The organism is Desulfofarcimen acetoxidans DSM 771, assembly GCF_000024205.1.
Lineage (GTDB): Bacteria > Bacillota > Desulfotomaculia > Desulfotomaculales > Desulfofarciminaceae > Desulfofarcimen > Desulfofarcimen acetoxidans.
Genome location: NC_013216.1, coordinates 692,057 through 749,727, shown reverse-complemented (window position 1 = coordinate 749,727; position 57,671 = coordinate 692,057). Strand labels below are relative to the sequence as shown.

Here is a 57,671-nt window from a genome sequence, read left to right as displayed (position 1 = left end):
ATTTTTTGTTATAAAATAATTTCTCCCATAAACATAGAAAAAAGCCACGGAAACAACTCCCCGGCTTTTCATATACTTAATTATTATAGCTGGCCAGCATAAAGGCAGAAATATTCTGCTCCTCCGTACTTCTGATGACTTATACTAAGCTGTATTATTGGATTGCTTAGACAAGCGGAGGAATGTTTTGTCCAGGTTACAAGTGTATTAGAAAACGAGCTAAGTGCCGGTGATGTTCTTCGAAAATATAAAGGACAACACATTGTTGAGGCACAGTTTCTTATGTTAAAGGAGCCTGCACTGGCATCAGTGATATATTTAAAAACGCCGCACTTACTATGCTGTTGAATATTTCTTTGCTTATCCGGTCTTTAATACAATATAAGCTAAGAAAAAGTGTGCAAGAAAGTAAAGAAGAACTACCACGTATTGGCTTCAACAAAAGTAAATTATTAAACCCAACAATAAATTATCTCCTAGATTCACTGACTCCATTTAAATTAACTGAGAGCACACAAGGAGGATATGTCTGCAACTGTTATAGTGATCATGATGTTTTAAGCGTAGAAACTATTCTTAATCTACTTGGGATAGATTTATAGCTATATACATATTCTTTCAATTTATATAGTCTAAAAGTTAATTTAGGTATTGATATTGATGTAAATATATTAAAAATTTGTATTGATATTTATTATTGTCCATAAGTATTGAATTCTAGATTTCATTATTAAACTCAGTAAGTTAAAGGTACGGAATTTGAGAGACTATACGATTTTGTACGATTTCAATAACCACAGTGGTTATATAAGAACTATCTGTAGTGAGTTGATTAAGGATAAGGATGGGATGGGATTAGTATAAATGAAATAACCATTAGATATATTTTTACGTTTATTACAACTTTTATTTTGGTAAGTTTTTTGAGATATAACTTTGGGAAAAAACCAATTAATCTATATTTTACTGGTATATGTATATTTATTTTTCTCTGTCTTAATTTCTTACTGTATTATGGTACGGAAAAACCTCAATATAAGAAGTACAAAGTATCTAATAATATTATGGTATGTTATTCCAGCGATACACAGCTATCATTAATAAAAAATATTGAAAAAAATATTCCAAATTTCATTAAAACATCTTCAAAATACTTTACCCCAACATGTTATGAAAGAAACATAACTATATACCTTAAGAACAAGAACACAGCAAAAAGAGACAAAAAATTATTAATGGCTTCTGGCTACTCAATTGATAATAAAATAGTAATTTTAACTGAAAAAAATATAATTGATTTACATAATGGAAATCAAATCACATATTTGAACCCCGATCCATTAAAGACATTTTTTCATGAATATACTCATCAATTAATTAATGCTTCTAACGTTGATTTATTATTACCCATTTGGTTTAAAGAGGGTTTAGCTGAATATATTTCTCATAATACTATTCAAGATTTAAATTATGAATACAAAAACAGTCTTAATTTCTGCATTATTACTAATCCAGCAAATTGGAATCTATATTCATATGAAATGTTATATCAATCAAGTGAATTTTATATTCACAAAATAATTTCCATCTGGGGAACAAGCGCTATTTATCAAATTATTAATAATGTTGGAGAAGAAAATGATTTTATCCGCGTATTTGAACATATAACTAATTGCAAATTTGAAGATATTATCAATCGATTGAATAAATAAACATCCATGAGCTTTACAGAACTGGAAGCCGCCAATGACATTCTAAAAAGAGCCTTAGGTGTATATTCCGACGTGAAAGGGTTCTTCCAGATTAATCCCAGTTACTTCGCAAATCCCTGGTTTCAATAGCACTGTTCTCACTTACGATACTTCTTCGGCCCTTCACTTTCGTTTAGCTCCATGATACCCACATGACCGGTAATTCCGGCCTTTTCCTTAACGCTCACCACCATGCCTTTTGAACACAGCAGCTTAAGGTTGTTTGAACTCTGCACCTGAATACCGAGTTCGAGGGGCCTCCCCTCATCTTTTGCAAAGCACGGAATTGATTGACACTTCAATTCCTTTCATGACACACTACGAAACCTGGGTTAGAAAATAGTCGGTTAAACTTTTCTTTGCATCGTTTTACACTACTTAAACGCAAATTATTGGTACACCTACTGCCGGCACTGATACAGTAGCAATCCATTTAATTTTCGGCATTAGTTTCATTGAAAATACCTCCCTTGTTTTTATCGGGAGAACTTGGCCCACGATCTCCTCTCTGTTAAATTATTAGGAAATTATAAGCTTATTTTGGTGGGTAGGTCCAAAATTTTTCATTATACAAACAGGGTAAAAAATAGAAATTAATAACCATCGCTCGGTGATAATTTCTGTCATCTTTGCCCCGGTTCCTAGGAACCAGTTACGCAAAAAACTAAATTACCGGCAAGATAATCTCCGCTGACCTCCGAATAGAAGGGCTGCGAAATTCGCAGCCCTTCACAAATAACTTGTATAGCTATCTTCTTTTTTAACTGCAGGAATATATATGAGAGTGCTGTTATCAATCCCGTTCATTTCCCTGATTTAACTAAAGCCTTGCGCCCGATATCCCGGCGATACTGCATTCCTTCAAAACTTATTTTTTCAATCATATTGTAGGCACGGGCAATAGCACCTGCTATATCCGGGGCCTGAGCCGCAACTCCCAGCACCCTGCCGCCAGAGGCAACAATATGCCCATCCTTAAGGGCTGTACCGGCATGAAACACAACAGCATCGGCAGCGGTTAACCCAGTAAGGCCGCTGATTTTCCTGCCCTTCTCATAACTGCCGGGATAACCGCCGGAAGCCAGTACTACGCAAACCGCGGCATTGTTCTTCCACTTAACCTCTGTTTGGTCCAGCCTGCGCTCAAGAATAGCTTCGATTATTTCCACTAAATCCGTTTCCAGCAGCATCAGCACCGGCTGGGCCTCCGGGTCGCCGAAACGTGCGTTAAATTCCAATACTTTTACCCCGCCGGCAGTCACCATTAAACCTGCATACAGCACACCCTCGTAATCACGGCCTTCTTCAGACATAGCCCGCACCATCGGCTTAAGTACTTCTTCCACAGCCTGGCGGCAAATTTCAGGAGTGCAAACGGGAGCTGGAGCATAAGCACCCATACCGCCGGTATTCGGCCCGACATCGCCGTCAAAAATCTGCTTGTGATCCTGGGCAGGCAGCATGGGAACTACTGTTAGGCCATCAGTAAAGGCCAACACACTGACTTCTTCACCCTGCAAAAACTCTTCAATTATAATATTCTCCCCGGCCTGTCCGAAGGCTTTGTCCTCCAAAATCTGCCTGACCGCAGCTTCAGCCTCTGCCATTTCAAAGGCTACAATAACGCCTTTTCCGGCAGCCAGACCGTCAGCCTTGACGACACAGGGAACACCGACTTCTTTAAGATAAGCATAAGCCGCAGCCGGATCGGTAAAAGAACCGTATTTGGCGGTTGGAATACCGTATTTAAACATGATTTCTTTGGCCAGTACCTTGCTGCCTTCAATAGCCGCAGCACGCGCGGAAGGCCCGAAAATCTTCAAGCCTGCTTCCCGGAACACATCCACGATACCCTCTGTAAGAGGGGCTTCCGGGCCGACCACGGTCAGATCGATCTTTTCTTTACGGGCAAAAGCCAAAAGACCCTGAATATCCTCGGCTTTAATATCCACACATACAGCGTCACCGGCAATCCCGGCATTGCCCGGAGCACAGAATATCTCCTTAATACGAGGGCTCTGGCGAAGTTTCCAGACTAGGGCATGCTCACGGCCTCCACCGCCAACAACTAAAACTTTCATGAAAAAACCTCCGTACTAGTGTTTAAAATGCCTCATGCCGGTAAAAACCATGGCCATGCCGTGCTCATTGGCCGCTGCTATGGATTCCTCATCACGGTTTGAACCGCCCGGCTGAATAATGGCTGTCACACCGGCGTTAGCCGCCTCATCCAGAGTATCTCTAAACGGGAAGAAAGCATCGGAAGCCATTACAGCGCCGCTGGCTTTTTCACCTGCCTGCTCTATGGCTATCCTGGCAGAACCTACCCTATTCATCTGCCCGGCACCGATACCGACCAACTGCCGGTCTTTGGTTAAAACTATAGCATTGGATTTAACATGCTTAACTATAGTCATGGCAAAAGTCAATTCAGCCATTTGCTCGTCAGAAACCTGCCGGCTGGTTACAGTCCTAAGCTCTTCCTGGTTAAACACCTGCCTGTCCGCATCCTGCATCAAGAACCCTCCGTTAACCTGGCGCACCTCTTTCAGGTCATTGGTCTGGGTGTCCAAGGGTCCCACTTCCAAAAGACGCAGCGCTTCCTTCTTAGTCAGGATATCCATTGCCTCCCGGGAAAAGCCGGGTGCGATAACCACTTCCAGGAATACCTCGCTCATAGCCGCAGCCGCAGCCGCATCAACTGTCCGGTTAAAAGCGGCAATACCGCCGAAAGCAGATACAGGATCACAGGCGAAAGCCTTCTTATAGGCTTCTGCCAATTCATCGTCACAAGCAGCACCGCAGGGATTATTATGCTTAATAATCACAGCGGCAGGTTGCTTGAATTCACGCACCAATTCCAGCGCGGAATTGGTATCCAAGATGTTGTTATAGGATAAGGACTTGCCGTGCAGTTGTATGGCATTAGCCACACAAGGCCCACTGCTCAGCATATCACGGTAAAAAGCGGCCCTCTGGTGCGGGTTTTCACCGTAACGAAGCACCTGTACCAGTTCAGCCGAAACAGTCATATTCTGGCGAAATAATTCATTACCGCAGGAAAGCTTCTGCAAATAGGCGGTGATGGCAGAATCATAGGATGAGGTATGAGCAAAAGCTTCCAGGGCCAGCAGACAGCGTAGATCCTCGCTTACCTGCCCGGTTTGCAAAGCTGTCAGAACTTCCTCATAGCGATAAGGGTTTACCACTGTCAAAACATATTTATGATTTTTAGCCGCTGCCCGCACCATGGCCGGGCCCCCGATATCTATATTCTCAATAGCCTCCTCAAAAGTCACTCCCGGTTTAGCTATAGTTTCCCGAAAGGGATATAAGTTTACCGCTACCAGGTCGATCGTCTCAATTTGCTGTTTATCCAACTGGGCCAGGTGCTCCTCCGTGCGTAAAGCCAGTATGCCGCCGTGCACTTTAGGATGCAGGGTTTTTACCCGGCCATCCAGTATTTCGGGAAAACCGGTTACGTCTGAAACATAAGTAACCGGTAAGCCGGCTTCTCTGATGGTTTTAGCCGTACCACCGGTGGAAATAATCTCTACACCCAGGTTTACCAAGCCGCGAGCGAATTCTACAACTCCCTCTTTATTGGAAACGCTGATTAAGGCTCTTTTTATTTTCATTCGGCTCAACCTTTCTTTTATACTAAGTGATCAAACTATACTTACTTTTCTTCCCGCCACTACAATCCTACCCTCTGCAAACAATCGCAGGGCCTCCGGGTAGAGACGGTGTTCCTGTTCTAAAATTCTGGCCGACAGGCTGTCCTCATCATCCCCGTCCGACACCGGAACCGCCGCCTGCAGAATAATCGGGCCTGTATCCATGCCTTCATCCACAATGTGAACTGTACAGCCGCTGTACTTGACACCGTACTCGCAGGCCTGGCGCTGGGCATGAAGACCCGGAAAAGCAGGTAAAAGCGCCGGGTGAATATTTATAATTTTATTGGGGTAGGCAGCTAACATTACTTTACCCACCAGCCTCATATAACCTGCCAGGCAAACAAGCTCCACCCCGTGCGCCAGCAGTATTTCCACAACAGCCGCATCGTAATCCTGCCTGCTCTGATAATTCCCCGGGTTAATATAAACCGCCGGGATACCTGCCGCTCTTGCTCTTTCCAGCGCATAAGCAGAAACCTGATCGCTGATTACCAGGACCACTTCCGCCTCAAGCTGCCTGGCGGCGCAGGCATCCATGATTGACTGCAGGTTAGAACCTCGCCCCGAAGCCAGTACGCCCAAACGAAAATCGGACATTTCTCTATCCCCTAACAACCATGACATTATCACTTTAACTCAGATTTTTCAGTACTATAACTTTTATATATATTCCACAACACCGTCTCCGGCTTTTACCTCACCAATTAAGTAAGCCCTTTCCCCCATGGCTGACAGTTCAGACATTACCAATTCAACTTCACCTTCGGAAACGACCAGCACCAGGCCAATACCCATATTGAAGGTGCGCAGCATTTCCGCATCAGCTATTTTACCCACTGACTGGATCAGATTAAACACGGCGGGAACCGGCCAGTTCCTCTCCAGCACCGCGCCCGTGCCGGGCGGCAGTATACGGGGGACATTTTCTGTCAACCCGCCGCCGGTTATATGAGCCAGTCCCTTTATATTATACTTATTCAGTAATGGCAGTACCTGTTTAACATAGATGCGGGTCGGTTCCAGCATCTCTTCCCCCACAGTACGGCCAAGCTCCGGCAGATACCGGTCAACTTTGTAACCGGCAGTTTCCCACAAGGCTTTGCGGGCTAGTGAATAGCCGTTGCTGTGCAGACCGGAGGAGGACAGGCCGATCAACTTATCTCCCGGCTTAATCTGTTTGCCGTCTATAATTTTATGTTTGTCAACCACACCTACAACAAAACCGGCGATGTCATACTCACCGGGAGCGTAAAAGCCCGGCATCTCCGCCGTCTCGCCTCCGATTAAAGCGCAGCCGGCCCGAAGACAGCCCTCGGCCACCCCGCCTACAATTTCCGACACCTTTTCCGGAACCAGCTTGCCCACCGCTAAATAATCCAGAAAAAACAGCGGCTCGGCTCCCTGCACCAGAATATCGTTAGCGCACATGGCCACCGCATCAATACCTATGGTATCATGCTTGTCCAGCAGCATGGCCACCCTTAACTTCGTTCCTACTCCATCGGTGCCTGAAACCAGTACCGGTTCTTGATACCTGGCTTTATCCAGGGCAAACAACCCACCAAAACCCCCGATATCAGTCAGCACTCCGGGACGAAAGGTACTGCGCACCGACTCTTTAATAAGCTTTACCGATCTGTTGCCGGCGCTTATATCTACTCCGGCCCCGGCATAGGTTAAACCTTCCTGCTTATTATCCATTGCTCCGGGACACCCCTTCAATTTGCATGTTAACTTTCCAACTCATACTTTCCGGCCTTCTTCGGTATCTCAACAGGATACTCACCGCTAAAACAGGCGGTGCAAAAATTGCACCGGTTATCACCGAATATGTCCAACAGTCCCTCCAAACTCAGGTAATGAAGCCCGTCGGCCTTAATTATGTTCTTAATATCACTGACCTGCTTGCGGGCCGCAATCAATTCACTCTCATTGGAGGTGTCGATACCATAATAGCAGGAGCGAATAATCGGGGGGGAACTGAGACATAAATGGACTTCTTCAACCCCGCAGTTGCGAAGCATAGCCACCAACTTAGTGCTGGTAGTACCGCGTACCAGCGAATCATCCACCATAACCACTCGCTTGCCGGCCAAAATATCCCGAATCGGGTTTAACTTAAGACGAACAGCCAGATCTCTCATGCTCTGGTTAGGTTGTATAAAGGTACGCCCAATGTAGCGGTTTTTCATCAGACCCTCTTCAAAAGGTATACCTGATTCTTCGGCATAGCCACGGGCTGCAGCAGTTCCTGAGTCAGGTACCGGGATGACAAAATCTGCATCCACCCTGTATTCACGGGCTAACTGCCGTCCCATAGCTCTGCGCACAGTGTTTATATTATAACCGTCCATTGTACTGTCCGGCCTGGCCACATAAATATATTCAAAAATACAGTGTGCCTTCCTGCGCGGGCGCATCATCTGCAGTGAATTCAAACCGTTATCATCAATAATAATTATCTCGCCTGGTTCCATATCCCGCACCAGTTCCGCACCTATAGTAGCAAGAGCGCAGGACTCGGAAGTCACCACCCAGGCATCACCCAGGCGGCCAATACAAAGCGGTCTTATAGCAAAAGGATCACGTACGGCCATCAATTTATTCTCAGTAATAATTACCAGGGAATAAGCACCTTTAAGGTCAATCATGCATTTCATAACAGCTTCTTCCATACTGTTCTGATAATTTCTGGCTATCATATTAACAATAACTTCACTGTCAGTCGTAGATTGAAATACCGCACCGTTAGAAAAAAGCTGCTGGCAAAGTTCTGAAACATTGGTCAAATTGCCGTTGTGCGCCAACCCCATCATTCCCCCGGCGTAACGAAAGACCAGAGGCTGGGCGTTAATCGGCAGGCTGGAGCCGGTAGTGGAGTACCTGACATGCCCAATGGCGATATGCCCTTTAAATTTATCCAGGTTCTCACCGTTAAAAACCTCCGGAACCAGGCCCATGCCTTTTTGCAAAAAGACACTGTCGCCATCTGCCACGGCAATACCGGCGCTTTCCTGCCCTCTGTGCTGCAAAGCATAAAGGCCGTAATACGTCAACCGTGCTACATCCAGACCCCTGCCATAGATACCAAATACTCCGCACTCATCCTTAGGTTTATCATGAGTTACCCATCTGCCCGGTTCATCACTTTCAAAGTGGCCCGCCATGCGTTCCATCTCCCTCCGAATTCGGTGGTCGGTCACCTTCATTCCCAGCTTACCGGTTACCTTGAACCTCGTTAATCTGGAATGTATTTCCGGTCAATCTTCTATAAATTTCCCGGTAAGCTGCTTCAACATCGCCCAGATCCCTGCGGAAACGATCCTTGTCCAGCTTTTCGCCTGTGTGCTTATCCCAAAAACGGCAGGTATCCGGCGATATTTCGTCACCCAACAAAAACTTACCGTTATGAATACCGAACTCCAGCTTAAAATCTACCAGATAGATATCCTTGTCGGACAGGTGCTCCAGCAAAATTCTATTCACCTGCAAACCTGTCTGACGCATCAACTGCAGTTGTTCAGGAGTGGCAAGTTTAAGAACTCTGGCATGATCATCGTTAATCAGCGGGTCGTTTAAACTGTCATTTTTGTAATAAAACTCAACAATAGGGAAATCCAGCAGCGTACCTTCCGGCAAACCCACACGCTTGGACAAACTGCCGGCAGCTATATTGCGCACAACAACTTCCACCATTAGAATTTTTAAAGCCTTAACAATCATATCACGGTCGCCTTGCAGGCTGACAAAATGACTGGGAATCCCTTTTTCAGCCAAAAGATTAAAGAAATAGGCGGAAATCTGTGTATTCAACACACCTTTATTGTCGATGGTACCCTTTTTTGCCCCGTTAAAGGCAGTAGCATCATCCTTAAACTCAACCCAAAAGCATTCCGGATGATCTGTTTTATATACTCTTTTAGCTTTACCTTCGTAAAGCATTTGCAATTTCTGCATGATATTTCCTCACTTTCTACAGACCAAATCGGCTGTATATTTCATCAATATATTGAAGGTGAAAACTATAGTCAAATAGTTCGGTAATTTCTTCCTTGCTCAGCACGTTCATGACTTCTTCATCTTTAAACAAAAGCTCCTGAAAGGGCTCTCCGGTACTCCAGGACGGCATAGCATTTCGCTGCACCAGCTCGTAAGACCTCTCACGGCTTAAACCCTTATCCACCATTGCCAGCATTACACGCTGGGAAAAGATTAAACCGTGTGTGCGCTCGACATTGCGTTTCATATTCTCCGGGTAAACCAGGAGGTTCTCCATAATATTAATGAATTTAAACAACATATAATCAACTGCCGTGGTGCTGTCTGGAATAATCACTCTTTCCACTGAAGAATGAGAAATATCCCGCTCATGCCACAAGGCCACATTCTCCATGGCTGCCAGAGCATTGCCTCTGACAAGGCGGGCCATGCCGCAAATCCTCTCGGTAACAATGGGGTTTCTCTTGTGCGGCATAGCTGAAGAACCCTTCTGGCCTTTTTTAAAGAATTCCTCCGCTTCCAGAATATCAGTGCGCTGCAGGCTGCGTATCTCAGTGGCAAACTTGTCCAAAGAACTGGCGATAACAGCCAGAGTGCTCATAAATTCCGCGTGGCGGTCACGCTGGATAACCTGCGTAGAAACTTTAGCCCTGTCCAAACCAAGCCTTTTGCAGACATGGGCTTCCACTCTGGGGTCAATATTAGCATAAGTACCTACAGCGCCGGAAATCTTGCCGACACTGACGGTGGCAACAGCAGCTTTCATACGATCTATGTTGCGCTCTGTCTCAGCTGCCCACAGCAGCATTTTCAGGCCAAAGGTAATCGGCTCAGCATGAATGCCGTGCGTGCGCCCTATCATCAGAGTATTGCGATGCTCTTTGGCTTTCTCCAGCAGCACTTCATAGAGCTTTATTAAACGGCCTAATATTTGCTCTCCGGATTCTTTAATCTGCACTGCCTGTGCTGTATCCACAACGTCGGAGGAAGTCAGTCCCATGTGAATATATTTGGAGGAATCACCAACATACTCACCTACGCAGGTTAAAAAAGCGATCACATCGTGATTAGTAATCTCCTCTATCTCCAACACCCTGTCAACATTGAAGTCAGCCTTTTCTTTAATCTCCTTTAAAGCGGCATCCGGGATCTGGCCCATTTCATTCAAAGCCTCACAGGCATAAATCTCAACATCCAGCCATTTTCTGAATTTATTTTCCTGTGACCAGATCCGTTTCATTTCGGGTAAAGTATAACGTTCGATCATCTAATTACCTCCGGTGCAATAATTTATCTTAACCGGTATAAATTTGCAGCCCATCCCGTCTGACCCACTTCATTTATCCGGTTCCCTTTAGACAGTATAATAACAACTATCTTCCTGTTTTCTCCTTCAGGTACTCCTCTATTCCAATCTCCGACAACCGCTTATTCTTGCTCTCCACATGTCTGGACAAATCCTCTTTATACGCTTTCACTCTGGCTCTTACACCGGCATCACCGGTCCCGATAATTTGAGCAGCCAGAATGCCGGCATTTTGCGCACCGTTAATAGCAACCGTAGCCACCGGAATACCAGCCGGCATTTGCACTATGGCATAGAGAGCATCCACACCTTCCAGAGCACCGCTTTTTATAGGCACACCAATTACCGGCAGGGGTGTCAGCGCGGCAATTACACCGGGCAGGTGAGCGGCCCCACCGGCACCTGCGACAATAACCGCCAGGCCCCTTGATTCGGCAGAAGCCGCATAAGCGGCAGTTTTTTCAGGAACACGGTGAGCGGAAGAAATAATTACTTCATAAGCTATGCCGAATTTATCCAACATATCAGCACAAGCCTTCATAACCGGCAGATCGGAATCACTGCCCATGACAATGCCAACCATTGGTTGAGACATTGGTTTCCCTCCTAATTATAAGACACAATATCATAAATCTAAAAATTTTATTTAATCAAAACCTGATATATTAGCTTTAATGATATAGTATTTTACTGAACTATCATAGGATTTCCTGTAAAACTTAATAGAAATATAAAAGAAATAAAAACATTATTCACCGGCTAAAAACAGATAGCGTGCGATAACCAGGAAGAACAATATATACATTAGCCAGTGTACCTCTTTAATCCTGCCTGTAGCTACCTTTAATACAGTGTAGAATATAATGCCTGCGGCAATACCATTGGCTATACTGTAAGTAAAAGGCATAATAACCATAGTCAAAAAAGCAGGCAGCCCGTCAGAAATATTGTCAAAATCTATTCCGGCAACAGCTGAACACATTAACAAGCCCACAATAATCAATACCGGAGCAGTAGCCGCACTGGGTATTAACCCGGCAATCGGGGCCAGTACCAAAGCCAAAAGGAAAAGAGCGCCTGTGGTAACTGCTGTCAAACCTGTGCGCCCGCCTTCTCCGATACCGGCAGTACTTTCAATATAAGCGGTAACTGTACTGGTTCCCATTAAAGCTCCGAAAGAAACGCCAAAAGCATCTACCAGCATGGCCCGGCCAATGCGAGGGGATCGTCCTTTTTCATCCAGCAAACCGGCCTTACCGGCAGTACCTATAAGGGTGCCGAAGGTATCGAATAACTCAACAAAAGTAAAGGTGAAAACAGCGGTCAAGAGCCCCATATTCAAAGCGCCTTTTATATCCATTTTGCCTACAGCCAGATGGCTGAAATCAGGCAGAGAAAAAGGGCTGAAATTGGGCGGCACTACCGTAACACCCAGGGGAATACCTATTAAAGTGGCAGCCAGAATCCCCAGCAGCAAAGAACCCTTAACCTTCCTGGCCATCAATATGCCTGTTATCACCAGCCCGATCAGAGCCAGTAAAGTAGCCGGGTTGGCAAAACTGCCCATGAATATGTTCCACTCAAAAAACTTTAGGGTGGCAACACCACCTGATTTCTGCAGTCCTTCAAGAGTGGGAGGAATAACGGGACCGGCTTTAACAACCATAATCTCTGACATCTTGATGCCTAAAATAGTAATAAACAAACCGATACCAACAATAATCGCCCTTTTTAAGGAATTGGGCACAGCTTCCACCAGCAATTGGCGTATTTTAGTAACAGTAAGAATAATAAAAATAAGACCGGAAATAAAAACAGCACCCAGCGCCGTCTGCCAGGGAATACCGACTCCTTGAGCAGCAACTGCGGCAAAATAGGCATTTAAACCCATGCCCGGAGCCAGAGCAATAGGAAAGTTAACAATTAAACCCATGGCAATAGTCACTATCCCGGCAGCAACTGCTGTGGCAAAAAATACTGCATCCTTATTCATACCGGTTGCGGACAAAATATTAGGATTTAAAAACAATATGTAGGCCATAGTCATAAAAGTAGTAGTACCGGCGATCACCTCAGTTCTCACGTCGGTATGATACTGCCTTAGCTTAAAAATCCTTTCCAGCACATTACACCCTCCCTTTTAAATTTATTATGATTTTTCCTACCGTTTATTATTTTAATAAGGCAGGGAAAACATACTAAAACAGGTCATAATTGCTAACAAAAAAACCCGGACAGATAGGCTTCATGAGTGAAACCTACCCGCCTGGGCTTTTATCCCTCTAGGTGTAGCATTATACCGGAACACCCTGCACAACGCCTGTACCGCTCGGACCAAACCAACCGCCTGCATAAGCGGATGTGGAACCCTAGGCACACTTTCCTCTATTAAAACATCATAATCATCAATCTAACTTTAATGTTAACAAAGTTTAACAACAAAAGTCAACAAGAAAATTATATTAGACTAATTAGCATGGATTTTTAGATTATTATAGCAAAAATTAATGCTAAAGAAGCAATTTTGCAACTGCAGGAAAGCTTGTTAGGACTTTCACGTTGCTTGCCCGTAGCATTAAAAATTTTAATGCTAAAAGTGTTCAGTTTTCAACCACGATGTCGATAAGTAAAATAGATATCCATTATGCAAGTTACCCGATATTATGGAGGGATATATTATGTTATTTAAGGAATTCATTGTTAAGCATATATCCTACATTCTTGCTTTTATCAGTTTGCTTTCGGGTGTAGGTATTTGTTGCATAGTAAAATATGAAGATAATTTTATCTATCTGGTGTTTTTATTCATATTTTTTCAAACAATTGCCGGATTGGTATTGGGCAGAATTATTAATAATTTATATAAGCAAGCCTACGTGGATTTTTTAACCGGTCTATATAACAAAAACTATTTCAATAAAAAACTAACCAATGAACTTAAGAAGACCCAAAACTCGAATTCTGTTTTATCTCTTCTAATTATAGATATTGATAACTTTAAAGGGATTAACGACAACTACGGTCATGTAATGGGTGATAAGGTCATCAGTGCTTTAACCAATGTCCTTCGCCAGAACTTAAGAGGTGTGGATATACTATCTAGATGGGGTGGCGAGGAATTTACAGTTATTCTTCCTGAAACCAATACAGAAGGAGCTGCAGCATCAGCCGAGAGATTAAGAAACATTATTGAGGATACCAACCTGTTTTGCGGCAAAGTCACTGTCAGTATAGGTGTTGCATCTACTAATGGACATATTGATAAAGATATTTTAGTAGCTCAGGCTGACAAAGCCTTATATAAAGCCAAAGAGAAAAGAAACACTGTTGTAAGCCTGGGTTATACAGGAGGCAACCTGAGGTTGATTGAGGGTTTACTGGCAATATAAGTTCCAAATTATAATATCAATGCAACGAAACAAATGAGGAGGTAATAGTAATATGCCGAAACTAGGTATAAAGGGCAGACAATGGCTAAAAGGTCTGCACATTTTCTTCTGTTGTACCTGGGTAGGTACAGGCTTATCAATGGTTCTGCTTGGCCTCATGAAAACTCATGTAGTCAATGGTGATGAATTATTTGCATTTAATGCCTCCATAAAATTATTGGATGACTACATCGTAATACCCTCAGCTTTTGGTTGCTTGATAACAGGGTTGCTTATATGCTGGCTGACAAACTGGGGTTTTATCAAATTCAACTGGGTTATTGTTAAATGGGCGGCAACTGTTGCTCAAATTCTTTTTGGCACTTTCTTCCTAGGTCCCTGGGTAAATGGAGCTACCGCTATTGCTGATGCTGATAGAATTCATGCACTTCAAAATACCGCTTATCTTTATGACAGGCACATGAACAATATTTGGGGTAGTATACAAGTAGCATTCTTAGTTGTTCTGGTCTTCATTTCTGTATTTAAGCCATGGGGCAAAAGAGAAGCAACTGCTGCTAAAAAATAAGTTTTTCAAAATGTTGCCAGGGTTGAAAATTGAGCCTCTAAACCCTTTATTTCACAGGGTTTAGAGGCTTTACACCATCACTCCCACTCAATAGTCCCAGGGGGTTTGGAGGTTATATCATAAACTACCCGGTTAATTTCTTTTAATTCGTTAACTATCCTTGAAGATATCGACTCAAGCACTTCATAGGGCAAACGCACCCAGTCAGCCGTCATACCGTCATTACTCTGCACAGCCCTAAGCACTGCGGTATAGGCATAAGTCCGCTCGTCCCCCATCACCCCGACACTCTTCATCTGGGGCAGCACAGCAAAGGCCTGCCAGATAGACCTATACAGCCCGGCCTTTTTGATCTCATCCAACACTATTGCATCCGCTTCACGCAGCACTTCCAGCTTGTCCTTAGTGATCTCACCCAGAATACGAATAGCCAAACCAGGACCGGGGAATGGCTGACGCCAGACCACTTCTTCCGGTATACCCAATTCCTCACCCAGTACGCGCACCTCATCCTTAAACAGCCAGCGCAGCGGCTCAATCAGCTTTAACTTCATATCCTCAGGCAAACCGCCCACATTATGGTGCGACTTGATAACTGCTGCCGTAGCCGTACCGCTCTCCACCACATCCGGGTAAAGAGTTCCCTGCACCAGGTAGTCTATCTGTCCCAGCTTAGCCGCCTCTTCCTCAAAAACACGGATGAACTCTTCCCCGATAATCTTTCGCTTGCGCTCCGGATCGGTCACACCCTGCAAACGGCTTAAAAACCTCTCTTCAGCATCCACTGCAATGAGATTTATATGAAACTTATCCCGGAAAGTGCTTATAACCTGCTCGGCCTCACCTTTCCGCAAAAGCCCGTGATCCACAAAAACACAAGTCAATTGATCACCGATAGCCCTGTGCACCAATACCGCCGCCACTGAAGAATCAACCCCGCCGCTAAGTGCACAGAGAACCTGCCTGTTACCGACAGTTTTATGAACTTCCGCCACTTCAGTTTCCAGAAAAGATTCCATTGTCCAAGAAGCATGGCAGCCACAGATATTGTATAAAAAGTTTTTCAGTATATCCATACCTTTCGGTGTATGCACCACCTCGGGGTGAAACTGCACCGCATAGAGCTTTTGTGCCCGGTTCGACATAGCGGCAACCGGAGCAAGTGAAGTACAGGCGGAAACTCCGAAACCCGGAGGTGGCGACTCCACCAAATCCCCGTGGCTCATCCAGCAGGGCTCCGCATCCTCCAAGCCGGTCAGCAATTCATCTTTGGACAGAACATTTATTACAGATTTACCATACTCACGCTGCCTGGCAGGAGACACCTTGCCTCCCAACTGGTGTGCCATAAGCTGCATGCCATAACAGATACCCAAAACAGGAATGCCTAACTCATACAACTTTGGGTCAGCTGACGGCGCCCGGTCTGAATAAACGCTGGAAGGCCCGCCTGAAAATACAATCCCCTTTGGCTTACCCGCCGTTATTTTTTCCAAAGGCGTGCTGAAAGGCAATATCTCACAATAGACTTTACATTCCCGAATACGTCTGGCTATCAACTGCGTATACTGTCCACCGAAATCCAAAATCAGCACCATTTCATTTTCCAAAAACAACACACCTCACTTCGCCACTTATAACTAAATAATCAAAAGGAAACTTAAGTATAAACACTGCGCTTCAATACTCCGATATAGGGAAAATTGCGATAGCGCTCATTGTAATCAAGCCCGTAGCCAACCACAAATTGATCCGGTATATCGAAACCGTTATAATCAACCTTGACCTTTGCTACTCGACGTTCAGGCTTATCCAACAGGGTGCAGACTTTGAGGCTGGCCGGATTACGGGATTGCAAGCTCTGCACCAGGTAATTCAAAGTCAAACCTGTATCAACAATGTCTTCTACAATTATAACATGACGTCCTTCTATCGGCCGATCCAAATCTTTTAAAATACGCACCACACCGGAAGAAGCGCTCCCCGCACCATAGCTGGATACAGCCATAAAATCAAAATAGACAGGTATACTGATATACCGCACTAAATCAGCCAAAAAAACTGCGGCTCCCTTTAAAATACCAACCACCAGTATTTCTTTTCCCGCATAATCACAGGATATCTGTTCTCCCAATTCCCTTATCCTTTTTTGTACTTCTTGTTCAGTTATCAAAACCTTATCCAGATCAGGATGCATGCTTATCCCTCCGGTTCCATAATAAATAATTCATTAAAATCCGGGGTATTATATCAAAAAACAGCGTGTTGTGTCAATGAAATACATAAATTAACAGTACCGATACAATTAAACCCCCACCATAGGTGAGGGCTTAACTATTTTTATAACGGCGGGTTTATAGTAATGTCTTTATCATAGTCACTGAACTTCAATCTAAGATTAAACTTTACTTGTTCATGCCCTTTAGACAATGCGCTGATATCAGCCTGTTTGATCAGATAATCATCGGGGCTTATTCTGATATGATACTCAAAGTTAATAAAATTCTCCATAAAGGGGTTAGCTAAATTCGGTTGTAAAAGCAGTTCCACATACTCCTGCTCCTTGTCTTTCACCTTACCCAAGTTTTTGATCTGGGGAATATCTTTAAAATTGAACATACCCAGAGGATTCAGTTCCGTAATAAATAATTCAGATTGAGACAACTGGTTGCCCTCTAACTTTATCCATTGCTTAGTATAGGGATCCTTCATAAAACCCTTTTCCCCAATCTGAATAAACTCCAGCTTAGTATTGGCCATACTGCCCGTCAAATGCACCCTATCCGGAAAAACCCGTTCCCCCTCTCCCCGCATATTAGTTTTGCCGTTATACAATACCTCAACCTGATAACGATATGTCTTGCAAGCCCTGGTACGATCCAAAGCGGTGGACCATAATTCTTCCCCTGATAACTGAGGACGCTGCTTAAACATAAACATAAAACCGGCAGCAGCTAAACTGCCCAGAAAAATCAATAAACCAACAGCACCTAAAATTTGCTTCTTATTAAATATGAACCATTGAGATCGCTGCATAATACCACTCCCTTTACTGTTGTTCAATAACACACACCTTATTTTTACAACATCAAAACACGTTATAAAATAGTATTGTCTGTAGAATGGAAATATGACTAAACAATGCTTACTTTTGGTGGAATTTAAAATCTGTTTTATATATAATCAAAAGGTAAACCAAGGGAGGTCTTATAACGTGGATATTAAAGATATGCAAAAGGAAGTGGACGGCTGGATCAGCCAATTCGAAGAAGGCTACTGGCATCCCTTGTCCATGCTGGCCCGGTTAACAGAAGAAGTAGGTGAACTGGCCAGAGAAGTAAACCACCGTTATGGTCAAAAGCCTAAGAAACCGGAAGAACAACCAGGTGATCTGGCCAGTGAACTGGCAGATATACTGTTCATTATAATTTGCTACGCCAACTCTCTAAACATTGATATAGAGGAAGCCTTCATCAACATGATGAACAAATACAGGCAAAGGGACAAAAACCGTTGGACACCTATAAAAAAGAATTAAATTAGGATTAAGGCAGTGTTTGACATGTAAGATTAGAGATATTATAGTATAAAGTAAGATATTATTACCGCAGAGGTGTTTATTATGGATCAATTTTACATTGCTAGAATAACCACTAAAGGGCAGATAACAGTTCCCCTGGAACTAAGGAAAGCACTTAATGTTAAAGAAGGGGATTACATCCTTTTTGAAAAAAAAGGGCCTCGAGTGGAAATTAAGAAGATGATGCCTCCCAATGATTTCGATAATTTTGCGAGACCGATTAGGGAAAGATTTGAGAGGGAAGGAATAACCTCTGATGATGTTGAGGAAGCGATAAAGTGGGCACGGGGAGAAAGCAAAAAATGAGGATAACAGTTGATACCAATGTCCTTATTTCAGCCCTGGGATGGAACGGTGCGGAAGCAGCCATTATCAAGATGGTATTGGAATCCACCCTGGAACTGTGCCTTTCTGCACAAATTCTGAGTGAGTTTTACAGGGTTGTCAAATACCCCAAACTTGGCTTTACAGATCAGGAAACCGATGGTTTCGTAGGAAGATTATTGCCCCATATTGTTTTTGCAAGTCCCACAAACAAAATTAATGTTATTTCGGCAGACCCGGATGATAACAAAATTATTGAATGTGCCATTGAAGGAAAATCAAATTATATTATTTCCGGTGATAAGCATCTTTTACAATTGCATGAGTATAAAGGAATACAAATATTGAGGGCTCCTGAATTTTTGCAGATAGCTTCAGGCTAAATTTCTACAATCCTATCCCTGATTATTTGCAAACAAAGTTGTAATTCCCCTCATTATATAATAGAATTTTCCTAGCACAATAAATAGATAGAATTAAAGGAGGATACCTTATTGGCCACCATAATCCCCATTAAAGGATTACGCTATAATCAAAGCCTGGCAGGCAGTATGAACTCACTGGTAACACCGCCTTATGATGTCATCGATGAAAAGGCACAGGACAGCTACTACAGGATCAACCCCTACAACGTCATTCGCCTGGAATATGGGAAAAAATACCCACAAGACAACAACTTCAATAACCGTTATACCAGAGCGGCCAAAGATTTTACAGAATGGCTTCAAGAAAAAATACTCGTGCCTGAAGAGAAACCGTCGCTGTACCTTTACGAACAGGAATTTACCGCAGCAGGTGAAAAGAAAGTGCGAACAGGCTTTATCGCCGGCGTAAAGATAGAACCATATGCAAACGGAGTAGTACTTCCCCATGAAGAAACACTGCCAAAGCACAAAGCAGACCGTCTGGCTCTCATGCACGCCTGCCGGGCTAATTTCAGCCCCATCTTTGGTCTTTTCGCCGACAGCAGCATGAAAGTCGACAGCCTGTTAAAAACAGCCAAAAACAGGCCGGCAGATGTAGATTTCACTGACGAGTCAGGACTAATGCATCGCCTGTGGGTAATTTCAGACACAGACACAGTACAAAAAGTGCAGGAAGCCATGAGCGAGCAGCGTATATTCATTGCTGACGGTCACCACCGTTATGAAACATCCTTAAACTACCGCAACGAGCGAAGAAATGAGGATGAATCAATTTCCGGCACACCTGACAATAAACTGCAGGAACCTATAAACGATGAATACCCGGCAGCCCCCTACAACTATATTATGATGACACTGGTTAACCTTTACGATCCGGGATTGGTGGTATTTCCCACCCATCGTCTGGTAAAAAATATAGACTCTTTTGACCTGGAAAACTTTTTAAAGAAAATTACGCAAAACTTTGACCTGGAGGAATTCTGTTTAAACCAGGATAAAAGCAATTTTTCTCAGTTCTTAGAGCGTATGGCTCAACTGGGGGAAATGGATCAGTCCCAACACAAACATGCTTTTGGCTTATACACAGGCCAGAGCCTGTATATCATTATTTTAAAAGAAACCACTAATCTGTCCGATTATATGCCCGGCGACAAGTCTTCCGACTGGCGGGGATTGGATGTTTCAGTCCTACACTCCCTGATTATGGAAAATTATCTGGGTATAGGAGGAGAACAGAGGGCCAATGAAGCAAATCTCACCTATACCAGAGAAGAGGCAGGAGCACTGGAAAAAGTAGACAAAGGAGAATACCAGCTGGCCTTTTTCATGAATCCCACCAGAGTTGAAGAAGTAACGGCAGTAGCTTCCAACGGTGAAAAGATGCCCCAGAAATCCACCTTTTTTTATCCCAAGCTGATCACAGGATTGGTAATAAATAAATTGTAATCATTAAAGGCACCTTACTTGTCCATGTAGGTGCCTTTAATGTCCTATAAGGTATTGTATTCTTTCCTGCGGAGTTATCACATTGGTTATCCGCACGCCAAAATTCTCATTAACAACGACAACTTCCCCTCTGGCTACCAGAGTACCGTTAACTAAAACCTCAACCGGTTCTTCCACCAGCGCGCCCAATTCCACCACGGAACCGGGAGTAAGACCGAGCACATCCTTAATCGGTTTCTTTGTTTTACCGAGCACCACAGTAACATTTAGAGGAACATCAAGTATAAGATTGATCTTATCCCAATTGACATCAGCCGGCGTTTGAGAAACACGTTCTTCCGGCACGGACTGATAACCGGTCTGATTTTGCCCGCCGGCAGCCATTGGCGACAAATTTTCAGGCGGCTTATTAGTAACCGGTTCAGTAGACGGTACGGGTTCTTCAACTCTAACAGCCATTTCAGGTGCGGCAGGCTCCAAACCGCTCAACAGCAATCCTACCTCATACTTGGCGGTTTCTACCGACATAATCTGCATAATCTCAGTATCCATAACATCACCGACAATCATGCGAAAAGAAATAACCACTAAAGGATGTGTGTCAATAATTTCTCCCAGATTTTCTCTTGCTCTTATAATATGGGTTTCGGGAGGAGAAATATTTATGATCCGGTTGAAGATGGCAGCCAAACTGGTTGCAGCGGTTCCGATCATCTGGTTCATCGCTTCTGACGCAGCACTGATTTCCAGTTCGGTTATCTCATTTGAAGCCGGGATACCTTCCCCACCCATCATTAAGTCAGCTATGATCAAAGCGTCACGCAATGTCACAACCCAAAGATTAAATCCAATAATTCCCTCTGTGTACTGAACCTTAACCGTCATAAACGGAAGCTCAAAAGACGACAAAAGCTCCGTCTCAGTAAGTATAGAAATACGTGGACTGGTAATTTGCACTCGTTGATTTAACAGTGCTGAAAGGGTCGTTGAAGCAGATCCGGTAGATATATTACCAACCTCACCTAAAGCGTCCTTCTCCTGCGATTCGAGAATATTCTCCAAAGAGACACCGGCAGAAACATCCATTGCGTTCATCAATGACGATACTGCTTCCTTGGCGGTTTCCACTGATATTATCTGTATAATCTCCGTGTCTAACATATCGCCCACTGTCATTTTAAAAAACAATACTACAAAAGGCCCTTCAACAACCAATTCTTCCAGAGTATCCCCTTCATTAATAATCCTTGTTTGAGGCGGGGAAATATCAATCGTTCGGTTGAACATGCCTGCCAAACCGGTTACCGACGTAGAAATCATCTGGTTCATTGCTTCTGATGCGGCACTGATTTCCAGCTCGTTTATTTCACCAGTCACGGGAGTTCCTTCTACTCCCATCATCAAATTAGCCATTACCAAGGCATCGTGCAATTTCACAAGCCAGAGGTTAAAGCCGCTCAGGCCTTTGACAAACTGAACTCTAACGGCCATATAAGAAGCTCTGTAAGAAGACATAAACTCCTCTTCAGACATAATACTTATACTGGCACCGGATATTTGCACCTGCTGGTTTAACAAGGAAGAAAGTGTTGTTGAAGATGTGCCCATAGAAATATTAGATACTTCACCAAGGGCATCTATTTCATCGGATCTTAGCACCTGTTCTTCAACAATGACAGGTTCAGTCTGACCGGAACTGCTTAGAAGCGCATCTATTTCTTCCTGACTTAACAGTTTGCCTCCATTATTGCTCAATAGCCACTCCTCCTTCAGTCAAGGAGGTAATTTGAACTGCCATAAAACGCCCCATTGTACCGGGCTGCACCTTGTATTTTAATTTTTCCTCTAAAAAAAGGTCTACATCCTCGTCAATGCGCCTGTCCAGTGTCAACACATCACCTTCCTGAAGTTGTAAGAAATCCCGCACGGATATTTTAGTTTCTCCGGCAACAGCGGTTAGTGTTAATTCAGCCTGTCCCATCCAGTATTCCAGCCGACGCAGGTCATCCTCTTTAGCCATATCCTTCCTGGTATTGCGGTAATGTATGGACAATTTAGACAAAACAGGTTCCAGCATTAAATAAGGCAAGCAAAGATTAATCAAGCCCCTGGATGTACCGCCGATAACCGTGCTAAAAGTTAACAAGGCTATTATCTCACCCGGGTTCATTACCTGCATCAAACGAGGATTAGTTTCTATACTTTGCAGCTCGGCAGTTACTTCATAAAGATCTTGCCATGCGAGAACAAGCTGTTCCAGCAATTTAGGAATCAGTTTTTTTATTACTGACAGTTCAATATCAGTTAACTCACGTACCCGGTCTGACATTTTCCCGGTTCCGCCAAACAACAAATCAATAATGGGAAAAAGGAATTGCGGATTTGTCTCTAAAACTGCCGGACCCGTAAGCGGCGGTAATGAAAAAACTGTCAAAAGAGTAGGGCTGGGCACCGAGCCGACAAAGTCATCAAAGGTAAATTGATCCACCGAAATTACACGTACTACTATGCTGGCTCTTAAATAACCTGTTAAATAGCTCGACAACAGGCGGCCATATCCCTCATGCAGCATCTGAAGAGTTCTTAACTGATTTTCGGAAAACTTATTTGGACGTCTGAAATCATAGCTCTTATATCTCATCCGCAGTTCCTGTATTTCTGCTTCTTTTAGATCTTCCGCTTTTATTATTCCGGATTTCAGACCATCTAATAACCTGTCAATCTCCTTTTGTGATAAAACATCAGACAAATTATGCCCGCCTTTCCTAAGTCATAATTACCGTTACCTACCAAGTACTCGTTCAATAGCCTGAATAATTCGGTCTTGTTGGAAAGGTTTGACTACAAAGTCTTTTGCACCGGATTGAATGGCTTCTAAAACCATGGCCTGTTGCCCCATGGCACTGCAAACAATTATATTGGCATTTGGATCTATTTTGCGAATTTCTTTAACCCCTTGTATGCCGTCCATTTCCGGCATAGTGATGTCCATTGTCACAAGATCAGGCGAAACCTCTTTATACAGTTGAATCGCCTGTAAGCCGTTCTCAGCTTCCCCTACTACCTCATAACCGTGTTTAACAACAATGTTCTTTATCATCATCCGCATAAAAGCGGCATCATCTACAATAAGAATCCGTTTTGTCAAGATTCTTCCCTCCCACCTATTTATATCTTATTATATTTCCATGCTTATTCCCAGGGACATAAAAACTTTTTCCAGCGCTCCCGGATCAGTGAATAAAAAAAAGTTTCCTTTTATCTCCTTATCCTTCTGCGACAATTTAGTTTCTATCAACAAAACTTGATCCTCAATATAACCCGTGTCAATTAAGCTTGTCATCAACACGGCTGCCAGCATATCATAGGCAAACAGAGGAACGGTGGTCACCATATGCAACTGAGACATCATACTAATAGCACTGATAAAGGAACCGGTTAATATATTGCCGATTTCCATGACCACGGACTCAGCCATTTCATCCAATTCATTAGTTGTTCCCAGTTCAAGACCCAACAACATATCTACTAAAGAAAACATACTCTCCTGGTGGAAAATATATATAATTGTTCCCGGCACGTCTCCTTCCAAGCGAAGGACTATACAGCCGACAATTTCTTCAGGTCCCCCAACCAGAGCAATAATTTCCTCATAGGGTAAAAAACATGCCTTTGGCACTGTCATATCTATCCGATCATTTACAAGCTTGGAAAGAGAAGTAGCTGCATTGCCAATCCCAATATTCCCTATTTCAGACAGAACATCCATTTGAATCGGGCCATAGTTTTGAAAATCAATCATATTTCCATCCCTTCTCAAATACCAAGTTATTTTATGTTTTTTTATAGAAACAGGGAAGAGACTTTTCGTAGCCATAACTTTTGTAGTTAAAAATCATTTCACTGCCACCTATAAATAAATACCCCCCCTGGTTTAAAGCCTTGGAGAATTTCTCATTCACTAAATTCTGCGCATCTCTGGTAAAATATATAGTGACATTACGGCAAACGATCAAATTATAACCAAAACCGTACTTATCAAGCAATAAATCATGTTTTTTGAATTTCACTTTATTTTTTATACTTTCAATGACATAGTAGTTATTAGCCTGCTTACGAAAATATTTATTTAATCTGTTTGCACTGATATTACGCACCTGCTCAGCGGTATAAATACCGGCCATAGCTTGACTCAGAATTTTATCATCTATATCAGTCGCTTCCAGTTCGAATTTGACACCGGGCACCAGTTCATCCATCAGTATCGCTAATGAATACGGTTCAGCACCGTTAGAACAGGCAGCACTCCATATTTTCAATTGTTTTTTCTTCTGCAGCAGTTCCGGCAAAACCTTTGTTTCCAGGGACTTAAATATATTGGTATCCCTAAAAAACTCAGTAACATTGATAGTCAATGTGTCCAAAAACTTTATATACATTTCCCTGTCAGTGCTTATAGCTTTATAAAACTTTTCATAGTCGGTACCCATATTCATTCTGGATAAAAGACTTTCCATACGTCTTTTGAGCTGATTTTCTTTGTAGCTGTGCAAATCTAATCTAAAGTTGTTATACATCTTATCTTTAAAAGTATTGAAATCCATCTATATCACCCTGTTAACACCGCCCAAAGTCCTGATAAAGACATCACCGTTAGCAGTATCGAATATCATGGTTCGCCCGCGATTTCCCCCAAGTTCTTCGGCTAATATTCTTATCCTTAAGTCGTTCAATATCTGCCTGGCCGCCTTATAGTTACGCTCACCTATATTTAATATTATTTTCTTATCCATCCCACTGAACATTTGCGCCCCTCCAACCAACTTGGACTGAAATCTTAATACATTGCCACCCCGGCGTTTTAAATCACTTATTAAAAGCGGTATACCTAAATCCGCGAATTTAGCAGGTTTTGACACATCTTTAAACTGAGTGCTGTCCGGAAGCATTATATGTAGAAGCCCTCCCAGTTTCAAAACAGGATCATACATCGAAACCCCAACGCATGAACCGAGTCCTAAAGTAATCAAGCGATTTGGACCGGCAGTAATTTTATATTCAGCAATACCAACCTGCAATTCTTCATAATCCTTAGCCAGAAACTTTTTCCCTCCTTAACATCTACACAAAGTCAATTATCTACTGCTTAAACTGTTGGCCATACCCCACATGTCATCGGCAGTTTTGATTGAGCGTGCATTAATTTCATAAGCCCGCTGTGCCTCTATCAGCCTAACCATTTCCTGAATTAAATCCACGTTAGACATCTCAGTAAAACCCTGACGTAAAGAGCCATAACCGTCAGTTCCGGGAGCCCCCTCAGCAGCTTCACCGCTTTGCTCAGTCTGTAAATAGAGTTTATTGTCTTGCGCGATTAAACCTGCCGGATTAATAAAGTTATAAATAGAAATATTTGCAATTTCCTCTTTCATCCCCGCACCGTTAATTACAGTCACCTGTCCAGAGGGTGATATGCTGAAATTTTGCAGCCCTTCCGGAAGCTGTATTTCCGGCTCAATTATGTTTCCGGCCGCATCCTCAATTACCCCGTCCGAATTTACCTTCAATACACCTCCACGGGAAAAAAGTTCTTCCCCGTCCGGTGAAATTACCTTTATGAAACCGGCACCGTCTATGGCCAAATCCATAGAATTAGAGGTTTCTTTTATTGTTCCGGGTTCAAAAACCTTTTTCACCTCACCAATGCGAACTCCGTTTCCCGATGACTCAGTTGCTTTCTCATCAACTGTAGGAGCAGGATAAGTAGTACCGCGATAATAATAATTATATAATAAATCAGTAAATCTTGTCCTTTCAGCTTTGTACTCATCTGTATTAACATTGGCTATGTTGTTAGCCGCTGAATCTATGTAAGTTTGATTGGCATTCAAAGCAGACGCACCGATCCCCAGGGTTTTTATCATATGTACTCACCTCTGGCAGTTATTTAAAATCTATTTTATCGTACCGATATTGTTTACGGCTTTACCCAAAAGTTCATCCTGCACCTGCATAAGTTTCTGGCTTGTTTCATAAGCGCGGGATACGGCTATTATATCAGTCATCTCATTCACCAGTTCAACATTAGACTTTTCTAAAAAACCCTGCTTCAAGGTAAAATTTGTTGCATCATACACACCCGCGTCAGCCTCATTTTCAACCCTGAAAAAATTATCCCCTTCTTTTTTCAACTTCTGGAGATCATCAAAATTCTTAATATCCAGCGTATCCTGCTCCACGCCGTCCAAATATATCTTACCGTCAGATCCTATTTTAAGATTTTTACCGGGTTCTGTCATTACCGGCCCGTTCTGTCCCATAAGCGTGTATCCACGTGAAGTAACAAGATACCCTTCATTGTCCAGTGAAAACGCCCCATCTCTGGTATAATAATCGCCTTCCGCTCCGCTAACCCTGAAAAACCCTTCACCGTCTAAGGCCAAATCGGTATCATGACCTGTCTGCTGAAAAACACCCTGAGTAAAATAAGTATTAATTTCGTCAACAGTCACACCATGACAAAAGTTACCGATAGGGCGAAGCTTACGAATATCTTTACCGGTATCGATCAAATTAATTAACTGCTCATTAAAACTCTTAACTACAGCCTGATCCATTTTAAAACCGTTTGTATTAACATTAGCCAGGTTATTTGCCATTACATTCATTTTTTCCTGCAATACATTCATCCCGGCCGCCCCGCTATAAATACCTCTAATCATAATGCTTCCTCCCGGTTATTTTTTAACCTCCGAATATTTAAGATTAACTCTATTTCTCCTTTATCTCTCCCAAATGCCCTGGCTACCTCCATTACAGGCTTACCTCCTTCGCAAGCCTCATATATCAGATCTTCAACGCTTTTAGGAGATTCCGCAGTTTCCTTGCACGTGAGCAAAACTCTGATTTGCCCTTCCAACCAGGATATCTTATCACGCATTTCACGATTTACAGAAACAAGCGTGTCTAACCGGGACTCAATATTCTTTAAGTACATCTCAAAATCTGCATTAGGTTGTATATTAGAAGTTAATTCGGCCATTTTTCTGGCGAAATGACGTTTTTTGAATGCAGAGCTCTTTTTTATAAAGAAAAATACTAAACAGGCAATAACAACTGAAAAAAGCACCCCGCATGATATCCAAAACAAGTTATTTACCAATAAACGGGTTAACCAACCGGGTAAATCCTGCACATTAAAGCATCTCCTTAATTTTCTGCCTTAACCTGGACATCGCACGGGCATGAAGCTGACAAACTCTTGATTCTGATACTTCCAAAACCTGTCCGATTTCTTTCAAAGTTAATCTCTCCTGGTAATAAAGGGCCATAACTAAGCGATCTTTCTCATTTAAAGAATTCACTGCTTCTGCCAGAATACGACGACCATCCTGCTCCTCAACCACATCAAGAGGATCAGGACTGTTCGGATCAGGTATCAAATTACCCAGCCTCACAGAATCACCGTCAGAAGAAGTTAATACTTCATCCAGTGAATTCATATTCAATTGGTTGTAGCAATTAGAAGTTTTATGCAGTTCTGCTATTGATATGTTTAATGAAGCAGCAACCTGCTCATCAGTTACATTGTCACCGTTTATTCTTCGCAAACGTTCTCTCTCTGCGTTAACTGCCTGAAATTTCTGCCAGAGAGTTCTGGGTACCCAGTAAAGTTTTCTGACTTCATCAATGATTGCTCCCCGTATACGACGGTAGGCAAAAGTCTCAAAGCTAACACCTTTGGCAGGATTAAACTTCTCAATCGATTCAATCAGACCGACTACCCCATACCCCTCCAGATCCTCATAACTGATGCCGATAGGTAGTCTTACCGCCAACCGACCCGACAAATGCTTAACAAGAGGGAGATACATTAAAATAAGCTTTTCGCGGGCTTTTTTATCACGGTTACTGATGTACGCTTCCCACAGCTTTTTCGGCTCCATTCGGGGGCAATCACCTACCTGTAGCTTATTTATTTCTTACAGCCATTATGCGAAAAATAAAACTAATGATTTTTTCTCTAAACTTCTCACTTAATCCCACAAATGAAACACCATAACACCCTAATCGCTGCCCTGGTCTTGTTTGTGTCGCCAATTGGTCTTCTCTTACTATACGAACTCTGGTTTTGATCTCAACCAGTTCATCATTATTAGCTGTTATATTAAATTTTACCAAAAGCTCTTTGCCAACATGATAAGTCTGATCAGGCAATAATTTAATCAATAACTTCATGCCGCCGCCGCTTATATCAAGAGCATTTGCCTTGATATAATTCTCCTCTTCACCAATTTCGGGAATTTCTGATACAAATACTTCTAATAGCGTATCCACGCGGAAATAATTTCTTTGCTGAATTCTCTTTATCTCATTTGGCATAGTTAAACGATATAATACTATGGGGTCTTTAACGAAACTTAAGAAAGTACTGCTAAATTGATACCTTTCAGAAATACCGGGAAAACGTACTGTCACCTTTTGCCCCGGTGTCAAAACCAACGGATCTGAGCAAAGAGTCGGCATGCCTATATATAACACGTCATCCTTTATATCTTGAATCGAAGAGGTATAATATTCAAGGCTTCCTACTTTTGCTATTTCGATTCTGGTATTGATTTTTAATATGCTTTCACCCAAGATGTTACCCCCTAGCCGAAAAGACTAATTAGTTTACCTATAAATCCAGATACTCCCTTAACCGGCTGTTGGTAACCATTAATTAAGTTTTCGGCAATAACCGTTAAACTCTTAGTGGCTGTAGAATAAGGATGGGAAAGCACAAACGGATTCTGGCTTTTTACTGCCTGGACAACCACCGGATTCGTACATATGGAACCTAAAAAGGTTACTTTTATCTGCAAAAACCGGTTAGCAATCATTATTATTTTATCAGCAGTCTGCTGCCCTTCCCGTATATTAGAAGCCATGTTAACAATTAGGTTAACTTCCGATTGCACATTAAATTTGGACATAATTTTAATTAAACTGTAGGCATCCGCCAAAGAAGTCGGTTCAGGAGTAACGATTACAATAACCTCTTCCGCCGCGGCCACAAAACCTAAAACATTTTTGGATATTCCCGCTCCTGTATCTATTAATACAAAATCGGTTTCACTCTGGAAATAATTCAAACTGTTAATGAGGTTTTGACGCTGTTTTTGATCCAGATTTGATAACTCATGAAATCCGGAGCCTCCGGAAATAAAACGTAAATTTATCGGTCCCTGTGCTATAATTTCTTTTATGTTTTTATTATTGTATAACAACTCATATAAATTGCCGGGAGGAGTCACACCCATCAAGACATCTACATTAGATAAACCCAAATCAGCATCAAAAATGACTACCCGCTGCTTCATTTTAGCTAAACACAATCCAAGGTTCACTACAAAATTAGTCTTACCGACACCGCCCTTGCCACTGGTAACAGTTATGATGCGTGGCCCTCTCTCAGGTTTAGCAGCAAACTCCACATTTGCATCATTGGCTAAAGCGCGAAGCTTAGAAGCCTGGTCCATCATTTTGATTGCTCACCCCCTTTAAGAGAAGTTTTGCCAGTTTCTTGGGGTATACCTGTTCAATATCATCAGGAACACTTTGCCCGTCCGTCACATAGTAAATTGGTATATTAGTGCGATAAATTATATTTAACATAGCGCCTAAAGATTCTGTCTCATCTATTTTAGTGAATATGATTTTTGAAATATCCTTTCTGCCGAATTCGTCAATAATCTTAAACATATCCTTATTCTTTGTTGTCGCACTTAAAACCAAGAAAATATCCAACGGCAGGCTGATAACGTCTAAAAAGCCCTTTAATTCCTGCACATACACGGCATTATTCGAGGGATGACCGGCAGTATCAATCAATATTATATCCTTGTCTTTGTGCCGCATAATAACCCTGTGCAGATCCTCAGGCGTCATAACTACATCCAGCGAAACACCTATAATTTCACCGTAGGTCTTCAGTTGTTCGACAGCTCCTATACGGTAAGTATCTATAGTAATTAACGCTATGTCCTTCTGATAAAAAAGTGAAAATTGGGCGGCCAGCTTAGCTAATGTAGTAGTTTTACCGACTCCGGTCGGTCCTATAAAAGCGTATACCTTACCAAAACTTATATCCTGATAGGCAGGCTCTATCAAGCCGGTTATTTTATTAATTAAGTTAACCTTAAGCATTTCATCCCGATCTGAACGTCCGCTGTCATACCTGTCATTGGCGTCTTCCAGCAAGCGCTCAACAAGCACCTCGTCCATATCAGTATCCAGAAGAATTTGCCGCCATTTACTGATAAAAATGTCCTCATGAGAAGTATCTTTATCCCTCATTATACGATTTAGCAGCAGTTTTACTTCAGATAACTCGTTATGCAACTTACTTTCGGAGTTAACCGGCTGAATATTTTTATCGCGCAGAGACAAGCTGCTAACTGAACTGCTGCCGGGACTGTTTATTGTACCGCCGGTTGAAAAACCGCTTTCCCTCGCTTTTCCAACCGTTGTACCGGCAATATTGTAAGCTAACTGAGCTCTGGTACGGGCAGCAGCTTCACCTCGCATTACCCTTTCCACCGGCGCGGGTGAGCTGACCGGACCCGCTCCCACAGCCTGGCTTAATTCCTGCCTCTTCTCATTTACCACAGGTTCATCCACTGCAGCGGTAACCTCCAGCTTACGCTTAATGAAAAAGCCCAACAAACCTTTGCGTCTGACTTTTCTGCTGTTAATAATCATTGCCTCGGGACCAAGGTCTTTTTTTATAAGGTACAGTGCCTCTTTCATATCATTTACCAGGTATTTTTTTACTTTCAATCCATTATCACCGTCCCAACCGCTTCAACCCCTAGATTGGAGGGTACTTCGTTAATTGAGAGTACAGATATATTAGGCAGCGCTCTTTCCGTTAGTCGCCTAAACGGCAATCTCACGCGGGCCGAGCAAAGAATCACGGGATTAATGCCCTTTAGCATAACCCTTTCCACAACTTCACTGGTCTTTTCCATTATTTTTGCAGCCATTTGTGGGTCAAGCACAGGATAAGTTCCCATTCTGGTATCTTGTATCGAATCTGATATAATTTGCTCTAATTTGGGATGCAGTGTAATTACCGATAAGGTATGTCCCGGCCCTTCCAATGGCTGACAGATAGTACGCCCCAGAGCTTGACGGGCATTCTCCGATAAAAAATCAGGATCTTTAGTAAAACGGGCGCTTTCTGATAATGATTCCAAAATAGTCGTTAAATCCCTTATGGATACTCTTTCTTTCAGCAAATTCTGCAGGACTTTCTGTATTTCTCCCATAGAAAGATATCCCGGGACCAGCTCATCTACCAGTGCCGTGTTACTCTCCCGCACTACATCCAGTAATTCCTTGATTTCCTGACGTCCCAAAAGTTCGTGGGCATTTTGTTTAATAAATTCCGTTAAGTGAGTGATCAGTACAGTTGAACAGTCTACCACTGTCAAACCGGACAGCTCAACCTGCTCCCGGTCGTTCTCCGATACCCACCAGGCCGGCAGCCCAAAGGTAGGTTCAATAGTAGAGATACCGGGCACATCAACATTCATACCAACAGGATCCATGGCCAGAAAATAACCGGGCATTACTTCTCCTTCAACAATAACATTGCCTTTTATTTTAAATACATAGGAATTTGAAGATAACTGCAAATTGTCTCTGATACGAATCGGCCGCACATAAATGCCTGTCTCCAGAACACACTGCCTCCTCACGGCAGCCACCCTCTGCAGCAGGTCACCTCCACGTGATTCATCAGTCAGGGTAATCAGGTTATAGCCTATTTCGATTTCCAACTGGTCAACTTGAAAATAGTTCAGCACATTTTCCGGCTCGCGGCGCTGCTCCTGAGCCTGCCGCGCGCTGGCTTCCTGCTCAGAAGCAAGCTTTTTCAAGTCTTCTTTCGTAATAATGTAAGCAGCAAAGGCAGTACCGATAGAAAGCATGATAAACAGAATATTCGGCATGGCAGGTATTAGACCCAGTATAAGCAAAATTGCGGCAGCCAAATATAAAACACGGGGGAAATTCAGGAACTGCTGCGAGAGATCCCCACCCAGGCTATTTTCCGATGTGGATCTGGTTACAAGAATACCGGAGGCTGTTGAAATTAAAAGGGCGGGCAGCTGACTAACCAAACCGTCACCTATAGATAAAACGGTAAAAGTTTGCAAAGCCTGCACAAACTGCATGTTCTGCTGTACTACACCTATAATAAAGCCCCCGATAATATTAATGAGTATGATAATTATGCCGGCAACAGCATCACCGCGCACAAACTTGCTGGCACCGTCCATAGACCCAAAAAAATCAGCCTCGCGCTGCAGCCGCTTCCTTCTCTCTCTGGCCTCCCCCTCAGTAATCAGGCCCGAATTGAAATCAGCGTCAATACTCATCTGCTTTCCGGGCATAGCATCCAGTGTAAAACGGGCGGCTACCTCAGATACCCGCCCGGCGCCACTGGTAATAACCATAAATTGAATAACAGTTATTATAATAAATACTACCAGTCCAACAACATAATTTCCTTGAGTCACAAAGTTGCCAAATGCATCAATAACATTACCTGCCGCTCCGGTGCTTAGAATAAGCCTGGTAGAAGAAATATTAAGCGCCAACCTATATAATGTGGTTATTAACAGCAACGTCGGAAATACAGAAAACTGCAGCGGTTCGGTTGTAAACATTGTGATCAGTAAAATAACCAGACCAACAGTTATACTGATAGTCAAAAGCACATCTAAAAGCAGGGGGGAAAGCGGTATAATAATCATTAAAATTATACCTATGATAAAAGCGGCAACAATCAAATCAGTATTCTGTTTAAGCATACTCATTGTCGACGGAGCCGCCATATGCAGCAATCCCCTCCTCATACCATTTTAAAACAAATATTTTATAAATACAAAGATTTCTTTTTATAGACCATAGCCAATATTTCTGCTACCGACTGGTAAAGTTCGTAGGGGATTTCCGTTCCGACTTCTACCCGGTCATAAAGCAGCCTCGCTAACTCCCTTTGCTCGATCACGGGCACATTATACTCTTTAGCCATTTCTCTCATACGTAAAGCCAGATAATCGGCACCCTTAGCCGTTACCAGCGGAACGTCCGCATCGCCTTCACTATATCTCAAGGCCACAGCAAAGTGAGTGGGGTTAGTTACAACCACAGTCGCGCGAGGCATCTCCTCTCTGATCCTGCTGAGTGACATTTTTCGCTGCATTTCCCTCAGTTTTGACTTCAGTAAAGGATCCCCTTCTGTTTGCTTATATTCATCCTTAATATCCTGTTTGCTCATACGCATACTCTTTTGGAACTCGTAGCGCTGGTACAAATAATCCAACAGGGCCATGGCAAAATAAACTATACCGCCCCAACCCAATATCCGAAGAATAAACCCGCTGACTGTCTGAAAAATCATTGCAGGTGTTGCATAAAAGATCAATAATAACTCGTTAAATCTGCCTGATATCAGGTTGTAAGTTATTCCCCCGATAACCAGAAGCTTAAATATATTCTTAGCCAGTTCAACCAGACTTCTGACCGTAAAAATACGTTTAAATCCCTCAATTGGATTGGCCCGCTTAAGCTGAGGTTTTATTGATTCAGAAGAAAAAACAAGACCAACCTGCATAAAATTAATTAATAGAGCAACAATGACAACCACTATTAAAACAGGTGCCATAAGTTTTATGTAGTAGATAGAAAAACTAACCATTAGCTGCATTAAACTCACTTGACTCTCCCGGTATTGAGTAAAATTAGCTAAATACCAGGAAAAATACTTATACATAGAACTGAGCTGCTGCTGCTTTATGGAATAAAAAAGCAGCACCACAGCTAACATTAAGACAGCCGCGTTTAAATCCGAGCTTTTCGCTACCTGTCCTTTACGCCTGGCTTGCAGCAGTTTCCGCGGCGTCGCCTTTTCGGTTTTTTCCTGACCACCCTGTGCCATATTATGTAAGACCCCGCAATAAGATTAACATATTATTATGCATAGTTTTAAAAACGTCCTGCAGCAATGTGCCCAGCACAGGAACAACAACACTGAGTGTTAAAATCCCCACCACAATCTTCACGGGAAAACCTAACATAAAAACATTCAACTGCGGAACTGTTCTGGAAACAAACCCCAATGATAAATCTATAATCACCAATACGGCTATAATTGGCGCGCTTATCTGAAAAGCCAGGGCAAACATCCCGCTGAAAAACTTAACTACAGTGAGAACGACACCCGACTTTATTGCCATTGCTGTCAGAGGCACCAGATCATAGCTTTTGACCAAACTCTCAATCAAATAGTAATGACCGTTTACATTAAGAAAAAATATTAAAGCCAAAAGATTTAAAAATCTGGCTATAATAGTTGTCTGCATTTCACTTAACGGGTCAAAAACCATGGCCATGGCAAAGCCTATCTGAAGATCTATGAGCTGACCGGCCATACGAATGCCGTGAAAAATGAAAGAGGCTATCAAACCAAGCATCAAGCCTACACCTGCCTCCGCCATTACAGCCAGGATATAGCCCAAAACTCCACCGGGCACACTAAAACCGGATGTTTTTATAACAGGAAAAACAATCCCTGCCAGCAACAGAGAAAAACCTATCTTCAGCAGATTGGGTATATTGCGATACTCAAAAAACGGTGCGGTCATCATAAAAGCGGTTATCCTTATAAAAACTAAAAAGAAGACCACTAACAAATCCATATCTATCAAGACAGCCCGTCTCCCTATTTAGTAATATTAGGCAGCTGCTTAAAAATATCCGATGTAAAGTCTATCATCATGTTAAGCATCCAGGAACTAAACAAGAGAAGCACCACAAAAACGGCCAGCAGTTTGGGAACAAAGCTTAAAGTCTGCTCCTGTATCTGAGTAACCGCCTGAAACACGCTGACAACCAGCCCAACCAGCAAGCCGGCCCCTATAGGAGGCAGCGCTAAGATTAGCATCATAATAAACGCTTCCCTGGCCATATGAATGGCAAATGTCTGAGTCATCTCTTACGCCCTTTCTTAATGGAAACTTTCCACCAGAGACTTGACCACCAGATACCAGCCGTCAACCATAACAAACAACAAAAGCTTAAAGGGCAAAGAAAACATTGCCGGAGGCAGCATAAACATACCCATGGACATTAAGGTGCTGGCAACTACAGCATCTATTACTAAAAATGGTATATAAATTAAAAATCCCATTTGAAAGGATGTTTTCAACTCACTTATGATAAATGCCGGGATTACTAAATGCAGCGGAACGTCATTTCTGTTTTGAGGCTTTTGAGCTTTAGCCACACCAATAAATAAAGCCAGATCACTTTCTCTGGTTTGTTTTAACATAAATTCCTTTAAAGGTCCGGCAGCCCTGTTCTGCGCTTCTTCTTGAGTTATTTGATTAGCCAGATAGGGTTTGAGAGCCTGCTCGTTCAAATCATTATAGACCGGTTTCATAATGAAAACAGTTAAAAATAAGGCCAAGCCAATCAACACCTGGTTGGGTGGGGTCTGCTGGGTGCCAAGAGCATTGCGCAAAAATGAAAGCACTATGACAATCCTGGTAAAGGAGGTCATCATAAGCAGTATGGCAGGTATCAGGGACAGAATAGTAAGAAGAACCAGCAGCTTTATACTGTCAACTACCTGAGCGGGGTTCTCGCTTTGACCGACATTTAAATTAATATTGGGTATGGGAATCGGCTCAGCCCAGGCCAACCGGGGCAATAAAACCGCGGAAAAAACTATGGTCGATGCAATAGCTGCAATTATAAACAAATCTTTATTCTTCACGTTTTTTTTCATCCTTTAAGTCTTTCCCACTCCATGCGGATAGTTTTTCTGCCAGTACTGTTTTAAAATTATTTGGCCAACTCTCCTGCAAATGACAGTTGGTTATTACCGTTTCCGGCAAACGATCTGTTTTCTCCAACATTACTATACCGTTTTCCTGCTGTGCCAACAGGTAATAAAATTTCCCTACCTGCACAATACTTAGTACAGACTTAGGCCCCAGAGGCAATTGTTCGATAATCTGCATGCTCCTGCCCCTGCCGGTTACATGAAAGCGACGGGACAACCCAAACTTTACGATGTAATAAGCCAAAAACAGCACCACGGGAAGGGCAAAAATCAATTTCAACAAATACCAGTAAATATCACTGCTCACCGGTCACCGCCTCCTCCTTTTCAAAGGAATGAGGCTTAAACACGGAAGTAATTCTAATACCGTAATTATCATTAATCACCATTACTTCACCGCGCCCGAACTTTTGATTATTTATGCTCATTGTTACCAGTTCACCGGCTAAAACATCCAGCTTAATTAACATCCCGGGAGATAAGTTTAATACCTCCCGGACTGTCAGGGCTGCCCCGCCAAGCTCTGCCGTGACAATAACCGGTACATCCTCTATATGTTTGATACTGGTTTTAATCCTCTGTTCACCGCCCGGAGTCAAGGGTGTAAACCGTAGCTTTTGCACTGCTGTCTTCTCGCTTTTATTCCCGGATAAAAAGGCGCTGATTTGTTCTTCTGTCATCATAACAGTTTACCCCCTCTTTTTCAGGCATTACTGAACTAAGAGTTCCACAAAGTACAATCTCTTAAACACCGGCTCCTCCATACTTTTATTGGCGGCGGCAATAATCTCTTCTTTTATACTTTCCAGTGACTTGCTGCAGTTTTCTACGGACTTTTTCCGCAATATTGTGATCACTTGATCAATAATTTCAGATTTCCTGGTCTTAACTTCTTCAGCCATTTTTTCATCTTTTTCATACTCCAAAACAGGCGAAACCCTAAGAAAGTGCCCCTGATCAGCCAGATTAACTACAATACTGCCGAGTTCAAATGTGCTGATTTCCGGTTTGGGTTCTTCCTTTTTAGTCTCTTTAGAAGAATGCGCTTTGATAACAAAGAAATAGTAGGAACCGGCAGCACTGGCCAGCAACACAACAATAGCTATGATAATTATAATTAGTTTATTTTTAGATTTCTTGGTTTCCTGTCCCTCAGACTTTTTTTCGGGTTTTTCGGTGGCCATGGTTTCACCCTTTAATTAACGTTTTAATCCTATTAATTCCTGCAGCATCTCATCGGAAGTAGTAATCACCTTTGAATTTGCCTGGTAACCACGCTGGGTTATAATCATGTTGGAAAACTCATTAGTTAGATCAACATTGGACATTTCCAGGTTGTTTGAGATTACTGTGCCCAAACCTATTGATCCCGGAGCACCGAAGATAGGTTCAGCAGGATCACTGCCATCAGTATTAGGCTTATTATCATATTGGTACAGGTTATTACCTTTATTGATAAGTCTGTTTAAATCATTAAACATTGCTAATCCAATTTGACCACCATCTTCTGGTGTTGTGCTTCCACCAGTACAATAGGAAATTTTCCCATTCATATCAATATTAATACTATCTAAAGGCACTGTAAAAGGATCAATCTCAGTACTACCGTCACTAGAACATACTTTGTAACCTAAACTATTAACTAGTTGGCCAGTATCGTCAACATGAAAAGAACCATCCCTTGTATAGTACAGTATAGAAGGATCACCCGGATCTTGAACAATAAAAAAGCCGTTACCATGAATATATAAATCAGTTGAGTTTTCAGTAGCTGTTTGGCTGCCTTGAGTAAAATCTTTATTTATACCGGCTATCGTTACACCGCTTGCAACCTGACCTCCCGCAATTGTCTGACCTAAAACATCTTTGAATTGCACCCTGCTGGACTTATACCCGGTAGTATTGACGTTTGCAATATTATTGCCGATAACATCCATGCGGGTTTGGTGGTTTTTCATACCTGAAACACCGGAATATAATGATCTAATCATTTAACTTCCTCCTTTTTACCGGCTGCTTCCGTCGGTCGGCAGCCACAGCCCCCTTGCGGACCGGCTGTTATTTTATAATTACCGCGCTGTCGATATTGGTAAATACTTGTTCACCTTGCAAAGCATCGCTGTCGAGCGCAGTTACTACAGTATTATTTTTAATACTGGCTATTAACGCCAGGTTGCCATACAATAGCAATGAATCACGTGCCCCTTTTAAGGAAGCCTGCTGCATGGCGCGGCCTATTTTTGCTATATCTTCCTGGGCCAGACTGATATTACGTTCCTGCAGCCTTCTTTCAGCATGAGCGGAGAATCTTACCGCGCTTTGCTTTTGTTGTATATTTTGCGTTAGAATATCACTAAACGAAGCCTGTTTATTTTCTGCAAAATCACGTCTTACCGGTTTAGTCGGGTTAGGTACTAACGGCTGTTTAAATATGCTTAGGCTATTACCTTTACTGTTCATCATAAATTCCTTAACCTATTTGTGCAATCTGTGATATATCGTAGGATTCACCGTCAATGACAATCTTATTAGCATTCTGCCGAATCTGAACTTTCTCCACAGTTCCGCTTATTTCAGTACCGTCAGCTCCCGTTACCATTACCGTGCGACCTACTAATGACGCCGCTTCCGTGAGGTTTTGCAGATCAATCAGCTGTGTTATTGATGTATTCAAATTCATAAGCTGCTCCATAACGCTAAACTGTGCCATTTGATTCATAAAAGCATTAGGATCTTGCGGGCTCAACGGATCCTGGTTTTTTAGCTGCTCAATAAATAATTTTAAAAAAGCTTCTTTGTCCAAAACCATGCCGGATGCATTTGTACTGCCGGCAGTAGACGCGCTGCCGTTAACACCTGAAGTACTGTTAATCACAAATAACACCTCCCGCTATATAATATAATCTACTCCTTTACCCGGTATTAACACTCCATTATGCCCGGGCACTTCCTCGATTTCATCCTCAAATTCACCCATATAACCACTTGATTTGTAATAGCCCTGATTGTTCTTTTTCCCGTTAAAATCCTGCCTGTTGTGAGGCATTGCCTGCTCACCGCTGAAACCAAACGATACTACAGGTTCATGCAGTATTATCTGGTGCTTGGCCAGAGCATCTTTAAGCTGTGTCATAGTGTTTTCCAATGCCTCTTTGGCCTGAAGGCTGCTGGCAATAAACTGGGCTGATATTTCCCCTTTTTTATAGGTCAACTTAATCACCAATTTCCCCAACTGCTCCGGTTCAAGTTTAAGCTGTAAAAATATCGGCTTATTCTGGTCATTTGCTTTCGCTTGCTCGAACAATTTCGATACTTCTTGCGGCAATTCCGGTATGGATACAGGTTTTTTTGAGCCAATCAAGTTTTTTGAAACCGCGTTTACCGGCAAATATTCTCCCATCACAGGCTCTGCCACTTTTACCGCATTATTTACCCCGGTTCCGTCAGGATTTACTTTAAATCGAGCTTCTCTTTGATCTGATAATTTTTCTGCCTTGTCACTATCCGGACAGTCGCTTTTAACCCGGCCCGCTGTTGTTTTATCCACCGCTGAATCAAATTGGAAATCTGTGATATCGGCATGACTGTGCAAAGTGCTCCGAATTGCAGCGACTTCCCGTTTAGCAGTCCCCTCCGCTTTACTTAGTGATACAGCAGGTTCTGACTTACCGCCGGACACCCAAATATTGTCTATCTCTGCCTTTGGCACACCCAAAGGCTTTTGCATAACAGTTTTTTGCTCAGGCTGTACATTTGTGATATCGTCTTGACTATGACAAACACCTCGACTTGCAATAACTTCTTGTTTAATATTCTCTTCTGCCTTACTTACTGATATAACCGGCCCTGAGTCTCCAACTGCCCTAACATTATTTACCCCCACCTTTACCGCGTCAGGAAGCTTTTGCAAAATAGTTTTCTGCTGTGATATATCTGTTCTGTCTATTGATGAGATCTGTTTTTTTGCTCCAGCATCAGGTAAAAGGACATTCTCTGCATGATTTATATCATACGATAACTTTTGCGCATTATTATTCTCTACACAGTTACTCTTAGCCTGGGCTGCTGTTATTGGGTCACCAAGCGTCAAAGCAGGCTCGGCCTGAATATCTGCAACATTGGCTTGACTATACAAAGCACTTCGACTTGCAGCGACTTCTTGCATCACGGGGATACTCATGAATGACACGCAGTCTTCGTATGGCAATCCGGCATTATTGCCCTGATTACTGTCAGATGCCTGCTGCTCATTCTGCTCATCCTGATTAAGCTTAGCAGCTTTATTATCCGCCGGTTTAACAACTGCAGTAACAGACTTATTACTCTCTAAATCATTACCGGCAAACAGGAGTAAAATATCCTTGAAGTTATCGCCGATTGAGTCTTTTTGTGAAAAAGGGAATTTCTGAGCGAAAAAATCGCCTGTTCTTGATCTTACCTCAACTGCCGTACTCAATTTCTCACCCCGTTTCACATTGTTTCGTCCTTATTTCGTATAAACATAGCCAGGGCCAGTTCGTCTATTTGTTTTTGCTCCTCTAAATTCTCCAGGTAGACAAACTCCTCCTTTTGCTTTTCTTTCAGTTTTTCCAGCACCATAGTTTTTTGTCTGGCTAAGATCAATCTATTTTTCTTTTCTTCTACCGCACGGGCAGCCTTTTTCAAGTTTTCCTGTAATTTTAATACTTTGGCACTTAACTGCTCACGAAAGAAAAAACCATTGAGCGCTTGCTGCAAATCCAGCCTTCCGGTTTCATCAGCGGCGTTTAAACTTTGCTGCAGCATCTGACGAGCAGCTTCTAAAGCGTTAACTGCCTTTTGTTGTTCTGCTCTTGCTAAAGTGAGTTCGTCTTTAGCTTTTTTCTCCTCCATGCGGCGGTGATTTAATACTTGTTCCAGCCTAAAGCGAAAACCGGCCATGTCTTCTCCTCCTAATCGCCCAACCTGCGCAGCCAATCAATTGTTTCGGAGAATTCATACGGCTCTTCAGGGTGCTGTCGCAAAAATTCAATGATATTGTCATAGTGTCGAATAGCATCGTCAATCTTGGGATTTGCTCCAAAGTTATAGGCACCTATACTGATCAAATCTTCAGCCTGTAAATAAGTCGACAATAGTTCCCTAAGCCTGGCTGCCCGGGATAAATGCTCCGGATTTACAATATCGGACATTACCCGGCTTACACTGGACAGAACATCAATGGCAGGATAATGGTTCTTAGCTGCCAGCCGTCTGGTAAGAACTATGTGCCCGTCCAATATTCCTCTCACCGCGTCCGCAATCGGCTCATTCATATCGTCACCGTCAACCAGCACAGTGTAAAAGGCGGTAATAGATCCCTCAACCGACATGCCCGATCTCTCCAGCAGCTTCGGCAGCAGTGCGAAAACAGAAGGCGTATATCCCTTAGTAGCCGGAGGCTCTCCAACAGCCAGACCAACCTCGCGCTGAGCCATAGCAAAACGGGTTACGGAATCCATCAGCAGCATCACATTCAGGCCCTTGTTTCTGAAATACTCTGCCAAAGCTGTTGCCACCATAGCACCTTTCAGGCGGATTAAAGCCGGTTGATCAGAGGTAGCAGCCACTACCACGGAACGGCTTAAACCTTCTTCCCCCAGATCAGTCTCAATAAAATCCTTAACCTCCCGTCCCCGTTCCCCTATCAGACCGATAACGTTCACATCAGCTTTACCATACTTAGCAATCATGCCCAGCAAAGTGCTCTTTCCTACACCGCTCCCGGCAAAAATGCCGATACGCTGTCCCTGACCACATGTAAGCACTGAATCGATAGCCCGCACGCCTGTCGGCAGCACCTGAGCTATACGCTGTCTGGTCAACGGGTTAGGAGGTTGATTATCAACCGGAAACTTAGTCTTTTGCTCTCCCGCGGTTTTGCCTCCAATCTGTCTGCCCAGACCATCCAATACAGAACCAAGCATATCATCGCTAACCTCAACGGTTAGGTTCCGTCCCGTAGGTACAACTTGGTTGCCCGGCTGTATACCCTGTAATTCACCCAGCGGCATCAATATAGACGCACCCTGCATAAAACCCACTACTTCAGCGACAATAGGCCGGCTGCGCCCCGGCACAATAACATGGCAAACTTCCCCTATTGAGGCTTTTATACCCACAACCTCAACAGTAAGCCCCACCACCCTGGTTACCTCACCGCTGACAACAGCTACACGGCTTTTCCGCACCCTGCGGCTCCAACGTGCAAAATCAATAATGATCTCACTCATCTTCATCACCGGCCTGAGCGTGAAGCGACTGCAAGAGGATCTGCCAGCGTGATTCCAGAGTGGAGTCAATCTGTCCCCGCTCGGTTTTCACCCGGCAGCCACCAGGATCTATATCAGGATCACCGATTATTTTTAAACCGGCAGCCTCTGTTAAAAATTTCATAAACATATGCTTATTCTGCCTGATTATTTCAACATCCGCGGGATTGGCAACAATAATAAAACTATCCCTGTCAGACAGCAGGAGTACCGCCTCCTGAACAATACTCAAAACAGTTTCCCGGTCAATATCCAATTGTTTAGCGACTAACTTCTCCGCTATCTGAACAGACAGAGCAAGAACTTCCTCTTCGATCTCAGATAAAGTTATTTTGCGTTCCGCTTCAGCGCTTCTTAACATTTCCCAAGCGGAATTTCTGACATTTATAGCTTCGGCATCAACCTTTTCCCTGGCATCACGGTAGGCTTTATCATAGCCCTCGCGGTAACCCTTTTCAAACCCTTCCTGGTGGGCTCCTTCATACATCTGTTGCGCTTTTTCGGTAATTTGCTTTGCCTTTTCATCTGCCTGTTCTAAAATCTGAGCAGCCTTCTCACGAGTGGCAGACAATATCTTTTGCACTTCCGCGTCCGCCGACTCACGCGCTGCTTCTTTGGCAAATTCTTTGCGAAGCTGCAAATGAAGCGCATCGTTTTCGCTGACAGTGGCTTTTTTAATAATTTTATTATAAGACAACTGCATCTTCTTCACCCTGTGAAATTGTTACTTCTCCCGCATCCTCTAAAGTACGTATGATTTTAACAATTTTTTGCTGGGATTCCTCAACAACCTTTAAACGCACCGGGCCCATTAAATCAATTTCCTCTTTCAACATGCCGGCAGATCTTTTTGACTGGTTTTTAAAAATTTTGTTGCTTACTTCCTCGCTGGCGCCCCTGAGAGCAACAGCCAAATCTTTTGGATTGACATCCCTGAGAACCCTTTGAACATCTGAGTCGCTAAGCTTGACAATGTTTTCAAAGACAAACATGCGCTTGCGAATTTCTTCAGCCAGCATCGGATCCTCTTCTTCCAAATCTTTTAATATACTTCGCTCTGTGCTTCTGTCCACCATGTTAAGAATATTAACCAGAGTTTTTACGCCGCCAATCTCGGCATTATCTTTATCAAGCACTTCGGACATTTTATGCGCTAAAACACGCTCAACTTCTTTGACCACCTCCGGTGAAGGGCGACCCATGGTAGCTATCCGTTTAGATATATCACTCTGCACGTCATGGGGCAGGGCGGACAGTATGGCGGAACTCTGCTCGGATTCCAAATATGCCAGTATCAGAGCGACTATCTGCGGATGCTCATCCTGAAGGTAACTCATTAAATGACGGGGATCGGTTTTTCGCAGGGAAGCAAAGGGAATGTTGCTGTCTCTGCCTGCCAGTTTCTTCATGATATCCAGGGCCTTTTGTGTACCCAGCGTCTTCTCCAAAATATCCTGCGCGTATTTTACTCCGCCAAGCAATAGATATTGACGGGCCTGGTACAAATCATTGAATTCGCTTAATACCGACTCCATTATCTCGGCGGGAATTCTATCAAACTTAGATATTTCCACAGATAACCGTTCTATATCTTTTTCGTAAAAGTCTTCTTTCAAAATAACTGATGAAAGATCCGAACCCATGCTGATTAACAGAATAGCGGCTTTCTGATACCCCGTCAATTTTCCATTTTTAACAGAGATAACTCATACCCCCTATCCCTCGGACAGCCATATCTTAAGAATCTCAGCTATATCCTGCGGCCTTTCCTTAGCAAGCTTTTTAATCTGATCATGCTTCACATCTATATATTTAACCTCTAATTCCTGCTCTTCTTCAATCAGATCCTGCACGCTTTTGATACTTTCTTCCAGAGTGTCTTCCTGCTGCTGTCTCCTGCGCCTGCGCATGTAAGCAATCAAAAACGCGGACATTATGAGAAAAATTACCGCTCCTGCAATAGCAAAGTATATGAGCTGCTGGCGCTGTTTTTGCGCAGCCAAAGTTTCTTCCTTACCCATTTCAGCTTGCATCTTATCCTGATAACTGGTGTCAAAAGCTATGTTGGTAACATTAATTTGATCTCCTCTGGCCTGATCATAGCCGATAGCCGTTGATACAAGGGATTCTATCTGTTGAATACGGGTAGCGGACAGTTTGCCGTCCACCACCACGGATGTAGACAGTTTCTTAATCGTGCCGGGAGGCTGGACTACTTTTTGCTGTGTAGTGTCAACCTGATAGTTAGTTATTGACTCATCCCGTGAAGCGCTTTCCACATTGTCTGTGCCTGTTGGGTAGGTCTGCGTGTTTTGAGCATCTGTACCGGTTACACCTCCAAGACCCGTACCCTGGCTCTTTTCATTTATAAGCTGCTCACTGACTTTCTGACCCGGCCCGTGAGTAGTCGTATTAATTTCCTGTTTATTAAAATCCATTTCCGCAGTTACCATGGAAACTGCCTTGTCCGTACCTAAAACCCTATCCAAAACGTTTTGAATACGCTTCTCCAGTTCTTTTTCATACTCGCGCCTAACCTGCTGCTGTTTATTAATGACTTGAGAGGAGTCTTCATCATTTTCAGTGTCAATAGTGTCGCTTAAAATATGTCCCTGCATATCTATAATATGCACGTTTTCCAGCTTAAGTCCCTGTATACTGCCAACCGCCAGATCAGCAATTCCCTTTACTTGCTCAGGCTTTAATTTAGCCAGAGGCTTTAATTTTAGAGCTATAGAAACAGAAGCGGGCTCCTGTTCATCCACAAAAACACTTTTTTGGGGAAGAACCAAATGCACACGGGCCTGCTCAACTTCTTCCAACTGAATGATTGTCCGCCTTAACTCCTCCTGCAGCGCCCTCTGATAATCCACCTGCTGCTCAAAATCAGATACGCCCATTTGGTTTTGATCAAACAACTCAAACCCCAAACCGCCCCCCTGCAAAACCCCGCTGCTGGCCAGTTTTATGCGTATCTCATAGACCTGTTCTTTAGGCACCATAATAGTTGTACCCTGATCAGCCAGCTTAAAGTCTTCATATTTCAACGATTTCAGTTTTTCCTCAATAGCACCGGCATCTCTGGGTTCAAGGTTTGTCATAAGCGGAGTATAAGATGTTTGAGTTAAAAATGTAATCAAATATAATGTCGCCGCCAATATACCGGTACCGGCAATAATAACAAAAGCCTTCTTTACCTGGCTTAAACTCTGCCAGCGCTGTTTTAACCGGTCCAGCAGTTCACGCGGAGTCATGAGTCCACATCCTCAACAACAACCCCTTAAATTTGCATACGGGAAATCTCCTGATAAGCTTCCACGAATTTATTACGAACCTGCATGGCTAACTGCATGGAAAGTTTAGCTTTTTCCATGGCTATAGTGACCTGATGTAAATTATCCACCTCACCTGTCAAAAATTTTTCACTGAGATTATCCGCGTCAACCTGTGAGCTATTCAATTTATTTACTGCTTCGGCTAAAAAAGTACTGAAATCACTTTTTGAGGAACCGTCATTTTGGCTTTCCTGCTGCTCTGACATGGGCATAAGCAAAGGTAATTTGGCCGGAGATACTATCATAATACCATGCCTCCCTAAAAGTTAACGTTAATTCAAAGTTTTAGATAATATTAACCCCGTCCGATTTCCAGCGCCTTCATGGCCATTGATTTTGACGCTTCCAAGGCAGTGGCATTGGCCTCATAGGCTCTCCGGGCAGCCATCATATTAACCATTTCATTAACTATATTTATATTCGGATAAGCCACATTACCCTCCTGATCAGCATCCGGGTGAGAAGGATCATAGACCATACGGGGCGGAGCATTGTCCTGCACCACACGGTTTACCTCAACGCCGCCCGCGCGGGTTTTTGCACTGTCAACAACGGACTGCAAACGCTGGGAAAACACCGGCATCTGCCTTTTATACGGGCCGCCTTTAGCAGTACGGGTAGTATTGAGATTAGCTATATTATTGGAAATAATATCAAGCCAAAGCCTTTCCGCCGACATACCGGAGGAACTGATAGAAAAAGAATCATACAGGCTCATTTTTAATTACCCCCCCTAATAACAACTCCCAGTGAATTCAAGCGATTGTTCAATTCCTGAATATCAGCATTATAATTAATTGTATTTAGCACCAACCTGACCATTTCCTGTTCAACATCCACATTATTCCCGTCTGACCTCATTGACGTAGTATTCTCTTTGACTACTGTCGGATTGATGGCGTCAAGCGAGTCAGCAGCGCCAAAATGCCTGCTGTCCGAATATTTCAGAGGAATCCTGCCCGTGTTCAAATTCTTTTTTAAAATAGACTCAAAAGCCACAGAAGATTTTTTAAACCCTGGAGTATTTATATTAGCAATATTATTAGCGATAACACGCTGCCTTAAAGACCCGGCATCAATAGCTTTTTCCAGCAGTCTTAAAGATTTGTTATTAAAAAGATCCAAAGGTAATCACTCCTAAACAAAAAACTACCCTACCGGTCGACCAAAGAGGGTAGAAATACCTGATTTGGCCACCGGACTGCTCTAATCTTAAATTGCACTTTAGAAGCCAATGGCATAAATAATTGCATTATCAAGGCACTTTATTATATTTTTATAAATAAATTATGGTAATAAAAAAAGGTTTAGCCACTTAAATAGGTAAATGTTATCCCTTGCTATAATATTTGACAAAAAGGACTAATATCCCTGCTTTGGGATATGGAAAATTATCAAAAACCAGTGTCTAATTTTTGCGAATAACAAATTATCTCGTTGTTTTTTACAAACACTCTACTGCACTCATAATGTTTTAAGTATATCGTAGGTACTAACAAAAAACCACCTGAAATTTAGCTATTCAGGTGGTTTTTATCATAAAAATTAAAGCCTCATTTATTACTCCTAAAATTTCATTATCCACAAATCGATCCGTACAGATATTTTTTATTGCTGACTGACAATCAAACTGTAACTATGATAAAATGAACTTAATGAGATTAAATAGAAGGTGAATTATAAATTGGCAGAAGAAAGCAACGATGCAGCCTTAGTAATTACACGGCAAAATAACGATGTTATCATGAAGGCAGTTTCACAACTGTTTACTGATAAAACGCTGTCAGCAATTGGCCTCAAAACCGCTCGTATAGTTTCAGTTATGCCTACAGTTTTACCTGTAGTAGAAGTAAAAGAAAAAAGAATAGACTTCGTTTTCCTACTAAAAGATAACAGTATCCTGCACTTAGAATTCCAAACCACCATACCCAAAGACATACTAATACGAATGGTCACATATGGATCAAGACTGGTGGAAAAGTATGACCAAGATGTAAATACGGTAGTCATTTATTCTGGCAAGATAGAATCTGCACCGAGATTGCTAAGAAAAGGCTCTCTCACTTATAAAGTAAAAAATATTTACATGAAAAAATTCGACGGTGATGCTGAGTATAAACGAATTTATGAAAAAATCAAAAACAAGAAACCCCTGGATGAGATAGATATTCAAAGACTAATCTTTCTGCCTTTAATGAAAAGCAAAGAAAAATCAGAGGATGAAATGGCTATCCAGGCAGCAGAACTGGCCAAGGAAATACCTAATGAACCTATCAGAGCCTTTACAATCGGAGCAATTGTAGCTATAAGTGATAATTTTTTGACTGAAGAATATAAAAAAAGACTTCTGGAGGTGCTGCGCATGACTCAAATAGAACAGTGGATCCGTGAAGAAGGCCGAGAGGAAGGTTTAAAAGAAGGTTTAAAAGAAGGTCGAGAGGAAGGTTTAAAGGAAGGCTTAAAGGAAGGTTTAAGAGAAGGTTTAGAAAAAACTGCCATTGCAGCCTTGCGAGAAGGTTTTGATATTGAAACTATTGTCAAAATTACCAATCTTTCCAAAGAAGAGATATTATCACTTAAGAAGAAAATTCATTAATACAATATTGCCGTAGCTATGGGTGGATAAAGAAGACTGAGAAGTCAAAAATTTTGAAGATGTTAAGGATGGCACAACCTTATCAAGCCGAAAATGATCCTCTTATTATCCGACGAAAAGAATATAGCCTGGAAGATTTATTGTGCCAAGTTAAGACCGAAAATATTTATAAGGAAGCAGATAGCGGCAAGCTGGAGGACACTACCCAGCGTTGGTTATTTCCCTAGAATCATATAACACCAGGCAAAAAATCCGGCGCGTGTGGTGTTCTCTGCCGGAATTATATAGTGAGTGGATACCCGGAACATATATGATGAGCAATTCACTAAATGAATATTGCTCATTTTTATTTATTGCTAATTGATGTATCTGACTGAGCGACAGCATCTCCCAATGCACTAACTCACATCTATGGATGTAATGAATTAGTGTTCAGTTGGGAACTTAGCCTTGGACATAGTAATTTTTATAGATAATGACTTATTTTAATGGCACACTTTTCATTAGCGTTTTGGGTACACTTTATTTTAGCATTCACATTGCTATAAACGGAATAAGCAAAGCTAAGAAAATGCCACTTATAAAACTCAATATTAGCCATTTATATTTGTCCTTACTTACTATGTAATAAAGAGAAGCAAAAAATGTCATCATAAATCCTATACTAAATAGGAACAGTAAAATAGATTCCATAACACAAATACACATCCTAAACAAAAAACTACCCTACCGGTCGACCAAAGAGGGTAGAAATACCTGATTTGGCCACCGGACTGCTCTAATCTTAAATTGCACTTTAGAAGCCAATGGCATAAATAATTGCATTATCAAGGCACTTTATTATATTTTTATAAATAAATTATGGTAATAAAAAAAAGTTTAGCCACTTAAATAGGTAAATGTTATCCCTTGCTATAATATTTGACAAAAAGGACTAATATCCCTGCTTTGGGATATGGAAAATTATCAAAAACCAACGTCTAATTTTTATGAATAACAAATTATCTCGTTGTTTTTTACAAACATTCTACCGCACTCATAATGTTTTAAGTATATCGTAGGTGCTAACAAAAAACCACCTGAAATTTAGCTATTCAGGTGGTTTTTATCATAAAAATTAAAGCCTCATGTATTACCCCTAAAATTTCATTATCCACAAATCGATCCGCACAGATATTTTTTATTGCTGACTGACAATCAAACTGTAACTATGATAAAATGAATTTAATGAGATTAAATAGAAGGTGAATTATAAATTGGCAGAAGAAAGCAACGATGCAGCCTTAGTAATTACACGTCAAAATAACGATGTTATCATGAAGGCAGTTTCACAACTGTTTACTGATAAAACGCTGTCAGCAATTGGCCTTAAAACCGCTCGTATAGTTTCAGTTATGCCTACAGTTTTACCTGTAGTAGAAGTAAAAGAAAAAAGAATAGACTTCGTTTTCCTACTAAAAGATAACAGTATCCTGCACTTAGAATTCCAAACCACCATACCCAAAGACATACTAATACGAATGGTCACATATGGATCAAGACTGGTGGAAAAGTATGACCAAGATGTAAATACAGTAGTCATTTATTCTGGCAAGATAGAATCTGCACCGAGATTGCTAAGAAAAGGCTCTCTCACTTATAAAGTAAAAAATATTTACATGAAAAAATTTGACGGTGATGCTGAATATAAACGAATTTATGAAAAAATTAAAAACAAGAAACCCCTGGATGAGGTAGATATTCAAAGACTAATCTTTCTGCCTTTAATGAAAAGCAAAGAAAAATCAGAGGATGAAATGGCTATCCAGGCAGCAGAACTGGCTAAGGAAATACCTAATGAACCTATCAGAGCCTTTACAATTGGGGCAATTGTAGCTGTAAGTGATAATTTTTTGACTGAAGAATATAAAAAAAGACTTCTGGAGGTGCTGCGCATGACTCAAATAGAACAGTGGATCCGTGAAGAAGGCCGAGAGGAAGGTTTAAAGGAAGGTTTAAAGGAAGGTTTAAGAGAAGGTTTAGAAAAAACCGCTATTGCAGCCTTGAGGGAAGGTTTTGATGTTGAAACTATTGTCAAAATCACCAATCTTTCTAAAGAAGAGGTATTATCACTTAAGAAGAAAATTCATTAATACAATATTGCCATAGCTATGGGTGGATAAAGAAGCATGAGAAGTCAAAAATTTTAAAGGTGTTAACGATGGCACAACCTTACCAAGCCGGAAATGATACTCTTATTATCCGACGAAAAGAATATAGCCTGGAAGATTTATTGTCCCAAGCTAAGACCGAAAATATTTATAAGGAAGCAGATAGCGGCAAGTCGGAGGACACTAACCAGCGTTGGTTATTTCCCCAGAATCATATAACACCAGGCAAAAAATCCGGCGCATGTGGACTAGTGTTCAGTTAGGAACTCAGCCTTGGACATAGTAATTTATTACCATTTTTTTATGGGGGCCAGATCCTGAGAAGAAATTGGAAATAACGTCTTTTTATTATTTCCAATTTCTATTCGAGCACTTCCTGAAATTGACCCGAACATTTCCGATCATTGTTGCATTATCTGCTTAATTGCATCATCTATAATATTTTGAGCAACTTTTAGGTCTGTAATGTCGATGATTTCATCAAATATCCAATCCAAAACCGTTTTATTTGTTATACTATTAACTTTATCCTGCATAATTAAGGATTTGAGGCCAAATCTTTTACTTAAGAGCTTGCATATAGCTTCAGCCTTGCCTTCAGCTCTACCTTCAGCCTTGCCTTCAATCCTACCCTTAGCTTCAGCCTCCTTCACCCATTCTTGGTAAACCGGTGATTCCATAATCATTTCCCTCCCTATCATTGACAATACAAGAGCTGCTGGGTACTTGTGAGATACCAATACGGCCATCGTGGCCAATAGATCCTGTTGCAAGGATATGTCTTTCACTTTCTGTATGATAGATATGCTTTGCTGAAGAACCTCTTCTGACTTTTCATCCCCTTTTTCTCCTTTCATCAGAGGTAACAGGGGATAAAGTCCGACCAATTCTTTGTCTATTACCTGTTGCCTTGACTCTTCCCAGACATGGATAACCCGATAGGTATACCTTAACATAGTTGATTCTCCCCAGTAATCTGTCAAGAGATGGTTTTTGCTGTCATGCTCGGAATAGAAAAATATGACTATTTGCTTTATAGGTGGGATTCCTTTGCCTTTAGACAGGGTATATTCCCAAATGTCCCCCCGGTAGCGCAGCATCCGAGCCGGCAATTTTATGTCGTAGTACCCCATAGGCTCAAAATTGATTAAGTACGTTCCCCTGGGGTCATCTACCTCTATGACTTTATCCAGTCGGGATTCTTGTTTTGGTACAAATTCCGTGCAATAGGGCTTGATCCATTCTTCCTGACAGTCAGGGAGGATGTACTTGACCCAGTCGGCAGGTCTTTGCTGCAACAAGCGTTTGATTAGCAAGTCTATTTTGGGCATTGTCTTTGATCACCTTCTTTGTATATATTTTACCACAATGTCTGTGCATTTCTATGACTATTGTTGTTTTTCCTACCGGATAGATTCAACAATATAATGGTTGCCCAATTCTCCATAATGTGGCAAAATATAATCAGTCACAATCCTCAAATACAATATTGTCATAGCTATGGGTGGATAAAGAAGCATGAGAAGTCAAAAATTTTAAAGGTGTTAACGATGGCACAACCTTACCAAGCTGGAAATGATACTCTTATTATCCGACGAAAAAAATATAGCCCGGAAGATTTATTGTCCAAAGCTAAGACCGAAAATATTTATAAGGAAGCAGATAGCGGCAAGTCGGAGGACACTAACCAGCGTTGGTTATTTCCCCAGATATAACACCAGGCAAAAAATCCGGCGCATGTGGACTAGTGTTCAGTTAGGAACTCAGCCTTGGACATAATAATTCTATTACCATTTTTTTATAGGGGACAGACCCTAGAAAGAAATTGGAAATAACGTCTTTTTATTACTTCCAATCTCTATGCTTTCTTCCTAAAATCGACCCGAACATTTCCGATCATTGTTGCATTATCTGCTTAATTGCATCATCTATAATATTTTGAGCAACTTTTAGGTCTGTAATGTCGATGATTTCATCAAATATCCAATCCAAAACCGTTTTATTTGTTATACTATTAACTTTATCCTGCATAATTAAGGATTTGAGGCCAAATCTTTTGCTTAAGAGCTTGCATATAGCTTCAGCCTTTCCTTCAGCCTTGCCTTCAATCCTACCCTTAGCTTCAGCCTCCTTCACCCATTCTTGGTAAACCGGTGATTCCATAATCATTTCCCTCCCTATCATTGACAATACAAGAGCTGCTGGGTACTTGTGAGATACCAATACGGCCATTGTGGCCAATAGATCCTGTTGCAAGGATATGTCTTTCACTTTCTGTATGATAGATATGCTTTGCTGAAGGACCTCTTCTGACTTTTCATCCCCTTTTTCTCCTTTCATCAGAGGTAACAGGGGATAAAGTCCGACCAATTCTTTGTCTATTACCTGTTGCCTTGACTCTTCCCAGACATGGATAACCCGATAGGTATACCTTAACATAGTTGATTCTCCCCAGTAATCTGTCAAGAGATGGTTTTTGCTGTCATGCTCGGAATAGAAAAATATGACTATTTGCTTTATGGGTGGGATTCCTTTGCCTTTAGACAGGGTATATTCCCAAATGTCCCCCCGGTAGCGCAGCATCCGAGCCGGCAATTTTATGTCGTAGTACCCCATAGGCTCAAAATTGATTAAGTACGTTCCCCTGGGGTCATCTACCTCTATGACTTTATCCAGCCGGGATTCTTGTTTTGGTACAAATTCCGTGCAATAGGGCTTGATCCATTCCTCCCGACAGTCAGGGGGAGGATGTACTTGACCCAGTCGGCAGGTCTTTGCTGCAACAAGCGTTTGATTGGCAAGTCTATTTTGGGCATTGTCTTTGATCACCTTCTTTGTATATATTTTACCACAATGTCTGTGTATTTCTATGACTATTGTTGTTTTTCCTACCGGATAGATTTAACAATATAATGGTTGCCCAATTCTCCATAATGTGGCGAAATATAATCAGTCGCAATCCTCATTTATCTGTAATAGAAGTAAAAGAAAAAAACTTCTGGAGGTGCTGCGCATGACTCAAATAGAACAGTGGATCCGTGAAGAAGGCCGAGAGGAAGGTTTAAGAGAAGGTTTAGAAAAAACCGCCATTGCTGCCTTGGAGGCCACTGAAAAAGACTTATTTTTTGTAAAACGCTACCACAATTAGTTTAAAGATAACAAAGGAACCACTAGATATTGTAGTGGTTCCGTGTATTTTTTAAAATAAAAAGTGTTATGCCGTGTAAAAAACCAACTCCCCCGTCAGTCTTCACCCTTCGGGGGAGTTGGTTAACAATCTTCAATTATAAGAATTGCATCTTATTCCATCAATTTATTATTCAAATCCTTGTAATATATTTTTTCACGGTATTACAACTTACCGACTTTTTGCAGCATAATATAGGTTATTTTTGCCAACTGTGCGCATGTCAGAGATTCAGCAGGCTTAAACTCTTTATTGGTAAAGATTTTAGCCTTACTGACGGCCAGAACACTTGGTGCAGCCCAAGCCTCGATGTCACAAGAATCACTGTAGGACTTATTCAACTGAGCAATTACCTTATCCTGGTCAGTATCAGTTTTCAGCTTTAATACCCTGGCTAAAATAACCGCTGCCTGTGCTCTTGTAAGAGAATCTCCGGGTTCAAAATACTTTTTACCACCTTTAACTGTACCCTGTAAAATACCGTTTGTATAAGCTGTTTTCATTATCGCTATTTCAGTAGAATCAGTAAAGGAAGCAGAACTCCCTGATTCCCAACCCCCATCCAAACCCGGTGGTGTTGTAATATCAACAACTAACTGAAGACCAAGACCTTTTACAACTGCTTTAGCAAAATCAAAGCGCGTAGCATTTTCCTCTTCACCTGCGTCATTTATTAAACCAAATCTTCCATCACTTAAATTTTTATTGGGTTCCATTATTCCCCTTGCATAAAGCACATCTACATATTGCTTAGACCAACTGACTGATGTATCTATCTCAGAAATCTTTTTAGTAAATTCACTAAAATTATTCGATCTTGCCATAACTACATACTCACCGAAACCGTTAAACTGTGCTGAAATGGTCTTATTTTTTTCACTCACCAGGCCACCTATATTTTTCCAACCATTGCCGGCATTATAATAAACCGTTAAAATCTCCGGTCGTATTATATTCTCATCATAACCCAGTGTAATTGTGCCATTGGACGACAGTATGCTATCGTCCGCAAATTCAATTTCATCGTCACTGATTACAACCGGCCTAATATCAAACGACTTGGAATTAGGCGGCAATTCGGCATAATCATCCCGATAACGTCTATCACTTGGCTCCTTGCTTGCGATAATCATAATATATTGTGAATCCGTCGGCCCGTCATCATTTACAATAAAGGTATTCTTAGGCAAATACAGCTTTATGCTACCGTCAAATAGATTTGTTATAACCCCGGAAGGAGGTATGCTCAATGTATAAGTCGTATTTTGCGGTGCAGTATCATTATAATAGTTTATCTTATAACTTTTTGATACAGACGAAGCCCCCTCAAAATCAACCTTGACTGTTATATTATTTTCGCCTGTTTTTGTCAGGAATATATAAGTACCCGTCTCATCCTCGGCCAGCGCCTTACTGTTCACAGTTATCTTATTAACACTATTGTCCGAATCAATTGTTACTGATAAAAAAATAAGGTTGCTGTAGGTATTGTAGTACTCATCCCCTGTAACAGAATCAGTTACGGCTGTCAGTTCCTTATTTGAGCCATCGCTCGGGCTATAGATATACATACTTACACTTACATCAGCAGATACATCAGCAGCTTCCACAATATTCACAAACACAGAAAGTCCCGCCAGAACAAGCAATCCCAAGATGACAAATAAAGCCGGATATTTTTTCTCACATTTTGCCAACACTTTTTCCGCATCCTCCTTTTAGTTTTATAATTTACTACACCTGCTATATATAAGTAATTATCGACTTTTTCTTTAATTCCTTTAAGTTAAAGAGATATTTTTGCAAATAATCCTTTAAATTAATTTGGAATTCAGCAAATTCTCCTGGCAACAGCACCGTGTTAACTATTTTATTACATAATTTTCATACTTTTCAGAACTATTTCAATCTCTGCTGACAATCAAAGTACAATATGGTAAAATAAATTCTAAACTTCTATTAAAATTTTTTTAAAAAATTTCACCATTCTCTAAAGTTTGGGGTAAATATACCGAAATAATAATAAAAGTATTTGTGTTTAAATGAGGTGGGGCAGATGAAAATATCACAGAACGGATTTAACCCCATAAAAGCCTATACATCATTAGTAAAAGAAAAAGACAAGATTAAACAGCCGGCTACCGGTAATGTACAGGCAGATAAATTGGAGATTTCCTCACAGGCCAAAGAAATACAAATGGTTCGCTCAAAAATAGCTGAGCTGCCAAGTGTACGCGAAGACCTGGTGGCCGAATTGAAGCAGCGTATTCAGGACGGCACATACAAGTCCAGCGGAGAAAAGATTGCGGATGGGATTATTGAGGAGAGACTTTTGGATAAACAAGTTTAAAGGGTGGGCTTATGCAAAATTTATTTCAACAGCTGCGAGACTGCCTAAATATACAAAAAAATATTGCCATAAAGTTATTTAAAGCTTCTCAGCAGCACTTGGAAGCTTTAAAGAGAAATAATCATACAGACATAAAAGCTACTGCAGGCAGGCAAGAAATTTTAACAGGGGAATTGGTTAAAATTCAAAATACCTGCTCCGGCTTACAGGATGAAATTAAAAATGAGCTCGGGTTGCCTGCCGGTACGGCTTTAAGTGCTTTGTCAGAATCTGCTCCGGGTTTTTTAAGTCATGAACTGCTCACTTTAATTCAGGAGTTAAGGAATTTATTTGTCAAGATACAAGACATCAATGAAATCAATAATATACTAACCCAAAATGCCTTATCTTTTAATGAGCGATTAATCAATATTCTCCTGCCCAAACAAAGGCTGACCTATAAGGAAAACGGAGTCATAGATGAGAAACAGCCCGGTATTTCGCGCCTAAACCTGACGGTTTAGGCTTTATGTATATAATTAAGTTTAACAAAGAAGGGGGCATTGTAATGAGCGGAACCTTTTTCGGCCTGGAAATAGGCAAACGGGCCCTCCAAGCAAATAAAACGGGCATGGATGTTACCGGCAACAACGTAGCCAATGCCAACACTACAGGCTACAGCCGCCAAAGGGTAAACCTCGTTACCGGGCCACCGTATACCGGAAGCGGTTATCAGCTTGGAACCGGCGTTAATGTAGGGGATATTGAGCGCATCAGAAATAACTATATCGACGGACAGGTGAGAAGCAACCTGAGTCAAATCGGCTATCAGGAAAAGGAACAAAATGTCTTGCAGAAGGTAGAAGCTTTGTTTCCGTATTCGGTCAATGAAGGCATGCAAGTATATCTCAACGATTTTTTTAACGGCTGGCAGGAAGTAAATGAAAACCCGCTGGATAAGGGTATACAGGCTGGAGTACTCGAAAAAGGGAAGGCTCTGGCTGCCGCCATGAACCAGTCCTATGAACAGTTAGGCATCATTAGGAAAGATGTTGACACGGAGCATACCGATCTAGTCAGTCAGGTAGGAAAGCTAACCGAACGAATTGTAAAGGTCAACGAATCTATTGCCAAAAGCCATGCAGAAAATAACAATGTCCTGCTGGATGAACGGGATCTGCTCTTAGATAGACTGGCTAAATTGGTAAAAATAGATGCAACAATGAATAATGATAACAAAGCTTTAGTTGATGTAAGTGTTAACGGCGTTGCTTTAATTACCGGGACTGCAAACAATTTTAACGCAGCTAATTTCGATACGCCGGACGTGGGCGGTTCAGTTGGCAGTCTTATAAACACCGGATCCCGGATTGATAATTATAAAGAAAAGCTTGAAAAACTGGCTAATGCTATTGCCG

At 42.0% G+C, this 57,671-nt stretch carries 64 protein-coding genes (1 of these 64 cut by a window edge); 16 read left to right on the top strand and 48 right to left on the bottom strand.

Annotated features, from left to right (window positions below):
* The first annotated feature begins 923 nt into the window (after positions 1 to 923).
* A complete protein-coding gene (locus DTOX_RS03585) occupies positions 924 to 1,712 on the top strand; it encodes a hypothetical protein (RefSeq protein WP_042315354.1) in 789 nt (262 codons plus the stop codon).
* 842 nt (positions 1,713 to 2,554) lie between these two features.
* On the opposite strand, the gene purD is transcribed toward DTOX_RS03585, so the two are convergent.
* From purD to DTOX_RS03540, 9 genes are all read right to left on the bottom strand, one after another.
* Positions 2,555 to 3,832, bottom strand: coding sequence for a phosphoribosylamine--glycine ligase (gene purD / locus DTOX_RS03580; protein ID WP_015756367.1), 1,278 nt, complete (start codon positions 3,830 to 3,832; stop codon positions 2,555 to 2,557).
* A gap of 15 nt (positions 3,833 to 3,847) precedes the next feature.
* Positions 3,848 to 5,389 carry a bifunctional phosphoribosylaminoimidazolecarboxamide formyltransferase/IMP cyclohydrolase gene (gene purH / locus DTOX_RS03575; protein WP_015756366.1) on the bottom strand — a complete coding sequence of 514 codons (1,542 nt, stop codon included), beginning with the start codon at positions 5,387 to 5,389 and terminating at the stop codon, positions 3,848 to 3,850.
* A gap of 30 nt (positions 5,390 to 5,419) precedes the next feature.
* Positions 5,420 to 6,028 (bottom strand): phosphoribosylglycinamide formyltransferase, encoded by a 609-nt coding sequence (purN, locus tag DTOX_RS03570; RefSeq protein WP_042315352.1) that lies wholly within the window; start codon positions 6,026 to 6,028, stop codon positions 5,420 to 5,422.
* A gap of 63 nt (positions 6,029 to 6,091) precedes the next feature.
* Entirely contained in the window at positions 6,092 to 7,132 is a 1,041-nt protein-coding gene (purM, locus tag DTOX_RS03565) for a phosphoribosylformylglycinamidine cyclo-ligase (protein WP_015756364.1), read from the bottom strand.
* Between the two features lie 29 nt (positions 7,133 to 7,161).
* Positions 7,162 to 8,598 carry an amidophosphoribosyltransferase gene (gene purF, locus DTOX_RS03560; RefSeq protein WP_015756363.1) on the bottom strand — a complete coding sequence of 479 codons (1,437 nt, stop codon included), beginning with the start codon at positions 8,596 to 8,598 and terminating at the stop codon, positions 7,162 to 7,164.
* A gap of 49 nt (positions 8,599 to 8,647) precedes the next feature.
* Positions 8,648 to 9,388, bottom strand: coding sequence for a phosphoribosylaminoimidazolesuccinocarboxamide synthase (purC, locus tag DTOX_RS03555; protein WP_015756362.1), 741 nt, complete (start codon positions 9,386 to 9,388; stop codon positions 8,648 to 8,650).
* 16 nt (positions 9,389 to 9,404) lie between these two features.
* On the bottom strand, positions 9,405 to 10,697 hold the full coding sequence (gene purB / locus DTOX_RS03550) for an adenylosuccinate lyase (RefSeq protein ID WP_015756361.1): 1,293 nt from the start codon (positions 10,695 to 10,697) through the stop codon (positions 9,405 to 9,407).
* Between the two features lie 106 nt (positions 10,698 to 10,803).
* The gene (purE, locus tag DTOX_RS03545; protein WP_015756360.1) at positions 10,804 to 11,331 is read right to left on the bottom strand and encodes a 5-(carboxyamino)imidazole ribonucleotide mutase; all 528 of its coding nucleotides are present in this window, start codon (positions 11,329 to 11,331) and stop codon (positions 10,804 to 10,806) included.
* Between the two features lie 153 nt (positions 11,332 to 11,484).
* The gene (locus DTOX_RS03540; RefSeq protein WP_015756359.1) at positions 11,485 to 12,861 is read right to left on the bottom strand and encodes an NCS2 family permease; all 1,377 of its coding nucleotides are present in this window, start codon (positions 12,859 to 12,861) and stop codon (positions 11,485 to 11,487) included.
* A gap of 553 nt (positions 12,862 to 13,414) precedes the next feature.
* Between DTOX_RS03540 and DTOX_RS03535 the strand changes: the two genes are divergently transcribed.
* Both DTOX_RS03535 and DTOX_RS03530 read left to right on the top strand, forming a co-directional pair.
* The gene (locus DTOX_RS03535) at positions 13,415 to 14,125 is read left to right on the top strand and encodes a GGDEF domain-containing protein (protein WP_015756358.1); all 711 of its coding nucleotides are present in this window, start codon (positions 13,415 to 13,417) and stop codon (positions 14,123 to 14,125) included.
* A 52-nt stretch (positions 14,126 to 14,177) separates the two neighbouring features.
* Positions 14,178 to 14,693 (top strand): hypothetical protein, encoded by a 516-nt coding sequence (locus tag DTOX_RS03530; RefSeq protein ID WP_015756357.1) that lies wholly within the window; start codon positions 14,178 to 14,180, stop codon positions 14,691 to 14,693.
* Positions 14,694 to 14,770: 77 nt separating this feature from the next.
* On the opposite strand, the gene guaA is transcribed toward DTOX_RS03530, so the two are convergent.
* The 3 genes from guaA to DTOX_RS03515 all read right to left on the bottom strand — a co-directional run bounded on the left by guaA (position 14,771) and on the right by DTOX_RS03515 (position 17,729).
* Positions 14,771 to 16,291 carry a glutamine-hydrolyzing GMP synthase gene (guaA, locus tag DTOX_RS03525; protein WP_042316615.1) on the bottom strand — a complete coding sequence of 507 codons (1,521 nt, stop codon included), beginning with the start codon at positions 16,289 to 16,291 and terminating at the stop codon, positions 14,771 to 14,773.
* Positions 16,292 to 16,353: 62 nt separating this feature from the next.
* The gene (gene hpt, locus DTOX_RS03520) at positions 16,354 to 16,890 is read right to left on the bottom strand and encodes a hypoxanthine phosphoribosyltransferase (protein ID WP_015756355.1); all 537 of its coding nucleotides are present in this window, start codon (positions 16,888 to 16,890) and stop codon (positions 16,354 to 16,356) included.
* Positions 16,891 to 17,033: 143 nt separating this feature from the next.
* Positions 17,034 to 17,729, bottom strand: a complete 696-nt coding sequence (locus tag DTOX_RS03515; RefSeq protein WP_015756354.1) for a hypothetical protein — start codon at positions 17,727 to 17,729, stop codon at positions 17,034 to 17,036.
* Positions 17,730 to 17,907: 178 nt separating this feature from the next.
* Between DTOX_RS03515 and DTOX_RS03510 the strand changes: the two genes are divergently transcribed.
* The 4 genes from DTOX_RS03510 (at position 17,908) to DTOX_RS03495 (ending at position 20,468) form a co-directional block, all read left to right on the top strand.
* Positions 17,908 to 18,231 (top strand): nucleotide pyrophosphohydrolase, encoded by a 324-nt coding sequence (locus tag DTOX_RS03510; protein WP_015756353.1) that lies wholly within the window; start codon positions 17,908 to 17,910, stop codon positions 18,229 to 18,231.
* Between the two features lie 84 nt (positions 18,232 to 18,315).
* Entirely contained in the window at positions 18,316 to 18,579 is a 264-nt protein-coding gene (locus DTOX_RS03505; RefSeq protein WP_015756352.1) for an AbrB/MazE/SpoVT family DNA-binding domain-containing protein, read from the top strand.
* A complete protein-coding gene (locus DTOX_RS03500; protein WP_015756351.1) occupies positions 18,576 to 18,980 on the top strand; it encodes a putative toxin-antitoxin system toxin component, PIN family in 405 nt (134 codons plus the stop codon). Before DTOX_RS03505 ends, DTOX_RS03500 begins: the two co-directional genes overlap by 4 nt.
* Before the next feature lie 111 nt (positions 18,981 to 19,091).
* Entirely contained in the window at positions 19,092 to 20,468 is a 1,377-nt protein-coding gene (locus DTOX_RS03495) for a DUF1015 domain-containing protein (protein WP_015756350.1), read from the top strand.
* 36 nt (positions 20,469 to 20,504) lie between these two features.
* Here DTOX_RS03495 and DTOX_RS21280 read toward each other — a convergent pair whose 3' ends face one another.
* The 33 genes from DTOX_RS21280 to flgB form a co-directional block, all read right to left on the bottom strand.
* Positions 20,505 to 22,223 (bottom strand): flagellar motor switch protein, encoded by a 1,719-nt coding sequence (locus DTOX_RS21280; RefSeq protein ID WP_015756349.1) that lies wholly within the window; start codon positions 22,221 to 22,223, stop codon positions 20,505 to 20,507.
* Positions 22,213 to 23,217, bottom strand: a complete 1,005-nt coding sequence (gene fliM, locus DTOX_RS03485) for a flagellar motor switch protein FliM (RefSeq protein WP_015756348.1) — start codon at positions 23,215 to 23,217, stop codon at positions 22,213 to 22,215. The genes DTOX_RS21280 and fliM overlap by 11 nt, the downstream gene beginning before the upstream one ends.
* 33 nt (positions 23,218 to 23,250) lie before the next feature.
* Positions 23,251 to 23,616: a response regulator gene (locus DTOX_RS03480; RefSeq protein ID WP_015756347.1), complete on the bottom strand. Its 366-nt coding sequence runs from the start codon at positions 23,614 to 23,616 to the stop codon at positions 23,251 to 23,253.
* Between the two features lie 30 nt (positions 23,617 to 23,646).
* On the bottom strand, positions 23,647 to 24,270 hold the full coding sequence (locus DTOX_RS03475) for a chemotaxis protein CheC (RefSeq protein ID WP_015756346.1): 624 nt from the start codon (positions 24,268 to 24,270) through the stop codon (positions 23,647 to 23,649).
* Positions 24,271 to 24,301: 31 nt separating this feature from the next.
* Positions 24,302 to 25,072 carry a CheR family methyltransferase gene (locus DTOX_RS03470; RefSeq protein WP_015756345.1) on the bottom strand — a complete coding sequence of 257 codons (771 nt, stop codon included), beginning with the start codon at positions 25,070 to 25,072 and terminating at the stop codon, positions 24,302 to 24,304.
* Entirely contained in the window at positions 25,073 to 25,546 is a 474-nt protein-coding gene (locus DTOX_RS03465) for a chemotaxis protein CheD (protein ID WP_015756344.1), read from the bottom strand.
* 57 nt (positions 25,547 to 25,603) lie between these two features.
* Positions 25,604 to 26,392: a flagellar hook-basal body protein gene (locus DTOX_RS03460; RefSeq protein ID WP_015756343.1), complete on the bottom strand. Its 789-nt coding sequence runs from the start codon at positions 26,390 to 26,392 to the stop codon at positions 25,604 to 25,606.
* A gap of 30 nt (positions 26,393 to 26,422) precedes the next feature.
* Positions 26,423 to 27,190, bottom strand: coding sequence for a flagellar basal-body rod protein FlgF (gene flgF / locus DTOX_RS03455; RefSeq protein ID WP_015756342.1), 768 nt, complete (start codon positions 27,188 to 27,190; stop codon positions 26,423 to 26,425).
* Positions 27,187 to 27,663 (bottom strand): hypothetical protein, encoded by a 477-nt coding sequence (locus DTOX_RS03450; RefSeq protein ID WP_015756341.1) that lies wholly within the window; start codon positions 27,661 to 27,663, stop codon positions 27,187 to 27,189. Before DTOX_RS03450 ends, flgF begins: the two co-directional genes overlap by 4 nt.
* Before the next feature lies 1 nt (position 27,664).
* The gene (locus DTOX_RS03445; RefSeq protein WP_015756340.1) at positions 27,665 to 28,414 is read right to left on the bottom strand and encodes a sigma-70 family RNA polymerase sigma factor; all 750 of its coding nucleotides are present in this window, start codon (positions 28,412 to 28,414) and stop codon (positions 27,665 to 27,667) included.
* A 25-nt stretch (positions 28,415 to 28,439) separates the two neighbouring features.
* A complete protein-coding gene (locus DTOX_RS21275; protein ID WP_015756339.1) occupies positions 28,440 to 29,108 on the bottom strand; it encodes a flagellar brake protein in 669 nt (222 codons plus the stop codon).
* An 11-nt stretch (positions 29,109 to 29,119) separates the two neighbouring features.
* On the bottom strand, positions 29,120 to 29,992 hold the full coding sequence (locus DTOX_RS03435) for a MinD/ParA family protein (RefSeq protein ID WP_015756338.1): 873 nt from the start codon (positions 29,990 to 29,992) through the stop codon (positions 29,120 to 29,122).
* On the bottom strand, positions 29,973 to 31,289 hold the full coding sequence (gene flhF, locus DTOX_RS03430) for a flagellar biosynthesis GTPase FlhF (RefSeq protein WP_015756337.1): 1,317 nt from the start codon (positions 31,287 to 31,289) through the stop codon (positions 29,973 to 29,975). The genes DTOX_RS03435 and flhF overlap by 20 nt, the downstream gene beginning before the upstream one ends.
* The gene (flhA, locus tag DTOX_RS03425; protein WP_015756336.1) at positions 31,286 to 33,352 is read right to left on the bottom strand and encodes a flagellar biosynthesis protein FlhA; all 2,067 of its coding nucleotides are present in this window, start codon (positions 33,350 to 33,352) and stop codon (positions 31,286 to 31,288) included. The genes flhF and flhA overlap by 4 nt, the downstream gene beginning before the upstream one ends.
* 41 nt (positions 33,353 to 33,393) lie before the next feature.
* On the bottom strand, positions 33,394 to 34,458 hold the full coding sequence (gene flhB, locus DTOX_RS03420) for a flagellar biosynthesis protein FlhB (protein WP_015756335.1): 1,065 nt from the start codon (positions 34,456 to 34,458) through the stop codon (positions 33,394 to 33,396).
* Between the two features lies 1 nt (position 34,459).
* A complete protein-coding gene (gene fliR, locus DTOX_RS03415) occupies positions 34,460 to 35,218 on the bottom strand; it encodes a flagellar biosynthetic protein FliR (protein ID WP_157863057.1) in 759 nt (252 codons plus the stop codon).
* Between the two features lie 23 nt (positions 35,219 to 35,241).
* Positions 35,242 to 35,487 carry a flagellar biosynthesis protein FliQ gene (gene fliQ / locus DTOX_RS03410; RefSeq protein ID WP_422698398.1) on the bottom strand — a complete coding sequence of 82 codons (246 nt, stop codon included), beginning with the start codon at positions 35,485 to 35,487 and terminating at the stop codon, positions 35,242 to 35,244.
* A gap of 39 nt (positions 35,488 to 35,526) precedes the next feature.
* Entirely contained in the window at positions 35,527 to 36,309 is a 783-nt protein-coding gene (gene fliP, locus DTOX_RS03405; protein WP_042315345.1) for a flagellar type III secretion system pore protein FliP, read from the bottom strand.
* The gene (locus DTOX_RS03400) at positions 36,287 to 36,673 is read right to left on the bottom strand and encodes a flagellar biosynthetic protein FliO (RefSeq protein ID WP_015756331.1); all 387 of its coding nucleotides are present in this window, start codon (positions 36,671 to 36,673) and stop codon (positions 36,287 to 36,289) included. Before DTOX_RS03400 ends, fliP begins: the two co-directional genes overlap by 23 nt.
* Positions 36,663 to 37,049, bottom strand: coding sequence for a FliM/FliN family flagellar motor switch protein (locus DTOX_RS03395; protein WP_015756330.1), 387 nt, complete (start codon positions 37,047 to 37,049; stop codon positions 36,663 to 36,665). The genes DTOX_RS03400 and DTOX_RS03395 overlap by 11 nt, the downstream gene beginning before the upstream one ends.
* Before the next feature lie 27 nt (positions 37,050 to 37,076).
* On the bottom strand, positions 37,077 to 37,550 hold the full coding sequence (locus DTOX_RS21270; protein WP_015756329.1) for a flagellar basal body-associated FliL family protein: 474 nt from the start codon (positions 37,548 to 37,550) through the stop codon (positions 37,077 to 37,079).
* 15 nt (positions 37,551 to 37,565) lie between these two features.
* A complete protein-coding gene (locus DTOX_RS03385) occupies positions 37,566 to 38,357 on the bottom strand; it encodes a flagellar hook-basal body protein (protein ID WP_015756328.1) in 792 nt (263 codons plus the stop codon).
* A gap of 67 nt (positions 38,358 to 38,424) precedes the next feature.
* Positions 38,425 to 38,829 (bottom strand): TIGR02530 family flagellar biosynthesis protein, encoded by a 405-nt coding sequence (locus tag DTOX_RS03380; protein ID WP_157862839.1) that lies wholly within the window; start codon positions 38,827 to 38,829, stop codon positions 38,425 to 38,427.
* A gap of 7 nt (positions 38,830 to 38,836) precedes the next feature.
* Positions 38,837 to 39,241 carry a flagellar hook assembly protein FlgD gene (locus DTOX_RS03375; RefSeq protein WP_015756326.1) on the bottom strand — a complete coding sequence of 135 codons (405 nt, stop codon included), beginning with the start codon at positions 39,239 to 39,241 and terminating at the stop codon, positions 38,837 to 38,839.
* A gap of 15 nt (positions 39,242 to 39,256) precedes the next feature.
* Positions 39,257 to 40,840: a flagellar hook-length control protein FliK gene (locus DTOX_RS03370; RefSeq protein ID WP_015756325.1), complete on the bottom strand. Its 1,584-nt coding sequence runs from the start codon at positions 40,838 to 40,840 to the stop codon at positions 39,257 to 39,259.
* Positions 40,837 to 41,286: a flagellar export protein FliJ gene (gene fliJ, locus DTOX_RS21265; protein ID WP_015756324.1), complete on the bottom strand. Its 450-nt coding sequence runs from the start codon at positions 41,284 to 41,286 to the stop codon at positions 40,837 to 40,839. Before fliJ ends, DTOX_RS03370 begins: the two co-directional genes overlap by 4 nt.
* An 11-nt stretch (positions 41,287 to 41,297) precedes the next feature.
* The gene (gene fliI, locus DTOX_RS03360) at positions 41,298 to 42,623 is read right to left on the bottom strand and encodes a flagellar protein export ATPase FliI (protein ID WP_015756323.1); all 1,326 of its coding nucleotides are present in this window, start codon (positions 42,621 to 42,623) and stop codon (positions 41,298 to 41,300) included.
* Positions 42,610 to 43,359 (bottom strand): FliH/SctL family protein, encoded by a 750-nt coding sequence (locus DTOX_RS03355; protein WP_015756322.1) that lies wholly within the window; start codon positions 43,357 to 43,359, stop codon positions 42,610 to 42,612. The genes fliI and DTOX_RS03355 overlap by 14 nt, the downstream gene beginning before the upstream one ends.
* Positions 43,343 to 44,338, bottom strand: a complete 996-nt coding sequence (gene fliG, locus DTOX_RS03350; RefSeq protein WP_242652538.1) for a flagellar motor switch protein FliG — start codon at positions 44,336 to 44,338, stop codon at positions 43,343 to 43,345. The genes DTOX_RS03355 and fliG overlap by 17 nt, the downstream gene beginning before the upstream one ends.
* A 33-nt stretch (positions 44,339 to 44,371) precedes the next feature.
* The gene (gene fliF / locus DTOX_RS03345) at positions 44,372 to 45,910 is read right to left on the bottom strand and encodes a flagellar basal-body MS-ring/collar protein FliF (protein WP_015756320.1); all 1,539 of its coding nucleotides are present in this window, start codon (positions 45,908 to 45,910) and stop codon (positions 44,372 to 44,374) included.
* A gap of 26 nt (positions 45,911 to 45,936) precedes the next feature.
* Positions 45,937 to 46,236, bottom strand: coding sequence for a flagellar hook-basal body complex protein FliE (gene fliE / locus DTOX_RS03340; RefSeq protein WP_015756319.1), 300 nt, complete (start codon positions 46,234 to 46,236; stop codon positions 45,937 to 45,939).
* A 50-nt stretch (positions 46,237 to 46,286) separates the two neighbouring features.
* Complete coding sequence (flgC, locus tag DTOX_RS03335) at positions 46,287 to 46,709, bottom strand: flagellar basal body rod protein FlgC (RefSeq protein WP_015756318.1); 423 nt, start codon at positions 46,707 to 46,709, stop codon at positions 46,287 to 46,289.
* 2 nt (positions 46,710 to 46,711) lie between these two features.
* Positions 46,712 to 47,116 carry a flagellar basal body rod protein FlgB gene (flgB, locus tag DTOX_RS03330; protein ID WP_015756317.1) on the bottom strand — a complete coding sequence of 135 codons (405 nt, stop codon included), beginning with the start codon at positions 47,114 to 47,116 and terminating at the stop codon, positions 46,712 to 46,714.
* Positions 47,117 to 47,675: 559 nt separating this feature from the next.
* Here flgB and DTOX_RS03325 point away from each other — a divergent pair.
* The 4 genes from DTOX_RS03325 to DTOX_RS03315 all read left to right on the top strand — a co-directional run bounded on the left by DTOX_RS03325 (position 47,676) and on the right by DTOX_RS03315 (position 51,000).
* Positions 47,676 to 48,587, top strand: coding sequence for an RpnC/YadD family protein (locus tag DTOX_RS03325; RefSeq protein WP_015756316.1), 912 nt, complete (start codon positions 47,676 to 47,678; stop codon positions 48,585 to 48,587).
* Between the two features lie 68 nt (positions 48,588 to 48,655).
* Entirely contained in the window at positions 48,656 to 48,814 is a 159-nt protein-coding gene (locus DTOX_RS23600) for a hypothetical protein (RefSeq protein ID WP_169306028.1), read from the top strand.
* Positions 48,815 to 49,843: 1,029 nt separating this feature from the next.
* Entirely contained in the window at positions 49,844 to 50,719 is an 876-nt protein-coding gene (locus DTOX_RS03320; protein ID WP_015756313.1) for an RpnC/YadD family protein, read from the top strand.
* Between the two features lie 68 nt (positions 50,720 to 50,787).
* On the top strand, positions 50,788 to 51,000 hold the full coding sequence (locus tag DTOX_RS03315) for an AbrB/MazE/SpoVT family DNA-binding domain-containing protein (RefSeq protein WP_015756312.1): 213 nt from the start codon (positions 50,788 to 50,790) through the stop codon (positions 50,998 to 51,000).
* Between the two features lie 138 nt (positions 51,001 to 51,138).
* On the opposite strand, the gene DTOX_RS03310 is transcribed toward DTOX_RS03315, so the two are convergent.
* Positions 51,139 to 52,068, bottom strand: a complete 930-nt coding sequence (locus tag DTOX_RS03310; RefSeq protein WP_015756311.1) for an RpnC/YadD family protein — start codon at positions 52,066 to 52,068, stop codon at positions 51,139 to 51,141.
* Between the two features lie 219 nt (positions 52,069 to 52,287).
* Between DTOX_RS03310 and DTOX_RS23595 the strand changes: the two genes are divergently transcribed.
* The gene (locus DTOX_RS23595; protein ID WP_015756310.1) at positions 52,288 to 52,452 is read left to right on the top strand and encodes a hypothetical protein; all 165 of its coding nucleotides are present in this window, start codon (positions 52,288 to 52,290) and stop codon (positions 52,450 to 52,452) included.
* Between the two features lie 181 nt (positions 52,453 to 52,633).
* Here DTOX_RS23595 and DTOX_RS03305 read toward each other — a convergent pair whose 3' ends face one another.
* Positions 52,634 to 53,566: an RpnC/YadD family protein gene (locus DTOX_RS03305; RefSeq protein WP_015756309.1), complete on the bottom strand. Its 933-nt coding sequence runs from the start codon at positions 53,564 to 53,566 to the stop codon at positions 52,634 to 52,636.
* Positions 53,567 to 53,750: 184 nt separating this feature from the next.
* On the opposite strand from DTOX_RS03305, the gene DTOX_RS24690 reads away from it, so the two are divergent.
* On the top strand, positions 53,751 to 53,885 hold the full coding sequence (locus DTOX_RS24690; protein ID WP_278184603.1) for a hypothetical protein: 135 nt from the start codon (positions 53,751 to 53,753) through the stop codon (positions 53,883 to 53,885).
* 203 nt (positions 53,886 to 54,088) lie between these two features.
* Here the strand turns inward: DTOX_RS24690 and DTOX_RS03300 are convergent, their stop codons facing one another.
* Positions 54,089 to 55,624, bottom strand: a complete 1,536-nt coding sequence (locus DTOX_RS03300; RefSeq protein ID WP_015756308.1) for an S-layer homology domain-containing protein — start codon at positions 55,622 to 55,624, stop codon at positions 54,089 to 54,091.
* Between the two features lie 356 nt (positions 55,625 to 55,980).
* On the opposite strand from DTOX_RS03300, the gene flgM reads away from it, so the two are divergent.
* The 3 genes in view from flgM to flgK are tightly spaced (at most 44 nt apart) and all read left to right on the top strand, a layout consistent with a single transcriptional unit that may run on beyond the window.
* Positions 55,981 to 56,274 carry a flagellar biosynthesis anti-sigma factor FlgM gene (gene flgM / locus DTOX_RS03295; protein WP_015756307.1) on the top strand — a complete coding sequence of 98 codons (294 nt, stop codon included), beginning with the start codon at positions 55,981 to 55,983 and terminating at the stop codon, positions 56,272 to 56,274.
* Between the two features lie 11 nt (positions 56,275 to 56,285).
* Positions 56,286 to 56,777, top strand: a complete 492-nt coding sequence (flgN, locus tag DTOX_RS03290) for a flagellar export chaperone FlgN (protein WP_015756306.1) — start codon at positions 56,286 to 56,288, stop codon at positions 56,775 to 56,777.
* A gap of 44 nt (positions 56,778 to 56,821) precedes the next feature.
* Positions 56,822 to 57,671, top strand: partial view of a flagellar hook-associated protein FlgK gene (gene flgK / locus DTOX_RS03285; RefSeq protein ID WP_015756305.1) — the 5' portion only. 443 nt of this gene lie beyond the right edge of the window; 850 of the gene's 1,293 nt are visible here — the first part of the coding sequence; its start codon is at positions 56,822 to 56,824; the stop codon falls past the right edge of the window.

Bases quoted from the DNA above. Each gene is read 5' to 3' on its own strand.
- hpt (WP_015756355.1), bottom strand. From the start codon at position 16,890: ATGCATCCTGATCTGGATAAGGTTTTGATAACTGAACAAGAAGTACAA.
- DTOX_RS03355 (WP_015756322.1), bottom strand. From the start codon at position 43,359: ATGCAGTTGTCTTATAATAAAATTATTAAAAAAGCCACTGTCAGCGAA.
- fliE (WP_015756319.1), bottom strand. From the start codon at position 46,236: ATGATAGTATCTCCGGCCAAATTACCTTTGCTTATGCCCATGTCAGAG.
- DTOX_RS03515 (WP_015756354.1), bottom strand. From the start codon at position 17,729: ATGCAGCGATCTCAATGGTTCATATTTAATAAGAAGCAAATTTTAGGT.
- purH (WP_015756366.1), bottom strand. From the start codon at position 5,389: ATGAAAATAAAAAGAGCCTTAATCAGCGTTTCCAATAAAGAGGGAGTT.
- fliQ (WP_422698398.1), bottom strand. From the start codon at position 35,487: ATGGCCAGGGAAGCGTTTATTATGATGCTAATCTTAGCGCTGCCTCCT.
- purC (WP_015756362.1), bottom strand. From the start codon at position 9,388: ATGCAGAAATTGCAAATGCTTTACGAAGGTAAAGCTAAAAGAGTATAT.
- purE (WP_015756360.1), bottom strand. From the start codon at position 11,331: ATGTCTCAACCAATGGTTGGCATTGTCATGGGCAGTGATTCCGATCTG.
- DTOX_RS03500 (WP_015756351.1), top strand. From the start codon at position 18,576: ATGAGGATAACAGTTGATACCAATGTCCTTATTTCAGCCCTGGGATGG.
- DTOX_RS03385 (WP_015756328.1), bottom strand. From the start codon at position 38,357: ATGATTAGATCATTATATTCCGGTGTTTCAGGTATGAAAAACCACCAA.
- purD (WP_015756367.1), bottom strand. From the start codon at position 3,832: ATGAAAGTTTTAGTTGTTGGCGGTGGAGGCCGTGAGCATGCCCTAGTC.
- flgC (WP_015756318.1), bottom strand. From the start codon at position 46,709: ATGAGCCTGTATGATTCTTTTTCTATCAGTTCCTCCGGTATGTCGGCG.
- DTOX_RS03530 (WP_015756357.1), top strand. From the start codon at position 14,178: ATGCCGAAACTAGGTATAAAGGGCAGACAATGGCTAAAAGGTCTGCAC.
- DTOX_RS03380 (WP_157862839.1), bottom strand. From the start codon at position 38,829: ATGATGAACAGTAAAGGTAATAGCCTAAGCATATTTAAACAGCCGTTA.
- DTOX_RS21270 (WP_015756329.1), bottom strand. From the start codon at position 37,550: ATGGCCACCGAAAAACCCGAAAAAAAGTCTGAGGGACAGGAAACCAAG.
- DTOX_RS03470 (WP_015756345.1), bottom strand. From the start codon at position 25,072: ATGGATTTCAATACTTTTAAAGATAAGATGTATAACAACTTTAGATTA.
- DTOX_RS03460 (WP_015756343.1), bottom strand. From the start codon at position 26,392: ATGATAAAAACCCTGGGGATCGGTGCGTCTGCTTTGAATGCCAATCAA.
- fliI (WP_015756323.1), bottom strand. From the start codon at position 42,623: ATGAAGATGAGTGAGATCATTATTGATTTTGCACGTTGGAGCCGCAGG.
- purF (WP_015756363.1), bottom strand. From the start codon at position 8,598: ATGGCGGGCCACTTTGAAAGTGATGAACCGGGCAGATGGGTAACTCAT.
- DTOX_RS03315 (WP_015756312.1), top strand. From the start codon at position 50,788: ATGGCACAACCTTACCAAGCCGGAAATGATACTCTTATTATCCGACGA.
- flgM (WP_015756307.1), top strand. From the start codon at position 55,981: ATGAAAATATCACAGAACGGATTTAACCCCATAAAAGCCTATACATCA.
- DTOX_RS23600 (WP_169306028.1), top strand. From the start codon at position 48,656: ATGGCACAACCTTATCAAGCCGAAAATGATCCTCTTATTATCCGACGA.
- flhB (WP_015756335.1), bottom strand. From the start codon at position 34,458: ATGGCACAGGGTGGTCAGGAAAAAACCGAAAAGGCGACGCCGCGGAAA.
- DTOX_RS24690 (WP_278184603.1), top strand. From the start codon at position 53,751: ATGACTCAAATAGAACAGTGGATCCGTGAAGAAGGCCGAGAGGAAGGT.
- guaA (WP_042316615.1), bottom strand. From the start codon at position 16,291: ATGGTGCTGATTTTGGATTTCGGTGGACAGTATACGCAGTTGATAGCC.
- DTOX_RS03310 (WP_015756311.1), bottom strand. From the start codon at position 52,068: ATGCCCAAAATAGACTTGCTAATCAAACGCTTGTTGCAGCAAAGACCT.
- purB (WP_015756361.1), bottom strand. From the start codon at position 10,697: ATGATCGAACGTTATACTTTACCCGAAATGAAACGGATCTGGTCACAG.
- flhA (WP_015756336.1), bottom strand. From the start codon at position 33,352: ATGGCGGCTCCGTCGACAATGAGTATGCTTAAACAGAATACTGATTTG.
- DTOX_RS03475 (WP_015756346.1), bottom strand. From the start codon at position 24,270: ATGATTGATTTTCAAAACTATGGCCCGATTCAAATGGATGTTCTGTCT.
- purM (WP_015756364.1), bottom strand. From the start codon at position 7,132: ATGGATAATAAGCAGGAAGGTTTAACCTATGCCGGGGCCGGAGTAGAT.
- fliR (WP_157863057.1), bottom strand. From the start codon at position 35,218: ATGGATTTGTTAGTGGTCTTCTTTTTAGTTTTTATAAGGATAACCGCT.
- DTOX_RS03395 (WP_015756330.1), bottom strand. From the start codon at position 37,049: ATGATGACAGAAGAACAAATCAGCGCCTTTTTATCCGGGAATAAAAGC.
- DTOX_RS03535 (WP_015756358.1), top strand. From the start codon at position 13,415: ATGTTATTTAAGGAATTCATTGTTAAGCATATATCCTACATTCTTGCT.
- purN (WP_042315352.1), bottom strand. From the start codon at position 6,028: ATGTCCGATTTTCGTTTGGGCGTACTGGCTTCGGGGCGAGGTTCTAAC.
- DTOX_RS23595 (WP_015756310.1), top strand. From the start codon at position 52,288: ATGGCACAACCTTACCAAGCTGGAAATGATACTCTTATTATCCGACGA.
- flgF (WP_015756342.1), bottom strand. From the start codon at position 27,190: ATGATTAGAGGTATTTATAGCGGGGCGGCCGGGATGAATGTATTGCAG.
- fliP (WP_042315345.1), bottom strand. From the start codon at position 36,309: ATGAAAAAAAACGTGAAGAATAAAGATTTGTTTATAATTGCAGCTATT.
- DTOX_RS03505 (WP_015756352.1), top strand. From the start codon at position 18,316: ATGGATCAATTTTACATTGCTAGAATAACCACTAAAGGGCAGATAACA.
- DTOX_RS03435 (WP_015756338.1), bottom strand. From the start codon at position 29,992: ATGATGGACCAGGCTTCTAAGCTTCGCGCTTTAGCCAATGATGCAAAT.
- fliJ (WP_015756324.1), bottom strand. From the start codon at position 41,286: ATGGCCGGTTTTCGCTTTAGGCTGGAACAAGTATTAAATCACCGCCGC.
- flgN (WP_015756306.1), top strand. From the start codon at position 56,286: ATGCAAAATTTATTTCAACAGCTGCGAGACTGCCTAAATATACAAAAA.
- fliF (WP_015756320.1), bottom strand. From the start codon at position 45,910: ATGACTCCGCGTGAACTGCTGGACCGGTTAAAACAGCGCTGGCAGAGT.
- DTOX_RS03445 (WP_015756340.1), bottom strand. From the start codon at position 28,414: ATGGAGCCGAAAAAGCTGTGGGAAGCGTACATCAGTAACCGTGATAAA.